General features: G+C 68.4%; 37 protein-coding genes (1 of these 37 only partly in view). 17 read left to right on the top strand and 20 right to left on the bottom strand.

What is annotated here, in order from left to right:
- Together AB0J95_RS33515 and rfbC are read right to left on the bottom strand one after the other, a co-directional pair.
- Nucleotides 1–560 (bottom strand): DUF222 domain-containing protein (locus AB0J95_RS33515; RefSeq protein WP_364766987.1); only part of this gene is annotated, 560 nt, incomplete at its 3' end.
- 388 nt (nt 561–948) lie between these two features.
- Nucleotides 949–1,521 carry a dTDP-4-dehydrorhamnose 3,5-epimerase gene (gene rfbC, locus AB0J95_RS33510; RefSeq protein WP_364766984.1) on the bottom strand — a complete coding sequence of 191 codons (573 nt, stop codon included), beginning with the start codon at nt 1,519–1,521 and terminating at the stop codon, nt 949–951.
- 281 nt (nt 1,522–1,802) lie between these two features.
- Here rfbC and AB0J95_RS33505 point away from each other — a divergent pair, with 281 nt between their 5' ends.
- Genes AB0J95_RS33505 through AB0J95_RS33495 form a run of 3 tightly spaced genes read left to right on the top strand, consistent with a single transcriptional unit; the run spans nt 1,803 to nt 3,930 of the window.
- Nucleotides 1,803–2,243, top strand: coding sequence for a hypothetical protein (locus tag AB0J95_RS33505; RefSeq protein ID WP_364766981.1), 441 nt, complete (start codon nt 1,803–1,805; stop codon nt 2,241–2,243).
- A gap of 32 nt (nt 2,244–2,275) precedes the next feature.
- Entirely contained in the window at nt 2,276–2,770 is a 495-nt protein-coding gene (locus AB0J95_RS33500; RefSeq protein ID WP_364766978.1) for a hypothetical protein, read from the top strand.
- Nucleotides 2,767–3,930 carry an MAB_1171c family putative transporter gene (locus AB0J95_RS33495; protein ID WP_364766975.1) on the top strand — a complete coding sequence of 388 codons (1,164 nt, stop codon included), beginning with the start codon at nt 2,767–2,769 and terminating at the stop codon, nt 3,928–3,930. Before AB0J95_RS33500 ends, AB0J95_RS33495 begins: the two co-directional genes overlap by 4 nt.
- Here the strand turns inward: AB0J95_RS33495 and AB0J95_RS33490 are convergent.
- The 6 genes from AB0J95_RS33490 to AB0J95_RS33465 form a co-directional block, all read right to left on the bottom strand.
- Nucleotides 3,865–4,956 carry an amidohydrolase family protein gene (locus AB0J95_RS33490; protein ID WP_364766972.1) on the bottom strand — a complete coding sequence of 364 codons (1,092 nt, stop codon included), beginning with the start codon at nt 4,954–4,956 and terminating at the stop codon, nt 3,865–3,867. The two genes, AB0J95_RS33495 and AB0J95_RS33490, sit on opposite strands and share 66 nt — an antisense overlap.
- A 129-nt stretch (nt 4,957–5,085) precedes the next feature.
- The gene (locus AB0J95_RS33485; RefSeq protein ID WP_364766970.1) at nt 5,086–5,883 is read right to left on the bottom strand and encodes a PIG-L family deacetylase; all 798 of its coding nucleotides are present in this window, start codon (nt 5,881–5,883) and stop codon (nt 5,086–5,088) included.
- A gap of 27 nt (nt 5,884–5,910) precedes the next feature.
- The gene (locus AB0J95_RS33480) at nt 5,911–7,482 is read right to left on the bottom strand and encodes a C1 family peptidase (RefSeq protein ID WP_364766967.1); all 1,572 of its coding nucleotides are present in this window, start codon (nt 7,480–7,482) and stop codon (nt 5,911–5,913) included.
- Between the two features lie 119 nt (nt 7,483–7,601).
- The gene (locus tag AB0J95_RS33475) at nt 7,602–9,125 is read right to left on the bottom strand and encodes an alkaline phosphatase D family protein (protein ID WP_364766964.1); all 1,524 of its coding nucleotides are present in this window, start codon (nt 9,123–9,125) and stop codon (nt 7,602–7,604) included.
- An 11-nt stretch (nt 9,126–9,136) separates the two neighbouring features.
- Nucleotides 9,137–10,681: a hypothetical protein gene (locus AB0J95_RS33470; RefSeq protein WP_364766962.1), complete on the bottom strand. Its 1,545-nt coding sequence runs from the start codon at nt 10,679–10,681 to the stop codon at nt 9,137–9,139.
- Nucleotides 10,678–12,360 (bottom strand): glycoside hydrolase domain-containing protein, encoded by a 1,683-nt coding sequence (locus AB0J95_RS33465; RefSeq protein ID WP_364766960.1) that lies wholly within the window; start codon nt 12,358–12,360, stop codon nt 10,678–10,680. Before AB0J95_RS33465 ends, AB0J95_RS33470 begins: the two co-directional genes overlap by 4 nt.
- Before the next feature lie 123 nt (nt 12,361–12,483).
- Between AB0J95_RS33465 and AB0J95_RS33460 the strand changes: the two genes are divergently transcribed.
- The 5 genes from AB0J95_RS33460 to AB0J95_RS33440 all read left to right on the top strand — a co-directional run bounded on the left by AB0J95_RS33460 (nt 12,484) and on the right by AB0J95_RS33440 (nt 19,886).
- Nucleotides 12,484–13,401: a peptidoglycan-binding protein gene (locus AB0J95_RS33460; RefSeq protein WP_364766957.1), complete on the top strand. Its 918-nt coding sequence runs from the start codon at nt 12,484–12,486 to the stop codon at nt 13,399–13,401.
- A gap of 123 nt (nt 13,402–13,524) precedes the next feature.
- Nucleotides 13,525–14,481: a winged helix-turn-helix domain-containing protein gene (locus AB0J95_RS33455; RefSeq protein WP_364766954.1), complete on the top strand. Its 957-nt coding sequence runs from the start codon at nt 13,525–13,527 to the stop codon at nt 14,479–14,481.
- Between the two features lie 114 nt (nt 14,482–14,595).
- Nucleotides 14,596–16,920, top strand: a complete 2,325-nt coding sequence (locus AB0J95_RS33450) for a PKD domain-containing protein (RefSeq protein WP_364766951.1) — start codon at nt 14,596–14,598, stop codon at nt 16,918–16,920.
- Between the two features lie 57 nt (nt 16,921–16,977).
- Nucleotides 16,978–18,060: a MoxR family ATPase gene (locus AB0J95_RS33445; RefSeq protein WP_364766948.1), complete on the top strand. Its 1,083-nt coding sequence runs from the start codon at nt 16,978–16,980 to the stop codon at nt 18,058–18,060.
- The gene (locus AB0J95_RS33440; protein ID WP_364766945.1) at nt 18,057–19,886 is read left to right on the top strand and encodes a hypothetical protein; all 1,830 of its coding nucleotides are present in this window, start codon (nt 18,057–18,059) and stop codon (nt 19,884–19,886) included. The genes AB0J95_RS33445 and AB0J95_RS33440 overlap by 4 nt, the downstream gene beginning before the upstream one ends.
- A gap of 7 nt (nt 19,887–19,893) precedes the next feature.
- Here AB0J95_RS33440 and AB0J95_RS33435 read toward each other — a convergent pair whose 3' ends face one another.
- From AB0J95_RS33435 to AB0J95_RS33425, 3 genes are all read right to left on the bottom strand, one after another.
- On the bottom strand, nt 19,894–20,154 hold the full coding sequence (locus AB0J95_RS33435) for a hypothetical protein (protein ID WP_364766942.1): 261 nt from the start codon (nt 20,152–20,154) through the stop codon (nt 19,894–19,896).
- Nucleotides 20,155–20,282: 128 nt separating this feature from the next.
- Nucleotides 20,283–20,999 carry a hypothetical protein gene (locus AB0J95_RS33430; RefSeq protein ID WP_364766939.1) on the bottom strand — a complete coding sequence of 239 codons (717 nt, stop codon included), beginning with the start codon at nt 20,997–20,999 and terminating at the stop codon, nt 20,283–20,285.
- A gap of 74 nt (nt 21,000–21,073) precedes the next feature.
- Nucleotides 21,074–21,715: an RNA polymerase sigma factor gene (locus tag AB0J95_RS33425; RefSeq protein ID WP_364766936.1), complete on the bottom strand. Its 642-nt coding sequence runs from the start codon at nt 21,713–21,715 to the stop codon at nt 21,074–21,076.
- 300 nt (nt 21,716–22,015) lie between these two features.
- On the opposite strand from AB0J95_RS33425, the gene AB0J95_RS33420 reads away from it, so the two are divergent.
- Both AB0J95_RS33420 and AB0J95_RS33415 read left to right on the top strand, forming a co-directional pair.
- Nucleotides 22,016–23,227, top strand: coding sequence for a flavin-dependent oxidoreductase (locus AB0J95_RS33420; RefSeq protein ID WP_364766933.1), 1,212 nt, complete (start codon nt 22,016–22,018; stop codon nt 23,225–23,227).
- A 98-nt stretch (nt 23,228–23,325) separates the two neighbouring features.
- Nucleotides 23,326–25,134, top strand: coding sequence for a Xaa-Pro dipeptidyl-peptidase (locus AB0J95_RS33415; RefSeq protein WP_364766930.1), 1,809 nt, complete (start codon nt 23,326–23,328; stop codon nt 25,132–25,134).
- 57 nt (nt 25,135–25,191) lie between these two features.
- Here the strand turns inward: AB0J95_RS33415 and AB0J95_RS33410 are convergent, their stop codons facing one another.
- The gene (locus AB0J95_RS33410) at nt 25,192–26,658 is read right to left on the bottom strand and encodes an alpha/beta hydrolase (RefSeq protein ID WP_364766927.1); all 1,467 of its coding nucleotides are present in this window, start codon (nt 26,656–26,658) and stop codon (nt 25,192–25,194) included.
- A gap of 102 nt (nt 26,659–26,760) precedes the next feature.
- On the opposite strand from AB0J95_RS33410, the gene AB0J95_RS33405 reads away from it, so the two are divergent.
- A complete protein-coding gene (locus AB0J95_RS33405; protein WP_364766924.1) occupies nt 26,761–27,504 on the top strand; it encodes an alanyl-tRNA editing protein in 744 nt (247 codons plus the stop codon).
- Here AB0J95_RS33405 and AB0J95_RS33400 read toward each other — a convergent pair.
- The 4 genes from AB0J95_RS33400 to AB0J95_RS33385 form a co-directional block, all read right to left on the bottom strand.
- Entirely contained in the window at nt 27,488–28,924 is a 1,437-nt protein-coding gene (locus AB0J95_RS33400; RefSeq protein ID WP_364766921.1) for an MFS transporter, read from the bottom strand. The two genes, AB0J95_RS33405 and AB0J95_RS33400, sit on opposite strands and share 17 nt — an antisense overlap.
- Nucleotides 28,925–28,930: 6 nt before the next feature.
- Complete coding sequence (locus AB0J95_RS33395) at nt 28,931–29,269, bottom strand: VOC family protein (RefSeq protein WP_364766918.1); 339 nt, start codon at nt 29,267–29,269, stop codon at nt 28,931–28,933.
- Nucleotide 29,270: 1 nt separating this feature from the next.
- Nucleotides 29,271–29,429 carry a CopG family transcriptional regulator gene (locus tag AB0J95_RS33390; RefSeq protein WP_364766915.1) on the bottom strand — a complete coding sequence of 53 codons (159 nt, stop codon included), beginning with the start codon at nt 29,427–29,429 and terminating at the stop codon, nt 29,271–29,273.
- Nucleotides 29,430–29,491: 62 nt separating this feature from the next.
- Nucleotides 29,492–30,673 carry a 4-hydroxybenzoate 3-monooxygenase gene (locus AB0J95_RS33385; protein ID WP_364766912.1) on the bottom strand — a complete coding sequence of 394 codons (1,182 nt, stop codon included), beginning with the start codon at nt 30,671–30,673 and terminating at the stop codon, nt 29,492–29,494.
- 156 nt (nt 30,674–30,829) lie between these two features.
- Here AB0J95_RS33385 and AB0J95_RS33380 point away from each other — a divergent pair, with 156 nt between their 5' ends.
- Nucleotides 30,830–31,054 carry a hypothetical protein gene (locus tag AB0J95_RS33380; protein WP_364766909.1) on the top strand — a complete coding sequence of 75 codons (225 nt, stop codon included), beginning with the start codon at nt 30,830–30,832 and terminating at the stop codon, nt 31,052–31,054.
- A 32-nt stretch (nt 31,055–31,086) separates the two neighbouring features.
- Here the strand turns inward: AB0J95_RS33380 and AB0J95_RS33375 are convergent, their stop codons facing one another.
- The 4 genes from AB0J95_RS33375 to AB0J95_RS33360 are packed head-to-tail and all read right to left on the bottom strand — an operon-like array spanning nt 31,087 to nt 35,773.
- Nucleotides 31,087–33,291, bottom strand: coding sequence for a caspase family protein (locus tag AB0J95_RS33375; RefSeq protein WP_364766906.1), 2,205 nt, complete (start codon nt 33,289–33,291; stop codon nt 31,087–31,089).
- 32 nt (nt 33,292–33,323) lie between these two features.
- Nucleotides 33,324–34,004 carry a TetR/AcrR family transcriptional regulator gene (locus tag AB0J95_RS33370; protein WP_364766903.1) on the bottom strand — a complete coding sequence of 227 codons (681 nt, stop codon included), beginning with the start codon at nt 34,002–34,004 and terminating at the stop codon, nt 33,324–33,326.
- Between the two features lie 24 nt (nt 34,005–34,028).
- Nucleotides 34,029–34,709, bottom strand: coding sequence for an alpha/beta hydrolase (locus tag AB0J95_RS33365; RefSeq protein ID WP_364766900.1), 681 nt, complete (start codon nt 34,707–34,709; stop codon nt 34,029–34,031).
- Nucleotides 34,706–35,773 (bottom strand): NAD(P)/FAD-dependent oxidoreductase, encoded by a 1,068-nt coding sequence (locus AB0J95_RS33360; protein ID WP_364766897.1) that lies wholly within the window; start codon nt 35,771–35,773, stop codon nt 34,706–34,708. The genes AB0J95_RS33365 and AB0J95_RS33360 overlap by 4 nt, the downstream gene beginning before the upstream one ends.
- A 159-nt stretch (nt 35,774–35,932) precedes the next feature.
- Here AB0J95_RS33360 and AB0J95_RS33355 point away from each other — a divergent pair, with 159 nt between their 5' ends.
- From AB0J95_RS33355 to AB0J95_RS33335, 5 genes are all read left to right on the top strand, one after another.
- On the top strand, nt 35,933–36,247 hold the full coding sequence (locus AB0J95_RS33355) for a hypothetical protein (RefSeq protein ID WP_364766894.1): 315 nt from the start codon (nt 35,933–35,935) through the stop codon (nt 36,245–36,247).
- 71 nt (nt 36,248–36,318) lie between these two features.
- A complete protein-coding gene (locus tag AB0J95_RS33350; protein WP_364766891.1) occupies nt 36,319–37,107 on the top strand; it encodes an SCO2522 family protein in 789 nt (262 codons plus the stop codon).
- 538 nt (nt 37,108–37,645) lie between these two features.
- Nucleotides 37,646–38,497: an SCO2525 family SAM-dependent methyltransferase gene (locus AB0J95_RS33345; protein ID WP_364766888.1), complete on the top strand. Its 852-nt coding sequence runs from the start codon at nt 37,646–37,648 to the stop codon at nt 38,495–38,497.
- Entirely contained in the window at nt 38,427–40,274 is a 1,848-nt protein-coding gene (locus AB0J95_RS33340) for an SCO2524 family protein (RefSeq protein ID WP_364766885.1), read from the top strand. Before AB0J95_RS33345 ends, AB0J95_RS33340 begins: the two co-directional genes overlap by 71 nt.
- 2 nt (nt 40,275–40,276) lie before the next feature.
- Nucleotides 40,277–40,943, top strand: partial view of an SCO2523 family variant P-loop protein gene (locus tag AB0J95_RS33335; RefSeq protein ID WP_364766882.1) — the 5' portion only. Its footprint extends 245 nt past the window's final position; only the first 667 of its 912 coding nucleotides appear in the window; the start codon lies at nt 40,277–40,279; its stop codon lies beyond the right edge, outside the window.

The following is a 40,943-nucleotide window of genomic DNA, read 5'->3' as shown; positions in this document are numbered from 1 at the left end:
CCACCATCCCGACGACCGCGGATGTGCAGCATCCGGTCAGGCTGTTTCGGTTCCGGATCGGGTGGCGGTGGACCGTCGGGATCGACGATGTTGCGGACCCGGGTGCCGAAGCGGGCCAACGCATTCGGGTCGTCCTCGGCGGCCTGGGCGACCATGGTGGACTCGGCCAATGCGAGCTTCTCGGGCTCCAGATCGGGCAGGTCCTTGAGAGTCTTGCGGATGACGTCCACGGCCTCAGAGCCAATGTCTCCGGCAGCCAAGGCAGAGGCAGTCGCCGGGAGGGCGGGCTCGATGACCGACCCGGTAGGCGTGATGCTGGGGAACAGCGCTTCGGCCTGCGCGAGGCGGAGTTTGGCTTCCCTAGGGGAGATCCGCAGCGCGTGCACCAGGAGCGCGGCTGGGTTGGAGTAGCCGAGTTCGGTGGCGAGGCCTTGGTTGTTCAGGAAGGCCACCAGCTCGAGCTGTCCGTGGTGGATCCGCCGGGCCTGGGTCTCGGACGCTTGCAGGGCAGCGACGATCTCTTCTTTTGTTTTACCCCAATGCTTCCCACTGCCTTGCATAGCTCCACAATACCGGGCACAACCCGCGATTTCAGTGCCACGCAAGGCCATCACCGATGTGGGTGACCCGCCAACGCGAAGCGCAACAGACCCCGCCTTCGTGCCCTGTCCCTCCGGTATGGCCTGGCGCTTGCGCAATCGCATCTGTCAAGTGGGGGCCACAAACCAAACGCCGGTCCGCCAACGCAAACCAACCACCCACCCAAGCCATACGGACCGGCACCCCGCTGGAAACCCAGCCCCCACTTGACAGATGTGATTCCCTCCGGGCAGGCCATACCAGAGGGACAGGGCACGGCCCTGAACCCCCTCTGGGTGGCGCTGCCGCGCGGCGAGCGCTTCTTTCACCCAGCTGGATGTCAGCCCGTCCGGCAAGGACAAACCCTACCTAGAGGCAAGCCGAGTACAAAGGCAGAAGACCCCGCGAAAGAGCGTCCTCAAGAGAAGGAGCAGCGCGATCCCGATCCGACAGGATCGGCGAAGCAGGCAGCGGCAACCCAAGCCCCCTCACCGAAACCGCAAGCTCCACAGCGGGATCGTAGTTCCGCGACAACAGATAAGCCACAGCAGAAGAGTCCACAAGAGACACAAAAGCATGCCCAACCCCCACAGGCAGATACACAGCCTCCCCCGCCCCGGAAAGCTCAACAGAGTCCCAGACCCCGAAAGTCGGCGACCCCACCCGGAGATCAACCACAACATCCAGCACCCGCCCCGAAGGGCAGTAAACGTACTTGGCACACCCGGGGGGCGTAGCCGTGTAGTGCACCCCCCGAACCACATCCACCGCCGAAACACTCACGCTCGCCTGAGCCACCTCGAACAGCGCCCCACCCACCACGGAAGCGAACACCGGCGACTGGAACACCGACACGAACTGCCCACGATGATCGGGATACACCTCGGGCACGAACACAAACGCACCACGTACTGAGAGCGGACGGCTACGCACGGGTGTCATTCTGCGGGGCCGGCAGGCACATCTGCACCCCCAGCAGAAGCGGATCTACCCTGGCCGACCCCGCGTGATGAACGGATGCCGCCACTGCGCGCGTCGTCGCGCCCGGGAGGCCCGATGTCCCGGGCACCCCTCCTGTTCACCTTTTTGAACAATCCTTACTCTTCTGGTCCGAACCACGGTTTGTCAAGCTCCACTCCTTGTAATATGGCTCCAACTGGGCGGCGACTCTGGGTGTTCACCACGCTGAACAGTTGCACCACGACGGCTGGGAGGGTGGCGGAGTGGTCGACGAACCGAGGCTGGCGGCGAAGCTCGAGGCGCTGATCCGCGAGCACTACGCGGGGCGGGGCGGGAAGGTGCCGGGCACCGCGGCGATCGCGCGGGACATCCGGGAGCGCACGGGGCTGCGCATCTCCACCGGGACCCTGCACAAGCTGCGTACCGGCCAGTTGGAGGCGCCCACCGGCGCGCGGCTGGAGGCGCTGGCCGCGTTCTTCGGCCGCCCGGTCGCGTTCTTCCTGGATCCGGAGGCCAGCAACGCGGACATGGATCTGGCCGTGGCGCTGCGGGAGAAGGGGGTGCGGGCGATCGCGCTGCGCTCCGCGGACCTGTCCGAGGCCAGCCGCGAGGCGATCCTGACCATGATCGACCGGGTGCGGGAGATCGAGCGAACCGATTCGCAGCGTGACGAACAAGTGGACGCGCCGTCGCGGGACGGATAGTTTTTCCCCGTGCCCGCTGCGAGACCCCGGTCATGTTGACCGCACGCCGGCTGCGTAAGCGCTGCCAGGAGGTGGTGCGCGGGCTGCGGCTGCCCGACCCGTTCTCGGTTCCCGCCCTCTGCGACGCGATCTCGGCGCAACGCGGCCGCACGCTGTACCTGCACCCGCTGGAGAAACCTGCTGGCGTGCCGGACATGCCGTGCGGGATGTGGGTGGCCACCGACGTCGCCGACCACGTCTTCTTCGAGCAGCAGACCAGCACGTTCCACCAGGAGCACATCATCCTGCACGAGCTGGGCCACATGATCTGCGGACACACCCTGCCCATGCTCGGCGAACAGATCGACCCGGCCGACGGGCCCGAGCTCGTCCAGCAGGCACTGCTGCGAACCAGCTACAACACCCGTCAGGAGCAGGAGGCCGAGCTGGTCGCCACGCTGATCCTGGAACGTGGCCAGCAGATCAACGGCGAGCCCGTCACCGAGTCGGACCGCAGACTGGGCAAGGCGCTGGGATTCGACCAGTGAACGCCGACACGATCCGGATCGTGCTGCTCTGCTGTTCCTGGCCTGTCATCCTGCTGCGGATCCCCGCCGTCCGCGTTGCCGACCAGAGCCTGCTGTGGTTCACCCTGGTGTTCCAGGCCATCGGGCTGACCGTCCTGCAGGCGCCGGTGATGCGCGCGATCCACGACCTGACCGGTGTGCCACGCATCGAGAGTCTGATCTCCAGCCTGCTGGCCAGCGTCGTCACGGTCTTCCTGCTTCGGGTCGCGCTGCGGATCTCCTCACCGGACGAGGTCAGCGCGCGCTGGAGCCGCCGCGCCGCCCTGTACTGCGCGGCCACGATCGTCACGATGATCGTCATGTTCACCCTGGTCACCACGCAACATCTGCCGACCAGGGAACGGTTCCTGCCGGTGCCCGGCGGGTTCACCGCGCACACGGTCTACTGGATCGCCTACCTGACCTACATGGTCGTCACGACCGGCGCGACCGCGTTCCTGTTCTGGCGCCAGATCCTCAAGGTCATCACCCCGGTGTTGCGGGTCGCGTTGGTGGCGCTGGCGATCGCGACGACCTCGTTCCTGATCTTCCTGGGACTGCGGGTGGCCGCGCTGTTCTCCACAGCCTCGCTGCTGCCCGAACTCGGCGTCTACGTCTCGTCGATCTACTCGATCGGCGTGACGACCGGGTGTTCGCTGGCGATCATCATGCCGCTGAGCCGCAGTGTGGCCGCCTGGTGGCGGGCCAACCAGCTGTACTCCTTGTGGCGTGCGCTCTACGACGCCCTGCCGCAGATCGCGTTGCACCCGCCGCGCAGCCGGTTCGTCGACGCGTTGATGTTGCGCGACAGCAGGCACCGGCTGAACCGGCGGATCGTGGAGATCCGCGACGGCATGCTGATCATGCGCGAGTGGATCACGCCGGTGGCCTATGAGCGGATCGTCGAGGCCATGCCGGACGAGGCCGCGGCCACCGCGTGCTGGCTCAAACAAGCGCTCAACGCCAAGGCGCAGGGCGAAGAACGAGTCGCGAAGCCATTGGACCTGGTCCGGCAGGGCGGCGTCGACCAGGAGACCGAACGGCGCTGGCTGACCGCGGTCGCCAAGGCCTGGGCGTCACCCCTCGTCGTCGCCTACAACGCGCCGACCGCCGCTGAACACAGCACGAACGTCCGTTATTAGCGCAGCCAGATCCCGCGTCGGATCCCCCGCCACCACAAGCAGGTCCGCCTCGTAGCCCGCCGCGATCCGGCCTTTCCGCGACGAGATCCCGCACGCCTCGGCGGCGAGACTGGTCACGGCTTGGAGCCCCTCAATCGGCGTGCACTCCGTGAACGCCACGAACTCCGCTACAGACGACGGCAGTGCGTCGTGCGCCTTACCACCGACCCCAGCATCCGACGCACACACCAGACGCACCCCAGCACGCCGCATACCCCCGTACATCGCGCGTACCGCGTCGAGCCGTGGTGTGCGCTTGGTACCGCCTACAGTCACGCCCACGAACGTCCCAGCCGCCGCGATGGCGTCGATGGTCGCCCAGTCGGGGTCGGTTCCGTCCGGCGTCAGGAACGTGCAGTGCTCGATGACATCGACCCCCGCCTGCACGGCGTCCGCGATCCCCTGGCCACCGTGGGCATGCGCGGCCACGAGCCGCCCGGCGGCGTGCGCGGTCCGCACGATCAGGTGAAGTTCGTCCGCGGTGAACTGGGAGTCCTGCGGGGCGCTGCCGGGGGTGATGCTGCCGCCGGTGGCCATCACCTTGATCACGTCGACCCCGCGCGCGATGTGTTCCTCCACGGCGGCCTTGACGTCGATCGCCTCACCACCGAGGAACCAGCAGTGCCCGCCCGGCGAGGTGATCGGAGGGCCGGCCACGAGCACGCCCGGCTCCTCCGCGCGCAGCCGCAGGCCGAGGTAGCCGCGGTCACCCAGATCGCGGACCGTCGTGATCCCGGCCCGCAGCGCCTGCCGGAAATGCGTCCGCATGCGGTCCAGGACGGTCGAGTCGTCGTCCGACGTCATCGAGCTGACGATGTCGCCGCCCGGCGGGAACGCCAGATGCGTGTGCGAGTCGATCAGCCCCGGCAGCAGGGTGACGTCCTCGACCGGCTCGGCTGTCGGCGAGACGGACGCGATCCGGCCGTCCTCAACGACGACGACAGTGGGCTGGTCGAACAAGGTCTGGCCGTCGAATACCCGTCGCACCCGTACACGCTGCAAAAGATCTCCCCCGACATATAGCAGTGCCGCGCTCAACCGACCTGGGGGTCATCGGGAGCGCGGCACCGACACCAAGATTACAGCAGTCCGCGCGGAGCACCAATCCCGGACCCGTCATGACATGAACAACTCACGGCCCTGGGACCCGCCGGATGCCCGAATGAAGGCCTCCGAACGGAACACATCGGCGTACTGATCGGCGCTCAGCCGGGCCGCCAACGAGCTGCCCAGCTGGCTCTCATGGCACCGGAGAGCTGCGCGTTTGCGCTGCACGAGGCCGGTTATGCCGATCCGGTGGGTGATCCGGGAATCGATCTCGGTGAGCACCCGGATGCGCTGCGCGTCGGCGTCCGAGTGGCGGAATCCCGCCACATTGAGTGCGTTACGCAAGTGTTGCCAATGTCTCAAGCCGTGCGCACTGAAGTACAAGTTCACCGGAAAGGGGGATATTTCGACCGCCAGCGCGGCGGCACTGGCGGCATGCCGATGATCGACGTGCTCGTGCGATGCGTCCGGATTGTGGGTGATCACGACGTCTGGGCGATATCGATCAAGCAAGGCGGCCAGCTTCGCGGCTACCGACTCGACCGGGACCCGGCTGAAGACCGGCTCTCGCGCGAACCGGTCCCAGCCGGGCATTCCCGAGTCGTGATAGCCGAGCCGCTCGACGACGGACACGCCCAGCACCTCGCAGGCCGCGTCCAGCTCCGCGCGCCGGATCTCGGCGACCGCCGCGGGATCGTGCCCGGGCGAGCCCGGCTTCACTCCCCCGGGCCCGTCCCCGAACTCGCCGCCGGTACAGGTCACCACGACCACCCGCACGCCCCGATCGGCGTGCATGGCGATGACCCCGCCGGCACACGTGGACTCGTCGTCAGGATGGGCGTAGACCCCCATCAGCGTCCTGGCCACACCTCATCTGATCACACGCGGTTCTGATCAGACACGACGGCCGTTCACGCCGTAGTTCTGGCCGCCCCACTGGGTGGTGCCGGAGAAGATGTCCTTCTCCCAGGTGTGCGCGTACAGCTGGAACGGCCGCTGGTCGTCAGCTGCGAACCCGATCCGCGCCCGTATAACGTGCGGGTGCGCACTGTCGAGGCCGCCGGTGACTGCCAGGGTGCGCCCGTCCTCATGGGTATAGCTGGCAGAGAACGGCGCAACCGACGTGACCCGTAGCGTGCCCGTCCAGCCGTCGTGGTTCATCGCCCACGTGCCGATCCAGTCGTTCGCCACGAACCCGGACGTCGGCCGGCCCGGCAGCGCGGACCGGGAAAGGCTGACACCAAAGGGAATCCCGCTCCACGACGTGGACCCGGCGGCCAACGTCGGCGCGAAGCTGTACACGTACGCCCAGAACTCCTGGCCACTGGCAGTACCCGGCTGGACCTTGCCGGGCTGGTCGGCGATCCAGAAGTGCAGGGCCTGACCGTTCTGCGCGGTGACCCCGTTGACGTCGTAGGACTTGCCGTCGCGGTAGTAGTTGCCCAGCTTTGTCGGCTGTCCCTGTGAACGGCGGTAGTTGGTGGTGCGCCGAATGACCAGCTCACCACGCCAGCCGTCGTGGTCCATCTGCCAGCGACCCACCCAGAACGCGTCCCACTGCGGCGCGGCGTTCACCGCGTCGACGTCGGTGATGTAGCGGCCACCCAGGATCGGCCAGCTCGTCGAGTCGTACGAGGACTCGATGATCTTGCCCTCACCCCACGAGTTCTTGATCAGGTAGACCCGCCGGTTGCGGTCATAGCCCACGATCAGGGTGGCGTGCCCGGGCACGTCGACGACCACCTCACGGCCGGAGGCGATCACCTTCTCGATGTCGGACGGCGACGGGTTGCCCGGGATGGCCGCATAGCCCGTGACGCGGTACTTCGCCTGGTGGCGCGACCGGGTCGGGATGTGTCCCTCCAGGAACTCGAAGACGTCCAGCTGTTCCTGGCTGGAGTTCCAGTCCAGGGCGCCGCAACCGGGGTTGTCGGTCCGCAACCGCTCCCAGGCCGGGCCGTCGCCGTAGGGCGCGAGCGACTCCACCGGGATGGCCGACCGGGCGAGCTTGTCGACGATGTCGCTGCTGCCCTGGAACCCCCAGTAGGAGCTGTTGTTCTCGTGCGGCACGGTGGTCGTCATGTAGTCGTCGTAGAGTTCGCCCGCTTTGTTGATGTGGAACGCGAACTGCTCCGACAGGTCCAGGTCGACGCCGTACTTGCGTTTGTAGGCCGCCTCCATGGCAGCGCATGCGGCGAACGCGTAGCAGGTACCCCGGCCGCCCTGGTTCTTGAAGCTCGTCTGGTAGCCCGCCAGGGACACGGAGTCCGGCGTGTCCACGTCCGGGACGTGCACGAGACCGTTGGCCTCGGCGGCCACGTTGGCTGCGGCCACCGCGCGCCGGTGTGCCTCGATGTCCCCTGTCCGCGCTGACGCCACCGCCGGTGACACCAGGCCCGCCGCGGCTGCTCCGGCGATCACGCCCAGCCGCAGTGCGCCACGACGGTTCATCGACTTGTCCGACATTCAAGTCCTCCCGCTCGAGTTGGAAAGCCGCCGTTCAGCGTCTTGCCGAGCGGTTCCCGGGCACCAGGGCCGGGACCCCCGGTCCGGCCGGGAACTGTTCCCGGCCGGACCGCGTAACGTCACGGGTTCTGCAGGCCGGGCCGTCCTTCCTGGATCACGAACGACTTCAGCGTGCGGGCCGCGGCGCCGCGGGTGGTGATCTTGTCGACCGCGCGGAAGTCGACGTTCATCGCGGCCGGGGTCACCTGAGCGCGTACGTACCCGCGGTGCTGGGAGTAGAACCGCAGGTGCGGGTTGTAGGCGCCGTTGGGGATGCCCGTGGTGTCCGCACCGTCGCCGCCGGAGGACACCGAACTGGTCACCAGTTCCGTACCGATGACGGGGGCGCCGGGGTTGGTGTAGTCGACCTTCAAGTCGTTGGCCCACGCGCGGTGTACGTCACCGGTTAGCACCACAGGATTACGGACTCCCCGTTGCACCCAGCCCTTCTGGATGCGGTCACGGGATGCGGGATAGCCGTCCCAAGCGTCCATGCTGACGGCGTCGTCGCCGTCAGCGTTGCGGGCGAAGAACACCTGCTGCCCGATCACGTCCCAGGTACCCGTGTGCTGCGACAGCCCGTTAAGCAGCCAGTTCTCCTGCGTCATCCCGGGAAGGCTGCGGGCGGGATCACCGGCCGACGGGCAGTACTTCCAGCCGTCGTCGCAGGCTTGGTCGTTGCGGTACTGGCGGGTGTCGAGCATGTGGAACGTGGCGAGCTGGCCCCAGCGCACCCGCCGGTACAGCGGGATGTCCGCGCCCGTGGGCTTGGCTGTCGCGCGTAAGGGCATGTTCTCGTAGTACGCCTTGTAGGCGTCGGCACGCCGTTGTTTGAACTGTGCTGCTGTGAGTGCCGGGGAGTTGTCGGCACGCGTCAGGTTCGCGTAGTTGTTCTCGACCTCATGGTCATCGGGTACGACCAGCCATGGCGCGGCCGCGTGTGCTGCCTGCAGGTCGGTGTCCGCCTTGTACTGCGCATAACGGCGGCGGTAGTCGGCGAGGCTGACGATCTCCGAACCCAGGTGCTCACGGACCGAGCCGGAGGTGGCGGCGTCCTCGTAGATGTAGTCGCCGAGGTGCAGGATCAGGTCCGGGCGGTCGTCGGCCATCCGCCGGTAGACCGTGTAGTAGCCGGACTCGTAGTGCGCGCACGAGGTGAACGCCATCAGGAAGTTCCGGCCCAGCACGTCAAAGGCGGGCGCGGTCCGGGTCCGGCCGACCGGCGAGAGGTGGCCGTCGGCGCGGAACCGGTAGTAGTACTCGGCATCCGGCTGCAGGCCGTCGACCTCCACGTGCACCGAGTGGGCGTCGGCGTACTGGGCCGCCACCTCTCCACTTCGGACGATCTGGGTGAACCCCTGGTCGGTGGCCACCTGCCAGTAGACCGTCATCGGGCTGTTCGGCATGCCGCCGTGGCCGTCGGCGTTCAACGGCGCGGGCGCGAGCCGCGTCCACAACACGACACCGTCCGGCAACGGGTCACCCGAGGCCACGCCCAGGGTGAACGGGAACGCGATCGCGGCGGACGCCGACCCGCCGAGCGCGAGCGCACCGGCGGCGGCAGCCGTGCCGAACACGAAGATGCGGCGGTTGAACCTGGTCATCGCCATCCCCCTTACTTGACCGAGTCCTGGTTGTCGTTGAGCACGTGGGCACTGCCGGCGAACGGCGTGCCCGGGCCGAACGCCGACGCCGTGCCGATGTCCGCCCTGGTGACCTTCCGGTTCAGCGTCACGGCCAGACCGTCGCCGGACAGTCCCGGGGTGAGCACGAACATCGCGCCCGTACCGTCCTCCCAAGGCGCGGCCACGGTCAACTCCGCCTTGCCGTCGCCGGTGATGTCGAGGACCCGCAGGCCATAGCCGAAGCCTTCGCCCGCCTGGGCAACGGCGTTCACCGTGTTCTCGCCGAACGCGGTCACGGTGTGGGTGAGCAGGCCGGATGTGCTGCCGCGGAACAGGAACACCGAACCTTCGCGGTTGTTCTCCTTGAGCGTGGCCGCGGCCAGGTCCTCGATGCCGTCGCCGTCGAGGTCACCGGCGGCGAGCGTGCCGCCGAAGAAGTCGTTCGCCTCGGCGCCGCCGGGCACGTCCGCGGTGTCCTGGTCGATCACCTGAACGGTGGTGGTCAGCCCGGTCGCGCTGCCCCGGACGGCCACCAGCGCACCGGAGTCCGCCGGTCCGCCGCGACGGCGTTCGGCCTGCACGACCAGGTCCGCGTTGGCGCCGCCGTGGAACTTGCCGATCACCATCGACCGCCACTTTCCCTCGGTGGCGGCGTTTCCGACGCTGACGTACGAGGATCCCTGCACCACCAGCCCGGTCGCGCTGCTGTGCAACAGATGCACGGCTCCGGTCGCGCCGGTCGTCCCGTTGATCACCTCACCGGCGGAGAGCACGGCCAGGTCGTCGCGGCCGTCCCCGGTCACGTCGCCCGCGGCCAGCGCCCAGCCCATCAGGTCGCCCGCTTCGGCCGCACCGGCCAGATCCGGGTCGTCCTGGTTGTACGCGACGACGTTGTGCGTGGTCAGGCCCGCGGCTCCGCCGTAGAAGATCCACACCGCACCCGCGCGGGCCTTGGTCTCGATGGCCTCTCCGGGCGAGCCGACGCCGAGGTCCGCGTAGCCGTCGCCGTTGAAGTCGCCGGTCGCGAGGCTGCCGCCGAACAGGTCCCCGGCCTCCATCACCCCGGGCACATCCGCGGTGTCCTGGTTGATCGTGCCGAGCGCTCCGGCGATGGTGTGCAGGTAGGGCGCGGTCTTCTGACCGTACAAAATAGACACTGCGCCCGCGCTGGCGAGGCCGTTCACCGACTCGGTCGGGTTGCCGACTGCGACGTCCGCGAGGCCGTCGCCGTTGAAGTCGCCGGTGGCCAGGGCGGCGCCGAACTTGTCGTCGGCCTCCATGCCCAGGCCGATTCCCGGGCTGTTCTGGTTGATCATCGACGCGGGCGCCGTCCCGCCGGGCACAACCTCGACGGAGCCGCCGAGATCGTTGGGCACCAGGGCCGTGTCACCGCTGTAGGTCAGGCGTGCGCCCGTCGAGAACACCAGATCGGGGATGCCGTCGCCGTTCACGTCCGACTTGACAGGCGCTGCCGCATTCGCTGGCAGGCCAACGAGAACCGTCGAAAGGACGGCCATCACTGCGAGGATCTTCATTTGCCCGCCTGAAGTGCTGTCCAGGTGGCCGGGCCGACAATGCCGTCGACACCGAGGCCACGCGAGGTTTGGTACTGACGGACGGCCTGTTCGGTGGCCGGTCCGAAGATTCCGTCGACGTCCAGACTCGTGCCCAGAGCGGCGATCAGCGACCGCTGCAACCGTTCCACGGCGTCGCCGGTGGAGCCGTCCTTGACGGTCGGCGTGCTGCCCGCGGACAGCAGCGCGGTCCAGGTGCGCGAGTCGACGACACCGGTCACCGGCAGGCCAACGCTTTGCTGGCGGGTGCGCACGAGGTTGCTTGTGGCGTCATCGAAAGTTCCGCTCGGCGCGGTGTCCAGCAGGCACTGCGCGGCTTTGACCGCTGCGCCGGTGGCGTTGAGTTCGAGCTTCGGGTAGCTGCTGAGGGTGAGATTGACTGCGTCACAAGGGTTTGGCGTGCCGGAGCCGACGTCGAGGTAGTTGCGGTCGATGCCGGACAGCCGCACCCCGCCCCAGGTCTCGGGTACTTCTCCGGAGTACTGGTGGATGCGTTGGTGGTTGGCCCAGTAGTTGTCCGGCGCGTAGGTGCCCGCGTCGGCGTCGGCCACATTGTTCCACCAGGCGAACCAAATGTGGTCCGGGCGGGTGTAGGCGGTGTTGTTGTAGGCGTTGGCCAGGTCCTTGATGCCCGAGGCGCCGCTGGAGTACACGCCGGACAGCCAGCCCTTTGCGTGCAAGGCTTCCGTCCACCCGCTCACGTACGACAGCACGCTGGCACGGCAGGCCGCGGTGTTCGAGTAGCCCTCGATGTCGCTGTAGACCGCGCTACCGCTGCCGAACCCGAGGGCGGTATTGGCCGAGATGGCCGCGTTGGCGGCGTCCCGGCCCTGCTGGCGCGCGGTGGCCGGATCGGTCGACATCTTCAGCCGGAAGTCCGTGCACGGCGCCTGCCGGCCGACGTCGATCAGGATGAACTTCCAGCCTTTGCCTGCCTGGTTGGACACCCAGGCCGAGGTCAAGTTCGGCTGGCCGCATGCTCGCAGCCCGCCGCTGCTGTAGATGCCGACGGCGTCGTAAGGCGAGGACCGCCAGGCATCCATTGTGGACTGCGAAGGCGCCGAACAGACGTCAAAGCCCTTGCCCTTGAACGTACCCGGCGCCACGACCGGCGCCAGGGAACGACGCTTGGCCGGTGGAGTCAGTTCCGCGTGCTGCCCACCGGGGACAAGCTTCGCGCTGGCGAGGATCTCGCGGACCGCGGGCTCGTTGTCACCGGAGTGTGCCGCGGTGACAAGGACTCCGGCGTCCTCGACGCTGAGCTGGATGGTGCCGTCGCGGGACTCGATGTCCGCGGGCGGGGTCGCGGTTCCCGGGTCGGCGGTGGTGATCCGGCCGGGGACCTGCTCGGGCGGGATGTCCGCGATCGGCTCGACCACCAGGCCCGCGGTACGGCCCGCGAGCTTCGCCGGGCAGTCCGGCCGGGCGCTTTGATGTCCTAAATAGACTGTCTCGGTGTCGAACCGGACGCAGGCGGAGGGGTTCGCGGTGAGGTCGACCACGCGCCACCCGGCGGGAACGTCCACCTGGTAGCCGTGGTAGGTGATCGTGTGCGCCGCGGCGGCGGCCGCGGGCACCGCTCCCCCGGCGGCGAGCAGCACGGCAAGCGCTGTGACGGCCCGCCTTGTCGAATCGATCATCGGCACTCTCCTTGACGGCACGAGGACCGCCACGCTAGGGGCGTTTTCCCAGTGCCAGGAAGCGTTTCCGTCGTGGTGGAAAGGTCTCCCCCGGCCAGGGCGGACGCAATACGGTCGCGTCCCATGACACGCTTGACGGCGGTGCTGACCGCCCTCCTGGCCCTGTTCCTGGGCATCACCGGAACGGCGGCCGCGGCCGCCCCACCCGCCTGGCCGCTGGTGGTCGCGGACAGCACCGGCCCCGAGGTGACCTCGGTCCAGTACCTGCTGCGCCAGCAGGGCGCCCAGATCGACGCGGACGGGATCATGGGTCCCAAGACGACCGCCGCGATCAAGGCGTTCCAGTCCTCACACGGCCTGGCAGCCGACGGCCTCGTCGGGCCCCTGACCTGGGCGAAGCTCGTGGTCACGGTCGACACAGGGTCGTCCGGCGAGGCTGTGCGCGGGGCTCAGCACCAGCTCGTCCGGCACGGCTACAGCCTGGCGGCGGACGGCGTGTTCGGCCCGGGCACGACCACCGCGGTCACCGACTTCAAGACCAAGCACGGCCTGGCCGCGACCTCCCAGGTCGACGCCACTACCTGGCAGTGGCTGATCGGCAGCACGCCCACCATCAATGGCTGGTCACTGCCGTTGGCGCACAACGCACTGCCGCGTAGCGAGTACGACGACCCGCACCATGACTACCCCGCCGTCGACCTGCCGGTGGGTACGGGCACGCGTGCCCTTGCCGTCATCTCCGGCACTGCTAGCAGGGTCGACGACGACACGTGTGGCCGCGGCATTGTGATCACGGCCAACGGGGTCCGCTACATCTACTGTCACCTGTCACAGTGGTCGGTCGCGACGGGTACTGCCGTGCAGCCAGGCCAGCTCGTCGGGCTGACGGGTGCGACGGGGCACGTGACCGGTCCGCACCTGCACTTCGGGATCAAGATCAACGGGGTCAGCCACTGCCCACAGAAGTTGCTGCTCGCCCTGTACGACGGCCAGAACCCGCCCGCGCCGAGCAGTTTGCCCACGTCAGGCTGTTTCTACTGACAGTCAATCTTTCACGGTATAGCTCTACAACTTTGGCGGTATTTTTCCCCAAGACCATCCCGGCGAGCCCCCTTGGTGTCCTAGCATCTGCCGCGCAGTGCAGGGGACATAAGGGGGTTCGCTGTGTTGAGAATTCTTTTCACGCCCGATGATCTGGCCCGGACCCGGATCGCGGCGGCACCGCATCCGATGTGGGAGAGCCTGCTCAGCCTGTACCGGCTGCGGCGGCGTCCCGGGGACATCGTCTTCGACGACTGGCGGAGATCGGTGGGCCCGCGCGCCCCTCGTTCGATCCGCCTGCTCACCGACCTGGTGCCGGTCTCCGGGTACGCGGCGGACTTCCTCACCCCGATGGACATGTCGCTCGCCGACGGTCTGGAGTCGTTACGCCGCACGCCGAAACGACGGCTGCGCAAGGATCTCGGTGTCCTCGCCCAGGACCGTCCGCTGCCCTCGTGGACCACTCCCCTGGCCAACGGGGACAGCGCGACCGTGGTCCGGCTCAGCAACGCCGTCGAGCAGTACTTCACGGCGTGCCTGGCGCCGTTCTGGCGGCACATCCGCGGCCAGGTCGAGCACGAGCGGGCCCGTCAGGCCGCGTTGATGGCCGACGGCGGCTGCGAAACCATGCTGGAACAGCTGCATCCCACCGCGCGATGGCGATATCCCGTGCTGGAGCTGGGATATCCGGTCGACCATGAGCTCCGGTTGAACGGCCGCGGCCTGCGGCTGGTGCCGTCGTTCTTCTGCCAAGGGTTGCCCACGACGTTTTACGACAGCGACTTCGAGCCTGCCCTGGTGTACCCGATCCGCCACACGATCGGCTGGTCCACCCGGGACGGCCGCCCACTGGCCTCGCTGCTCGGCCGCACCAGGGCCAAAGTCCTGGCGGCGATCAGCGAAAGCCCTTGCACCACCAGCGAAGTCGCGCGCCGCACGGCCACCACCCTGTCCACCGCGAGCCAGCAGGCCTCCGCGTTGCGCGCCGCCGGCCTGGTCACCAGCCGCCAGAACGGACAGTCCATGTTGCACTCGATCACCTCGCTCGGCCTCGCCCTGGTGGCCGGAACGCCGCTCTGACCTGCCCGAAGGGGTCGCCCGTTAGGCCGAATGCGCGAGCGTCGGCTAGAGTGGCCGGCAACGTGGGGCTGGGGGCCTCGGCGTGGGAATGCGCCATCCGGAAACGGGACAGACGTGTCAGGTCGCTGGCGTGCGCGCGGAAAATGGGTACCCATCGGATCGGTCGCCGTCGCGGGCGCGCTGGTCGCCGGGATCGTGCTCGCCGGGCGCGGCGAACCGGTCCACGACGTGCGGCTGATGTCCGGGGCGGCGTGGCTGCCGTCGTCCAAAGTGGGCCAGGTGACGCTGCTGGACGGCAGTACCGCCGAGGTCGCCGCGCAGGTCCAGGTGGCCTCCGCGGGCACCAGCCTCGATGTTGCCCAGCAGGGGTCGACGGCGTACGCGATCGACCAGTCCGCGGGCTTGGTCCGGCGGGTCGACGGGGCCACGTTCGACACCGGCCCGCCGACCGAACCCATCCCGGACACCAAGTCCGGGCTCACGGTCATCCCCGGCCCGGGCGTGTTGTACGTCCTGGACAGCAAGCGCGGGGTGCTGGCGACCACCGATCCGAAGACCCTGACCCGGCGCGGCGACCTGATCACGCTCGCCAGCGAGATGCCGTCCGGATCGGCCACTGTGGACAATAAGGGTCAATTGTGGACGGTTGACGCCAAGACCGGTGACCTCTCGCACGTCACCGACGGCCAGCCGATCCGCCGTCCCGGGGTGGCCCAGCCCGGGCAGAGCGTTGTGGTCATCTCGGACGGCACGCCGGTGGTCGCGGACCTCACCGGGCGCAAGCTGATCCCGGTCGACCCGCTCACCGCACGCCCGGGCACCCCGATCACGCTGGACCTGCGGTCGTCCGACACCGTGCAGGTCTCCGGGTCCGCGCATTCGGATCGGTCGTACCTGATGGTGAGCCGGGGTGTGCTCACCATTTGTGCTTTGTCCGCAGGCAAATGCGACACCACGATCCCGTTGACCTCGGGCAACGAGTACGGACCAGCGGTCGAGGCGGCCGGGCGCGTGTTCGTGCCGGACTACACCACCGGCGAGGTGTTGATCATCGACCCGGTTGCCGCCCGGGTGCTCGCCAAGTCGGCGGTGCTGACGCCGTCGACGCGGTTCCAGCTGCTCGCGCGGGACAGCGTGGTGTTCTACAACGACACGCAGTCCGAGCGGGCCGGGGTCGTGCACCTCGACGGCAGCGTGCTCAAGGCGGACAAGTACAACCCGAAGGACCCGCAGAGCGGCCTCAGCGGCTCGCAGCACAGCTCGGCACAGACGCCCTCCGCGGTGCCGTCCGGCGTCCCGGCTCAGGGCACAGTACCGAACCAGCCCGGTAACCAACCGACCGACGTGCCCGTCGTGAACACCTCCCGGCCGCCCCCGCAGCCGGGCCGCCCCACACCTCCGCCACCACCCCCGCCTCCTGGGCAGCCGGGCCCGAACACGCCCCAGCCGCCGGAGAAACCGGACCTGGAGATCACCGTCTCCAAGGCGACCCCGGTCGAGAACGAACCCGTGACGTTGACCGTGCACGACAAGAAAGGCGGCACGATCGAGGACGTCAAGTGGTCGTTCGGCGACGGCGGCGAGGCCACCGCGGTCACCACGACGCACCAGTGGGCCAAGGCCCAGGCGACGCCGTACCTGGTGTCGGTGAACGTCAGGATGCGGGACAACCCGGACACTTTCCCGTCCTCGGTGAACATCACCGTGTCCGAGGAGCCGAAAGTCCGCCTCACGGTGGAGATCACGGCCGCCGGAGGTTCGGTCGCCGGGGGCGGGCTGGCCTGCCCTGGGCCGTGTTTCGTTGACGTCAAACCGAATACGCAGGTGGAGTTGAAGGCCACGCCGGACGGCGACCACCTGCTGGGCACCTGGGGCGGTGCCTGCGGCGGCACCAGCGGCACATGCGACGTGACCTTGAAGGCCAACGAGCCGCAGAAGGCCACCTATGCCTTCAAGGAGAAGCCACCGGAGACCTGGCCCCTGGACATCACCCCGCCCGACGGCGGCTCGATCGCGGTGGACGGCAAGGGAACCTGCCCGGCCGCATGTCATTTCGAGATCGTCAAAGGACTGGCGGTGGGCCTCACCGCCCGTGACGGCAGCCGGAACTTCGCCGAGTGGACCTCCGGCTGCTCGGGCACCGATCCCCGGTGTGCCTCCCTCGTCATGAACGGCCCGAAGACCGTGACCGCGAGATACATCGCCAAGCCGTGGCTCAACTCCCTGTCCTGCAACCCGGTCGGCGGTGGCAGCTTCCAGTGCACCGCCGACGCCGGTCCCCCCGAGTACTACGACAGCATCCGGTGGGTGATCGACGGGATCGGGCGGGTCCACCCGAGCCCGACCTTCAAGACCAACTGCTCCGGCAGGGACTTCGACGTCACCTTCTCCCTGGTGCAGGGCATGTCGAAAACAACGACTGTGCACAACTGCACGTAATTCGGGTGCACGGGATCTTCTTGTGCGGGACCATTCCCGGCACGGGCGTCGGCCGGGATGTCCTACCACGAGGAGGTCCTGTTGCACGCCAACGTCACTGTCACGCCCGCGCGGCTCGCTGAGGTTCTGCTCAACGTCGCCGTGGTGCGGCCGGTGTTCCTGTGGGGTGCGCCCGGGATCGGCAAGTCCTCGATGGTGCGGCAGTTCGCCGACTCGCTCGGCCTGGACTGCGTGTCGCTGCTGGGCACCCAGCTCGCGCCCGAGGACCTGATCGGTGTGCCGCAAATCGTCGACGGCCGCAGCAGGTTCTGCCCGCCCGAGGCGATCGCCCGGGACACGCCTTATGTCCTGTTCCTGGACGAGCTGAACGCGGCCTCGCCGGACGTGCAGAAGGCGTTCTACTCCTTGATCCTGGACCGCCGGATCGGCTCGTACGAGCTGCCCGCCGGGTCGGTCGTGATCGGGGCGGGCAACCGGGCCACCGACCAGGCGCTGGCCCGGCCGATGGCGTCCGCGCTGGTGAACCGGCTCGTGCACGTCCACCTGCGGGCGTCGGCGAGTGACTGGCTGGCGTGGGCGGCGAACAACGGCATCCACTCGTGGGTGCTGGACTACCTGGCGCAGCGGCCGGACCACCTGTGGAGCGCGCCGCCGAAGACCGAGGAGCCGTTCTCCTCGCCGCGGTCCTGGCACATGCTCTCGGATGTCCTGCACTCGTACGGGGATGACATCGACGACGACACGATCTCGTTGGTGGCGTACGGAACGCTGACGCCCAAGCACGCGGGTGCGTTCCGCGCCTATCTGAAGGTCGCGCGGCACGCGTTCGACCTGGAGGCGATCGTGAAAGGGGACGCGCGCTGGCCGGCCGACCCCAAGGACCGCGACCTGCTGTACTACCTGGCCGAGACCTTCCGTGTCCGGCTGGCCCGGGACCTGCCCGCCGAGCGGCGCCAGGCCTCCCCGGCGGCCAAGCAGTTCGCCTTCCGCGCCAAGGCCTTGCTGATCGAGCTGGCCGAGATCTCGCTGGAGATCGCGCAACTGGTGATCGCCGAGGATGAAGTCACGCTGCCGTCGTGGTTCCTGGTCGAGGCGGCGCGGGACATGCCGCGGCTGGTCGCCATCCGGGCGGGGTCATGAGCAAGGCCGACGCCCAGCGCCGGGACCGTCGGCAGAAGGCGATCGCGGCGGGCTGGGACGTGGTGTCGGAGAACCTGGCGTTGAACCCGTTGGCCCGGACCGCGTTCATCCACTGGGGCAACAGCCTGCACGAGGCCGACGGCTGGGCGGTGGTCGACCAGCACGGCTGCGTCACGGTGAACCCGGAGCGCGACGGCGAGCCCATCGAGTGGGCGTGGGTGTTCGCGCACCTGTTGCTGCACTTGGGTCTCGGTCATCTGGACGACCGCGAGGTCATCGATCCCGCTTATGCCACGGCGTGTTGTGTCGCCGTGCACCGGTTCGCCGAGGCGGTCCGGATCGGCCGGGCGCCGTTCCTGGTGCCCGCGTTGCCCGGTGGCGAGGAGCAGTCGCTGGCCGAACGCTGGCGGCTCACCGGCATCCCGGCCGACCTCGCGGACATCGGCAGCGCGCAGATGTGCATCCGGCTCGCCCCCGAGGAGGAGGCGTGCCAGCCACTGAGCGAGTCGTGGACCTCGCGGTTCGCCCGCGGGCTGACCTATGCCGCTTCGGACGCGATGACCAAGGCGGCCGAGGCACGCGGCCAGACCACGCACCAGCGCCGCCGAGCCGAATGGGACCACGCGATGTCGTGGTTCGTCTCGTCGTACCCGTTGCTTGGCGCGATGGCGGCCGGGTTCACCCTGGTGCCGGACCAGGAGATCGCGCGGGCGTGGGACATCTCGATCGCCGCGGTCAGCCCGGACCACGGCGAGATCTACATCAACCCGCACGCCGGACTGTCCACTGAGGAGTGGCGGTTCGTGCTGGCGCACGAGATGCTGCACGCCGCCCTGCGGCACGACCGCCGTGCCGACGGCCGCGACCCCTACCTGTGGAACGTGGCCTGTGACTACGTGATCAACGGCTGGCTGGTGGTGATGGCGGTCGGGCACATCCCGGAAAGCAGCCTGTACGACCAGAAACTGACCGGTCTGTCGGCGGAGTCGGTGTACGACACACTCACCACCGACCTGCGCCGGGCCCGCAAGCTGCGGACGCTCGGCAGCCGCAGCGCCGGTGACGTTCTCGGCGACTGGCTGTCCGAACCCGAGGCCGCGCGGCGGCGGTCGTCCCGGCGGGTGGCGTTGCCCTGGGAGATCGGCGATCGGGCCCGGCTGGTGGACCTGGACGAGTTCTACCGCCGGTCACTGACCCAGGGCCTGGAGTACCACCGCTCGGCGGAGCGTGGGGATGTCCCGCTGGGGCTCGAGGAGGAGATCCGCGCCCTGGACCACCCACCCCTGCCGTGGGATGCCCAGTTGGCGCAATGGTTCGACGAGCACGTCCGCGCAGCCGAACCGCGGCGCGGCTATGCCCGCGCCTCCCGCCGTCAAGCCGCCAGCCCGGACATCCCCCGCCCCGGCCGGCTTCGTCCCGAGGAGCTGACGAAGCGGCCGACCTTCGGGGTCGTGCTGGACACATCCGGGTCGATGGACACCAACCTGCTGGGCAAAGCCCTTGGTGCCATCGCCTCCTACGCCTCCGCCCGGGATGTGCCCGCCGCCCGGGTCGTGTTCTGCGACGCCGTCGCCTATGACGCCGGTTACCTTGCCGTGGACCAGATCGCGGGCACTGTCAAGGTTCGCGGCCGCGGTGGCACCATGCTCCAGCCTGGAGTCACGTTGCTGGAACGGGCCGCCGACTTCCCCGCCGACGGTCCGATCCTGGTGATCACCGATGCCGAGTGCGATGTTGTCCGCGTCCGTCGCGAACACGCCTTCCTGGTCCCCGCCGGGGCCAGGCTCCCGTTCACCCCGAAGGGCCCGGTCTTCCGGGTCCGGTGACACCCGCTCAGTCCCGCACCGACTCCTCGGGCGGGGACTGACGGGGGCGGATGTGCCCCAGCAGCAGGGAGACATCCACCTCCTCGCCCGCCTCGATCTCGGCCTTGAACACCTTGAGGAACCGGGCGACCGGGGTGAGGTCGGCGATCTCGCGCTCGCAGTGCGGGCAGGAGCCGGCGTGCCGCCGGTACTCCTCGAGTTCGCTGGGGTGCAACACGCCGAGCAGGTAGCTGCCTGCGGTCACGGAGTGCGGGCAGGTGACCGTCATCGCATCTCCCTCGCCGTGTCTACATCGGACGGTTAAGGGGGGCGAACGGCGGTGGGGGGTGACCGCCGCTCGCCCACGGGTACCGGCCCTGTGTGGACAGTGGGGAGGCCGGCGCCCTGCTCGTGGGGTCAATGGCCGGGTTTCTTCTCGTTGCCTTGCGGCTGCTGCGAGTTCGGCCCGTTGCCATTGCCAGTGTGGGTTGTGGTTTCGCTCTTCTTCTGCTGACCGCGGTTGTCCGGCGGTCCGGGTGCGTTGTCCTTGGCGGACCCGTTGCCCTTGCCCTGTTCATCGCTCGCGGGCGCGTTTTGTTTCTTGGTGGCGAGCAGGTTTTCACAAAACGCCGGAACTTGCTCTTTGCCGCCCGCCGCGGCGATCAACGCACCGAACGCCGGGTTGTCCAAGGCATTCCCGTGCTCGGCCTTGTTTCCGGTAAGTGCCGCTGTGCACAAGCCTTCCAAAGAGGGCGACGGCGTGTTCTTGTCATCGTCCTTCTTGGGCGGCTGCGCCTCACCCGATTCGCCGCCCCGCTTTCCGCCCGAACGGGCTTGCGACGAACCTTGGGTCGTGGTGGCCGACGTGGTGGCCACCACGGGCTTGGAATCCTCCTGCTGACCGGGCAGGTTCCCGGACACGGCGGCGACGGCGACACCACCGGCGGTCAAGATCACGGCGGCTGCCGCCGCGATCTTGACCGTCAGCGCTCCTGCGAACCTACGCACCGGCTCTGTCTGGGCTGGAACGTCGTCAGCGAGACGAGCGGACCGGAACGCCGCCACGGCCGCCTGTTCACCGGCCAGTTCGCTCTCCCGACCCGCGGCCGCCGCCGCGGCGAGCACCTCGGCCAACGGCCCATCGACCGGTGCACCCGAGAGCATTCTCTCCGCGGTGCGCCGGCCCAGTCGACGGGAACGGTGCGCGCTCATCTCATGTCCTTCAGCGCCGAGGGCCGCAAAAGTGTCACACCCTCCTGTTTCAGCAGCTCAGCGAGCTTGCGCAGGCCGCGGTGGGCGGCCGTGCGGACCGCGCCGGGCCGCTTGCCGAGCACTTGCGCGGCGCCTTTCGCGTCCAGCCCGACCACCACCCGCAACAGGACCGCCTCGGCCTGGTCGCGGGGCAGTTTCGCGATCAGCGCCAGCGCCCCGTCGGTGCTCATGGCGTCCACAACGGACTGCTCGGTGTCGCAAGACCCTGGCCGTTCGGCCAGTTCCTCGAACGGCCCGTCGGTGACCGGCTGCCTGCGCAAGTGGCGCAAGTGATCCATCGCACGGTTACGCGCGATCGTGGTCACCCAGCCACGGAAACCGTCCAGCTCACCACGGAACGAAGTCAGGTCGCGGGCCACCTGCAGCCACGCCTCGGACGCCACGTCCTCGGCGTCCGCGCCGGTTATCACCCGCAGATAGCGCAGCAGGCCGGGCTGGATCGCCCGGTAGAGCAGCCGGAACGCATGCTCGTCGCCGTTGCTGGCGCGGCGCAGCGCGACCGCCAGCGCGTCCGGTGGTGAGTCCGCTGTGGACATCACGCGTGTGGCGTCGTCTCCGAACGCGGCCGCACTGTGCACGCGCGACATCTTGAGCCATCGCCCGCCGTTCTCCAAGCCCGGGGACCAAAACACGTCGCCCCGCGAATACCGTGCCACGCGACCGGATCGTCACCGAGCGTGCGGAAACCCATGCCAGCCAGGTGTTTTACCGCGCTGTTGCGCATGCCGCGACCTCGCCTGGCGGTAGAAATGCCTACGTTCCACCACTATCTCCGTCGCCCAGGGGCGATCTTCGACATCAGTCGATGGCCGTGCGGTCCGTGACGGCTCGTTGGCACACAGTCGCCGGGGAACGCGTGGATAACTAACCTGGGGGCTATGAGGGTCACCATTGTCGGATCGGGAATCGGCGGCCTGGCCACGGCGCTTCGGCTGCATCACGTGGGAATCGAGTGCGAGGTGCACGAACAGAGCGAACGTGTTCGTGAACTGGGGGTGGGGGTCAACGCGTTGCCGCACGCGGTCGCGGAGCTGGCCGAGCTGGGGTTGCTGGAGCGGCTGGACGAGGTCGCGGTGCGGACCAGGGAACTGATCTACACGCACCGGCTGGGGCACGAGATCATGCGCCGCCCATGCGGGCTGGATGCGGGGTTCGAGGTCCCGCAGTTCAGCATCCACCGCGGCCGGTTGCAGGGCGTGCTGTTGCGTGCGGTCCGGGAGCGGCTGGGCGAGGACGCGGTGCGAACCGGGCACCGGCTCACCGGGTTCGACCAGGACGCCGGGGAGGTCCGCGCGCACTTCGCCAACGGGGCGACGGTCGCGAGCGACGTTCTGGTCGCCGCGGACGGGATCCACTCGACGGTCCGCCGGATCCTTTTCCCGGACGAGGGGCCGCCGCGGTGGAACGGCGTGATCATGTGGCGGGGCGCGGCCGACTGGCCGGTGTACGCCGACGGCCGGACGATGATCATCGCCGGGGGCACCGCGGCGAAACTGGTCATCTACCCCATCGCACCTGGGCGGACGCCGGAGACGCGACTGACCAACTGGGCCATCTGCCGGGTCACCGGCACGCCCGGCGACCCGCCGCCGGAGCGCCAGGACTGGTCCCAGCACGCCAACCCGGCGGACCTCGAGGAGCAGGCCGGGCAGTTCCGCACCTCGATGGTCGACCACGCCGGCCTGGTCGAGGCCACCGAGGACTGCTACGAGCTGCCGATGTGCGACCGGGATCCGTTGCCGTACTGGACTTGCGGCCGGGTCACGCTGCTCGGCGACGCCGCCCACCCGATGTACCCGATGGGGTCCAACGGCGCCGGGCAGGCGATCCTGGACGCCACCTCGCTGAGCGGGAACCTTGCCGCGCATGATGATCCTACGGTTGCGCTGCAGGCGTACCAGGACGAGCGTCTCACGGCGACGGCGGACCTCGTGCTGCGCAACCGGCGCGGTGGTCCGGAAGCGGTCATCGACGAAGTGGAACGCCGTGCCCCCAACGGTTTCGACCGTCTCGCGGACGTCATCGACCCGGCCGAGCTGGCCGCGATCGTCGCCTCCTACACCCAGGCCTCCCAGCTCAAGCGTCCATAGTGGACTCCAGATCGATCCATAGTTCAGTGAAAAAACTGTGAATACCTTGGGCCGTTCGGCTGTGCCGCTTGATCGAAGCCGTTGGTTGTCTGCGAGTTATGCGACGACTACGGATCGTCGTCACTGCTGCCCTCTGCACAGCAGTGGCCACGATGGGAACACCAGTATCCGCGGCACCCCTGCCCGTCGACGAGACCCAGCCGATCTACTCCTACGACGACGCGGTGCGCGAGGACGTGTTCGTCGAGGCGCCGATGGACAGTGACAAAGACGGTGCCAACGACCGGATCGCGATCCAGATCATCCGGCCAAGGGAGACCAACACCGGCCTGAAGACGCCGGTGATCATGGAACCCAGCCCGTACTACCGCGCGCCGTTGGTGGCCGGCGGGGATCCGCAGCTGCCAGTGGGTTTCTTCGGCTGGTACGACGAGTACTTCGTACCGCGTGGGTACACGGTGATCGAGGCCGAGATGCAGGGCACCAGCCGGTCCGAAGGCTGCCCCACCACCGGTGACGCCGAGGACACGCTGTCCATCAAGGCAGTGGTCGACTGGCTGAACGGGCGAGCGAAGGCCAAGTACGCCAACGGTTCCGAGGCCGTCGCGAAGTGGAGTACCGGCGCGGTGGGGCTGATCGGTGTCTCGTACAACGGGACATTGCCCAACGCGGTCGCCGCGACCGGCGTCGAGGGTCTCAAGACGATCGTGCCCATCGCCGCGATCTCGAGCTGGTACGACTACACGCATGACGCCGGTATCGGCTACCAGGGTGCCTGGGGCAACAGGTATCCGGAGTACCTGGCGAACTACGTGGCCAGTGCCAGAGCGAAACAGAAGTGCACCGCGTTCATCAAGTCCTTGGGCGACAACGCGGGCGACGACACCTGGGACTACACCCCGTTCTGGGCCGAACGCGACTACCGGCCGGACGCGAGCAAGGTGAAGGCGTCGGTGTTCCTGGTGCACGGCATGGAGGACTGGAACGTCAAGCTGCGCAACGGGGTCGCCTGGTGGGACGAGCTCGCGCGCTACAACGTGCCGCGCAAGATCTGGCTGCACCGCGGCGGTCACGCCGACCCGGTCGGCGAGCGCCCGGACGAGTGGCAGCGCCAGCTGCACCGCTGGATGGACCACTGGTTGTTCGGTCTGGACAACGGGATCATGAAGGAGCCGATGGCCGACATCGAGCGCCCCAAGGGAACCTGGGACACGCACAACAGCTGGCCGGATGACGGCGCCCAGCAGGTCCACCTGAACTTCGGCCCGGCCGCGCCAGGTGTCGCTGGGAGCCTGCAGGCGTTGGCCTCCGAAGGCACGCAGTCGTTCGCGGACAACCAGACGCAGGCCGAGAGCGCGGCGATGGCCGACTTCGGCAGCGCCAAGCCGAACCGGCTGGTCTACGTGACCGAACCGGTCGTCAGGGACACCCGGATGTCCGGCACGCCCAAGGTGAACGTCACCGTGCAGGCGGACACCACGAGCGCCCCGCTGACCGCGTTGCTCGTCGACTACGGTCCGGGCCAGGCGTTCAGCGTCCCGGACTTCACGCCGATCGAGCTGATGACCCAGAAGTGCGACCTGGTGGACATCCAGCGCCGCACCGGGTGCGCGGAGCAGCACACCTCGCGGGTCGTGGCGGTCAGCGCGCAGGTGATCACCCGCGGCTCGATCGACCTGAAGAACCACGCGTCGGCCACCACCGGCACCCCGCTGGTCCCCGGCCAGGACGTCCAGGCGTCGTGGCCGTTGCACGGCAAGGACTACATCGTCCCGGCCGGCCACCGGATCGGCCTCGTGCTGATGGCCAACGACCGCAGCTACATCTCGGTCGACCCCGCCGCGAGGAACCTCCAGGTCACCCTCACCGGCAGCAGCCTCGACATCCCCTTGGCCGGCGGCCTCTAGAAAGCCTCCCTCGTGAGTGGTTGTACTGGTTCCAACCAGCACAACCACTCACGAGGGCTACCGGGCTCGGTCCATGGTCCTGGCGGAGATCGTTGGCTGCGTTGGGAATTCGGGCGCGCAGTGGGTTCCGGGAGCGGGCAGCCCGCGGTCGATCAGGTAGCTCTCGATCTTTCCTTTGGCGCACTTGCTGTTGCGGAACTGGCCGTGTCCCACGCCGTCGTACTGCAGCAGGACCGAGTTGCGGATCTGCTGGGACACGGCGAAGTTCCAGTCCCGCGGGGTGGCGACGTCGTACTTGCCTTTGACCACAAGGATGGTCGGCGCGCCGTGGACATCAAGACGGTGCTGCGGATTGGACGCCGGGAACGGCCAGCCGAGGCATGAGGTGACGTCGCTCCAGAACGGGGAAATCCTGGTGTGCGGGTAGATCCGGGCCAGCGTGCGGCGATACCGGTCCAGCTCGGCGAACCCATCGACCTGCCACGACCAGTCCGAGCACCAAATGGCGGGATAGGAGTTGTCCGTGGTCTCCTCGGCAGCCGTGGCGGTCAGTCCAGCGCCCTTCAACGCGTTCAGCCGGTCGGCGAGGGCGAACCAGTCCTCCGGGGCGTACATGTCGCCGAACATCTCCTGGCGCAAGGACTCGGCGCCCACCGGCTGCCCGGTTGACGGGTCGGTCAGGGTGCCCTTCTCGGCGCGCGCGTGCAGGTCGTCCCAGAGCGCGACCACGTCCTGGCCGTGCAGGCCGCAGGCAGGGGTTCGGTCGCACCAGCCGGCGAAGGTCAGGAACGAGCCTTCCAGGTCCTCGGTCGTGGTCCGCATGTACTCGAACGCGGAGGTGATGCTGTGGTCCATGTTCGAGTCGATGGCCATCGCGCGGATCCGGTTCGGGAACAGCTCGGCGTACTGCTGGCCGACCTGGGTTCCGTACGAGATGGCGAAGAAGCTGATCCGCCGCTCGCCCAGCGCCGCACGGACCGCGTCCACATCCCTTGCCGCGCTTGTGGTGTCGACGTGGTCGAAGAGCGGACCCGTGTGGGCACGGCAGTCCTTGGCCAGGCGGGCGTTGAAGTCCTTGAGCGCCTGGTATTCCGCCTCGGACGCCGGGAACGTGAGCGGCGTCTGATAGACGATTTCCTTGCTGCACATCACCGGGTGGCTCTTGCCGACACCCCGAGGATCGAGGCTGACGATGTCGAACCGTTGCCGCAGCGGGCTGTCGTCCGGGATGCCGCGGCCGGTGATGTACCGCTCGAGGCCTGATGAGCCCGGCCCACCGGGATGCACGACCAGGACGCCGATCCGGTGCGCCGGGTCCAGCGCGGGCAGCCGCCCGATCGCCAGGTCGAACTTCGCACCACCGGGATCGGCCCAGTCGATGGGAACGGGGATGCTCGCGCACTGCCCCTTGAACTCGGTCCCGCACTCCTGCCAGCCGATTCCGGTCGCCGCGGACGCGTTCAGCGACGGGACGATCGCTGTGAGTAACCCGGCCAGCGCAACCGTGACCCACCGTTTCCTCATGAAAACCCCCATTTTCGAGTTCGGTGCCCGGACTCTAGCGGGGCTCGATCATGCGGCGCAGCCGCTTGGCGAACGAAAACCGGCTTTGGGATAGGTTGTGCTATGGGCATTGGGCATCACGGGCGGACCTACCGGCTCGATTGGGCGGATCCGACGGTCCGCGAGTGGGAGTGCACGGTCCTGTTCTCGGATCCGGCGGATCCGGAGGCGGGCATCGTGCTGGACCGGTCCGCGTTCTACCCGGGCGGCGGCGGGCAGCCGCCGGACCACGGCGTGTTGTTGTGGGCTGGCGTGACCACCCGCATCGCGGGTACGCGCAAGGGCGACGACCTGTTCCTGCTGCCGGAGCCCGGTGATCCGGTTCCCCCGGCGGGCACAGTGGTGCAGGGCGCGCTCGACGACGCCAGGCGGTCCAGCCTGATGCGCACGCACTCCGGGCTGCATGTGTTGTGCGGCACGGTGTTCCGGGACTTCGGCGCGCTGGTCACCGGCGGCAACATGGAACCTGGCGAGGCGCGGATGGACTTCAACCTGCCCGAGCTGCCGCCCGGGTTCAAGCAGACCATCGAGGACGCGGTGAACAAGGAGATCGCGGCCGACCGGCGGATCGACGTCCGGTTCATGGACCGCGAGGCCGCCCTCGCCAACCCCGAACTGGTCAAGACCATGGGCGTCACCCCGCCGGACGAACCCGAGCTGCGCATCGTCGACATCGTCGGGCTCGACGTGCAGGCGGACGGCGGCACGCACGTGGCGTCCACCGCGCAGATCGGCCGGATCCAGGTGACCAAGGTGGAGAACAAGGGCCGGCAGAACCGCCGGGTCCGGGTCAGGATCCTCGACTGAAGTCCTTGCCGCGGATCAACGCCAGCGCGAGCACCCCGCCGACGACGGCGAGCACGCCGCTGACGATCAGCAAGTCGTTGAAGGACAAGGCGAATCCCTCGCGGACGCTGGGGTCGGGCGCCCGTCCCGGCTGACCCCGGCGCACCGCGTCCGCGACCGGGCCGCTCAGGTTCGCCCGCAGCGACGCGGTGAAGATCGAGCCGTACATGGCGATCCCGACCGCGATGCCGATCTGCCGGAAGGTCTGGTTCATCCCGGAGGCCATCCCGGACCGGTGCGGCGGCACCACACCGACCGCGGTGGACGCCAGCGGCGGGTTCACCATGCCGCTGCCGACCCCGGCAACCAGGAACCCCGGTATCAAATGGGTCCAGTCCGATGAACCGTCCACACCGGACATCAGCAGCAGCCCGGCGCCGACCAGGACCAGGCCCGGCCCGATCAGCAACCGCACCGGCACCTGGCTGGACAACCGGCCCGCGACGGTCGCCGCCACGATCGTGCCCGCGGACACGACGAGCACCCGCAGTCCGGTCTGCAGCGCGCTGTAGCCGAGGTTCTCCTGCAGGTACAGCACGATGTAGAGGAACATCGCGAACAGGGAGGCGTTCATCGCGAACGCGGCGATCGACCCGCCGAGGAACGTCCTGGTCCGCAGCAGCGAGAAGTCGACCAGCGGATCGTCCACTCTGGACTCGATCACCACGAACGCGACCAGCAGGACAGCGGCGAGCACGAAGCAGATGATCACCAGCCGCTCGCCCCAGGTCGTCTCGCTGGCCCGGATCAGCCCGTACACCAGGCTGAACAGCCCGGCGGTCAACGTGACCGTGCCCAGCCAGTCGACCCTTCCCGCATGCGGCACCCTGGCCTCGTCCACCTGGCGCAGGGCGATCACGATGGCGGCGATGCCGATCGGCAGGTTCACCAGGAAGATCGCGCGCCAGCTGATCTCGGTGGTGAGCACGCCGCCGAGCAGCGGGCCGAGCGCGGTGGCCACCCCGGACACCGCGCCCCACACGCCGAACGCCACACCTCTTTGCCTGCCTTGGAAAGCGCCCGCGAGCAGGGCCAGCGAGGTGGCGAACAGGATGGCGCCGCCCGCGCCCTGCACCGCCCGCGAGGCGATCAGCATCCCCGGGCCGGCCGCGACCCCGCAGAGCAGCGAGCCGCCGGTGAAGATCGCCAGCCCGAGGGTGAACACCCGCCGCCGCCCGTACCGGTCCGCGAGCGAACCGGAGACCAGCAGCAGGGCAGCCAAAGTGAGCGCGTAGGCGTCCGTCATCCATTGCAGGTCAGCGAAGTCGGCCCGCAGGCTGCGTTGGATCTCCGGCAGCGCAACGACAACGATGGTCACGTCGAGCAGCAACATGAACGTCGCCGCGCTGACCACCAGCAACGTCCACCACTGGCGGGCCACCGCAGCTCAGCCCTTGCCCGGCTTCTGCACGATCCAGGTGCGGCCGTCGGGGTCGCGGACCGTCATCTCCGTGGTGCCGTAGTGCGTGTCCTCGAACGGGGACACCACCTCGAGTTCCGGAGCGGGCTCGAACCCCTCGTCGGCCTTGAACACGATCTGCGTGCCGGTCGCCCGGTTCTCCGGCACCTCGGAGATGAACAGGTACGGACCGTCACCGTTGCGCAACATCCCGGAGTTGTGGTCGGTCTCGAACTCCAGCTTGTACCCCAGCGCCTGGAAGAACCGCACGGACTTGCCCCAGTTGTGCGTCTCCAGGAACACCGCGTCGATGCCCGATGTGGACACGTCACCTCTCCTTTCGGCTCTGCTGCTCGAGGTAGGCCCGCAGCGCGTCGGCCACCAACGCCGACAACGAGGACCCGGTCTCGACAGCGTGGATCTTGACCTGCTTGATCAACCCGACCGGCAGGTACACGTTGAACTGCTTGACGTCCTCCTCACCCACACCCCAAGGCTAGCATGCTAGCAATCTAGCGATCAAGGAGCGTCGTCCGGGTGGGGCTCCGCTCAGACGCCGATGTAGTTCTCGGCGAAGAAGTCCTGGTGGGCGCGGGAGCACTGGAGGCTCGCCAGCCTGGCGCGCTGCAACGACCTCGCGAAGACCGCCTCCTCGCTGTCGCCGGACGGCGCGTGCAGCAGGTTGATCATCCAGTGCGAGAACTCCTGGGCGCGCCAGATCCGCGGCAGGCATTCCGCGCCGTAGCCGTCCAGCAGCGTGCTGTCACCGGTCTTGATGGCCTGGGACAACGCTTTCGCGAGCACCTCGGCCGCCATCAGCGCGAGGTTGGCGCCTTTGGCCGCGGACGGGCTGATCAGGCTGGCCGCGTCACCGGCGAGGAACAGCCGGCCGTGCTGGATCGGTTCCCGCACAAAGGAAGTCATGTCCACGATCCGGCGTTCGATGATCGGGCCCTGGTTGAGCGCGCCGTACCGGTCGGCGCGCATCCGGAGGTTCAGCTCGTCCCAGACGCGATCGTCCGGCCACGTGGCGGGGTCGGTGTTCTTCGGCACCTGGAGGTAGTAGCGGGTGACGGTCGCGGTGCGGGCCATGTGCCCGGCGAAACCGTTGGGGTGGATGGCATACATGACTGAGGCCATGCTCGGCGGCGCCTCGGCCAGCAGCGCGAGCCACGAGATGCCGTGGTCGCGCCGGTAGGTCCGGCCGGGCACCGCCTGCCGCGAGACACCGTGCCGGCCATCGCATCCGGCCACGAACCGAGCCCCCAGGGTTTCCCCGTTGTCCAGCGTGACTTCACCTTGCTGGGCGTCGATCGCGGCGATCGAGGTGCCGAACCGGATCTCGCCGTCCCGGTCGAGGAATTCCCCGATCAGGTCGCGGACGAGGAACTGTTGCGGGTACACGGTGTGGATCTCGCCGCGGCCCAGTTGGCTGTATTTCAGTTCGAACTGCCCGTGCTCGCCGCGGAACGCGCAGGTGTCGTGCTGCCGACCTGCGGCTTCGAGCCCGGCGGCGAGGCCGTGCCTGGTCAGGATCCGCACGCTGTTCGCCGCCAGGAACCCCGCGCGGGCGCGCTGTTCGACGTGTTCGCGGCTGCGTCGTTCGGCGATGACGCAGTCGATCCCCTCGGCCCGCAGCAGGTTGCCAAGCACCAACCCGGCCGGCCCCGCCCCGGAAATGAACACACTCGGCACGGTCTCCCCCAATGAGTCCCCCAGTACCCACCCCACCGTACACACGGTTCACCGGCCCGATCAGTTGTCCACTGTGGATGGTTGTGGCTCCCCCGCACGGGGTGGATCTTGGCCACCCCCGCTCCGGGCCGGGTGACGACTCGCTATGGTCTCCCCGTCTCATGACGGTCCCCACCGAGAAGAGGAGTAGATATGCCGGTTTCCGCTGACCTCGCCAAGCAGCTCGACAAGGCCTACGAGGAGAAGTCCGTCGCCGAGGTGCTGGACTCGCCCGTGGCCGCCCTGTCCGGCGTGAGCGAGGGCGACGCCGAGAAGCTGGAGGCCGCGTTCGGCATCAAGACCGTCCGCGACCTGGGCACCAACAAGTACTTCCGGCTCGCCGCCGCGCTGGCCGAGGTCGACGCCCTCGCGAAGTGACCTGAGTGGGTGCCCGGCCCCCGGGCACCCACTCACAGTGTCAAGTAGGCCGCCACAGAACCGCCCGCGGCGATGGCGACCGCCGTGCTCGCCGCCCCGAGCCGCCCGGGACGGGCGTCGAAGAACTCCAGGACCAGGCAGATCACCGCGAAGGCCAGGAACGCCCAGGCACCGCCGTACGCCATCCCCCGCCAGAACCCGTGGATCCGGCCGGTGATGTCCGCTGTCACCACTGTTCCGGTTGCGAGCAAGCCGACCACCGCCGCGATCGCGGGCACTCGATGTTTCTCCCCGGCGGGCGAGGACTGCCCCTCGTCCCACGCGATCCCCGAGCACGCCCCCAGCCAGATGACGACCAAGGTGACCGCAACCAGGAAGATGCCGGTGAGCTGATCGCTGTTGTTCGGATCGTAATGCCAGGGCTGCTGGTGGCCAGCCATCCAGACCATGCCGCCCAGCGACAGCCAGATCAAGCCGAGCAGGACGAACAGGCCGACGCCGAGGGCCGCCAGCATCCCTCCGTCCGTGTGCACCTCACCCGGCCCGGCCAGTTTCATGACGCCCATCGAGATCAGATAAACGACCGCCCCCGCCACCAAGGCGACGATGCCGTAGCCGAACACCGCACTGACAGTTCCCAGCACAAGCTCCCAGAACCCGACCGCCATCGAGCCGGTGACCTCCCGCTGCCCGACAACTCCCGCGTACCCCGTAACCACAATGCACACCAACGCCCAAGCCCACGCCCCGGCTACCACCAGCTTGCGCCCGATGCCGGACCGCGGCACCCGGACAAGATGAGCCAACACGGGTTTGAGCGCCGCATCGGGTTCGGCGGTCCCCGGGTTCGCGATGGCCTGGATGGTGGCGACGATCCGCTGATCCAACGTCGGCGGCGATGGCGGCGGCATGTTCCGGAACGATCGAAGGAATACCAGCGGCTCCCCACCAGCAGGTTCCCCGGCAGCACGGCCCTCGACAGCGGCCCCCTCCGCAATGCCCCCAGTGGCAATGGGCTCTCGGGCTGCACGCCCCTCAGCAGCGAATCCCTCCGCAGCGCCCCCATCGGCAATGGGGTCCCGGGCTGCGCTGGTGCCAGGCGCGCGCCCGTCCGTGTGGTGCACGTCGGCTGGGTGGTCGTCGGGCGGGTGGTCGTCGGGCCGGTTCCTCAGGGAGTCGGCCAGCCACCTTGCCGCCTCGGCTACCGGCATGACCCCACCTACGCTCTCGGGCCGGTTTGCGGGCTGGGGCTCTGTGGTTCCCGCGCCCGCCCAAGCCTGAGCGGCGGCGGCGCGGACCTCGGCGTCGTCATCTTCGTCTCTGAGGTGGGCCAGGGCGCCACGCGCGGCCGCGGCGACACCGCTGGTGCCGGAGGTCAGGTCGCTGAGGGCCGCGATGGCGAGCAAACGGACCGCCGGGTCGGGGTCGGCCAGGTCTGTCCAGGGGTCGGTGGAGCGGAGGGGGATGCCGTGGGGGTTGCGGGCGAGGACGATCTCGCCCTCGGTCTGGTGGGAGGAGCGTTGGGGACGTTGGTTGGCGCCGTCGGCGGCCATTTTGCGGGCCGCGTAGTCGAAGGCGTCGTCGATCGTGATGCGGCCGTCGGCGTCGAAGTCCGCGCCGCCGGTGCGGATGCCGTCGATCAGGGCGCTGGTGAACACCGACCCCGGCTGGACCTGGCCGTCGAGGGGCACGCCCTCGTAGGAGTACTCCTGTGCGCCGGACGCGGTGAGCACGACCCGGCCCTGACCGGAGTCGAACCAGGACGCGTCCAGCTCGGACGGCCCTTTGGCGCCGGCCGGGAACTTGCCGCTGAAGCAGCAGTCCAGGATCACGACCTGCCGCTTCGCCCGGCACTCGTCCAGCCGGTCGAGCAGCCAGCCCGCGCTGATCCCGGTTGCGGCCAGGTACTCCTTGACGGTGTCGGTGGCCGCGAAGTGCAGCTTCCCGCCGATGTCCAGCAGCCCGTGGCAGGAGATGTACACCAGGACCAGGTCCGGCAGCTTCCGGTTGCTGAGGAACCGCTGGGTTTCGACGCGGATGTTCTGCTCGGTGCGGTCGACGACCGTGGTCACCTCGAACCCGCCGACCCGCGGGTCGGACAGAACGGCCGAGAGGTCCGCCGCGTCTTGGCCAGGTGCCCGCAGCTGTTGCAACGACGTGTCGTCGTATCTGGATGTGGCGACGACCAAGGCGTACCGCTTGCCGGGCGGCAGCTCAGGCGACGGTCGCATGCTCATCGATGACGGTGTCCCGGCGTTCGGAGGTCCGTTCAGCCTACAGCGGGACGAGGCGTGGTCATGGCACCGTTAAGCAAGGTGTCGAACGTCCAGCGGGCCCGCGCCTCGGGCGGTCCGGACACCAGATCGGGCCCGAGTTCGGCGATGAAGGGGTAGCGGTCTGGGGAGACGGTGTCCAGCGCTTGGATGAGGGCCTCGTGGTTCTTGTCGCCGTCGCCTTTCTGCTGCTGTGTACCGTGTTCGACCGCGGAGGCGGTGAACATCAGCAGCAGGATGTCCACGGCCCACGCTGCCTGGCCTGGCGCCATGCCGCCTTCGGTGAGCAGGGCGAGCACTGTGTCCAGGACGGCCAGGTAGTTCGGCCCGGTCAGTTTGGTGACCAGCGCGACCCGGGCCAGGCTTGGGTTGGTGTACAACACTTCCTGATAGGACATCAGGACCGTCCACAAGCGCGTCCGCCAGTCGCCGCCGGTGTCGGTCAGGGGGATGTGTCCCAGTAGCTCGTCGAGCACGGCCGCGTGCAGTTCCTCGGTGTCGCGCACGTAGACGTACAGCGACGCGGGCCCGGTGTCGAGCTCCTGGGCCAGGCGACGCATCGTCACGCGCTCAACGCCTTCGGCACGCATCACGTCCAGCGCGGTCGCCACGATGCCCTCGCGGGTCAGCGCCGGTTTCGCCGGCCGCTCCCGCCGGTTGTACGTGCCCTTGGCCATGGCCCGACGATAACGCATGACCGGTCAGACGAAGTCGTCGATCAGGCCGAACGTGACCTCCGGTTGTTCCAGCGCGGGCATGTGCCCAGCGTTCGGCACGACCACGAACCTGCTGTCCGGGAAGGCATCCGCGTACCGGCGGCCGAACTCCGGGGGCACGACCACGTCGTCCGCACCCCAGATGAACAGCGCGGGCGCGGTGACGCGGGCTAACCGGCGCATCAGCTTGGGGTCGTTCATGCCGGTCCCGGTGTACGCCAGCATGTTCGCGATGTCGCTTTCGGACGGTCCGCGCCCGCCGCCGCGCGGCGGCTCGATCCGGAACCCGTCGATCTGTGGCCCGATCCCGTCCAGCACAACGATCCGGCCGATCAGCCGGGCCCGGTCGCGGACGGCCATCTCCGCGGCGACCCAGCCGCCGAACGAGCTTGCCACAACCGTGACATCGTGGAGTTTCTCGTCCTCCAGCAGATCGAGGTAGATGGTCGCCAGGCTGTCGACACCGGTGAACCACTCGGGCCGGTGGGTGCCGTCCCACCCGGGATGAGTCGGCGCGAGGACCCTGGAGCCCCTAGCAGCGAAGTGGTCGACGATCGACGCGACGCCACGCGGACCGGAACCGCCGTGCAGCACCAGGACCGCACGGTCACCGGCACCGGTGTCCACAACGGAAACGTCAAGTCCTTGGTATGGCTGGAACTTCATGCGTGACCTTCCCTGAGTCCGTTCATCATCTCGAGCATGGGCAGCGGCGCGCCCGGGGCGAAGCAGTCGACGAGGTTGGCCGCCGACCACCGCGCGGCCTCTTCGGCGCGCGGGAACATCGCTGATTCGTACGCCTTCAACGCCGTTTCGACGTCGTCGTGGTCGGCGAGCGCGATCGCGAGCTCAGCCGCGTCGAGCATGGCGAGGTTGGCGCCTTCACCGGCGAACGGGGACATCAGGTGCGCCGCGTCGCCGAGCAGCGTGACGCCCTCGACACGATCCCACTTGTGCCCCACCGGAAGCGCGTAGATCGGCCGTGGCACGAGCGAGTCACCGGCGATCAAGGCCCGCAGGTCGGGCGCGAAGTCGCCGAACAGGTCGAGCAGCGATGCCCGGGTGACCGTCAATCCCCAGTCCTTGTCCGCCTGAACGGCGATGTAGACGCGGGTGCGGCCGTCCCCGTTGCGTTGGGCGATCAGGCCTTTGCCCTCGTCCAGCGCGAACATCGAGCCCATCCCGACGATCTCGGGCGCACCGTCCAGGTGTGCCTCGACGAACGACAGTCCGGAGTAGACCGGTGCCGCGTCCGACAGCAGGGGCCGGACCTTCGACCACGCCCCGTCCGCGCCAACAAGGAGTCCGGTGTGGACGGTCTCCCCCGACGCCAGGGTGATCTCGTGGCCGGATACCGACGTCACCTTGGCACCCCAGCGGATCGTCCCCCTGGGCAGGGAGTCGACCAGCATCCGTTTGAGCGCGCTGCGGTCGACCTCCGGCCGGGTCCCGTCGCCGACCGGCTCGTCGAGGTGCACGACCCCGTGTTTGTCGAGGATGCGCAGGGCCTCGCCCTCGATCCGGGCAGCCGCCCGGAACGAGTCGGACAGACCCGCCTCGGCAAGCGCGCGCTGGCCGGACTCCTCGTGCATGTCGAGCGTGCCACCCTGGTCGCGGGCGGTGGACGAGGCTTCGAGCTCGTAGACGACAGCCGGGATCCCCCGCGTGTGCAGCACTCTGGCCAGCGTCAGTCCACCCAGGCCGGCGCCGATGATCGTCACTTGTTCCACAGCTTTTCTCCCTTCGCGTCACGGTCCACTATAACGAACATGTTCGTTACGGACAAGTTCGTGACGAACATGTTCGTTGAGCAGGCTCTCATCGCTCAGTTGAGTGATCTCTACTCGCTCACTCGAACACGTGTTCGAACAGCGCGTAGTCTGCCCCGCATGGACGCACCCGGCTCACGTTGGACACCGCACGGCGACTTGCTCTACCGCACCGACCGGCATGGCACCCGCGTCGGCATCCTCCCCGCCACCTGCCTGCGCGGTGAGCATTCGCTGCACGCCGTGGGCTACCGCGCCATCGAGACCGGCGACGGGCATCTCCGGGTCGTCTGCCAGGCCTGCGTTTCGCAAACCCCGCCGTACCCGGACAACTACTGGACGCTGCGGCTCACCGAACCCACTCCCGCCCGCGCGGAGCTCGACGACGCCCCCTACCAGCCACTGCGCCACCAGCTCGCCCCGACCACGCGCTGACCGTCCACAAGAGACACTGCCATTTGGGTGAACCTGCCCCGGATGGCTTCCGGGCCCACCATAATCACGGTGTGACGGTCGCCGAGGAACAGCGCATCCTGGCGCACACATCCATCGAGCTGGGCCACCTCTACATGGAGGACTTCACCAAAGGGCCGGATCGCCTGCGCGACCACTTCGCCCGAGTGGCGCCGTGGGCGAAGGCGATCCGGCCTGAAGGCACCAGCACCACAGTGCTCCTCGACGACTATTTCGGGACGCTCTCGTCGCCGGCCGAGATCGTCCCGCGGCTGCAAGCGACCGCGGCCGAGGCCGGGCTGCGGATCGACTACCTGGCAAGGGAATCAGCCTGCGCGCAGTACGAGAACGTCCCCCTTGCCCGCATGGTCGCCGAGCGCCTGCGCAGTGAGCCGGACGATTCCCGGCCGCCCGCAACGGAATCCGGCTGGTTGTGCAGCGGCAGGCACCCGGTCGCCGAGCAGCACGAGGCGATGTCCACCACGAAAACACCGTCCACGAGCGACGGCGTGTTCGTGGATGTCGAACTGTGGCACGACCGCGACGGCGACCGGAAGTTCTCCTGCGCCTACCTGGCCGCGATCTGGCAGCTGATGCGCCTGGGCATGATCGACGTGGTGCGGCCGCAACCCATCGGCGAGCTTCCCCGGCAATGGGAGGACCTGCCCCCGGTCATCCAGTTGGGCGACAACGCGGCACCGTTCCGCGCCGAGCGCACCTTCTCCATCCTGCCATCCCGTTTCCTGCAGGTCGAACACGCCGTGCGGATCATTCTCAGCCACCTCACCGGCCAGCCGGACCCGACCAATCGGATCGAATACGTGCTGTTCGGCGACACGTGATACGCAGGTTCCCGAAATGACGTACCAAGGCCGGCGCCGAGAATGATGACCTTGTTACTATCGAATCGACGATCACGACATTGGTCGACTCGGAGTAGCGAGAACCCACGAGGATCCACCGATAGGGTGTACTCCGATAAGATCGCCAGATCTTGAAGAACATTCATACGGCAGCACGCGGGCTCCCTGCAGGAGGCCCGAAACCCGTCGACCGTACGACATCGACAGCGGGTGAACCACTGTCCCCGGCAAACAGTTCTCGCTGGTCAGCATCTCTTTTGTCGAGGTAGTCACGCAGACCTTGCGCGCCATGAGTAAGGTCATCATCTCTCACCCGGGTGAGCATGCCGGCGACGTCACGAATCCACCGCGATTCGCCGGTGCCACCGCTGGTGGAGCGACCTTCGTGTCCCAGCCGAACACGTATGGGCGACAGGGTTCCATCGAACGGCTGCGCGAAAAGAGAGTGTGGCTGTTCTGCCAGTTTCCCCCGATGTCGATCTCTCAAGTTGCGGTCAGGTGAGCTAGGATGTCTGGAATGGTCCCCGGTGGCGGGAAAAATGATGATATTGACTGGGACGGCTTCGATCCCGCCACTTACTATGCCCAAAACTACCGCTCACTCCGGGACGACGACCGGCACATCCTCGAATGTGTACGAGATCATTTCGCCGACGCGGCCGAGAAGGGGCGGCTGCCATCCGGAGCTGTGGGTATCGACATCGGCACCGGCCCGAACCTGTATCCCGCGCTGACCATGCTGCCCTTCTGCGCGAACGTGACGTTGTACGAGCGCGCGCAGAGCAATATCGACTGGCTGTCCAAGCAGCAGAAGGCGGTCTGGCCGACCTGGGACGACGGCTGGGACAAGTTCTGGCAGGTCCTGCTGGACCGCGAGCCGTACCAGCGGATCGCCGAGCCGTGGCGGGTGCTGGCGGACCGGGCGACGATCGTGCGGGGCAGCGTGTTCGACCTTCCCACCGAGCCGCGGTACGACATCGGCACGATGTTCTTCGTCGCCGAGTCGATCACGAACGACGAGGGCGAGTTCCGGTCGGCCATCGATCACCTCCTGCGTGTCCTGAAACCGGGTGCTCCGTTCGCGATCGCCTGCATGGAGCACTCGGCCGGGTACAAGGTCGGCACGCACCAGTTCCCCGCCATCGACATCGATGCGTTGAACGTCGCCGACTGCCTGGCCTACCGGGTGGTCAGCAAGCCGATCGCGCATATCGGGCATGGCAACAACCCGATTCGCGACGGATACACCGGGATGCTGATCGCGCTGGGGCGCGTCAAAGAGGAGGCCGAGGCACTCAATGAGGTTGCAGCCGCGACAGCAGATCCTGGACGTGTGGAAGGCCGTCGCAAAGTATTCGCGGCCAGCTGACCTCTGGACGTGGGGTGGGCGTCAGCAGCGGAACTCGATCAGTGATGCCGAGCAGTTGCTGTGCCTGATGTACCCGGCGGCCACGGTCTCCCACCTGCGGCTGGACGAGCCGGACTCGACCGCCTTCGACGTCACCGAGGCGTTGCGGCAGCTCGGTGACGAGACCGAGATCCCGAAGCTGCTGATCGACGCGCTCACCAGCTACATGGCCACCTACACCGCTGAGGACGGCACTCCGCTGTTTGGTGGTGGCCGCTACTTCCTGCCCGCCGAGGCCGGTGCCGAGCTGACCGAGAAGCAGCTCTCCCTTGGTGTGGTGGACTCCTTCGCGACGGCCATCACGCTTTCCCTGTCCACTTTGGGCTTTCTCAAGGTGTTCAGCCGGTCGGTGCGGCGGCAGGCGCTCAAGGACAAGATCGCCGAGCTGGAGGAGGCGACCAGCACACGGTTGTCGGCGGCCATGATCGGTCTGTTGCGCAGTTTCAGCGTGTATGTCTTCGAACGGGACTCGGTCCCCGGCCGGGCGCTGTCACGCACGCTCAACCAGCAGGGCGAGCAGGACCGGGCGGTGCTGGAACGGTTGCAGGACCGGCTGGAGGGTGTCCGGGCCAGCATCCGCGACGCCAAGCTGGGGCTGAGCCAGGACGAGAGCCTGCAGGCCGCTCTGGACAACGAGAACATGTTGTTCGAGTGCGGCTGGTCGTGGGGCATCGTCAGCGGCGCGCCGAAGGTCGAGACCACCGAGCAGGTCGGCGAGCAGGCCGACGGGGTGGCGCTGGGGGCGCCCTACCTGTACTTCACCGTGGTCGCGCTGGATGGCATCAGCGACCTGTTCTCCAACCGCACGCAGGTCCTCGGCCTGCTCAACGACGGCCAGCAACGGCTCGCGCAGGCGCTGCAACTGCGTTGGAGCCTGACGCTGGACTACTGGTCGGAGATCGCCCGGTTCGGCGAGGGGCGCTGGCCGCTGGAGGACATTCCCTGGCGTACCACGGACGAGGTGGAGTCGGACTACTTCAGTCTGCTGGTGACCGCGGTCGTGTTGCTGGACCTGTTGCGCCGCCGCGCCACCGACGACGACCTGACCAGAACCGTGTCGGTGCTGGAGGAACTGGCGGTGCGCGGGCGGATCAACCGCCGGATCGTGGCCGGGGACCCGGCGATCACGTTGCACAGCCCGGGTGTCCGGCTGGAGCTGACCGGTGCCGAGAAGTTCGGGCCCGAGGTGACCTGGGTGGTTTCGGACTTCGCGGTGCTGCTGCTCAAACGCGCGGTGCGGGCCTCGGGTCTGTCACGCAACCGGGCGGCCCGTGACCGGCTGCTGAGCGTGGCGGAGGACGCCCTCGGCCACGTGTGGCAGCGGCGCATGGCGGACGGGCCCGCGGCCGGGCTGTGGGACGACCCGAGCGCGTTGTTCCCGGAGGTTCAGGTCGACCGCGAGCGGCCGTCCTGGTACCTGACCGAGCGCGTGATCGAGTGCCTCACCCTGGCCGCGCACAGCGTGCAGGAGTCGCCGATCCGCAGCCCCCGGCTGCTCGAGATCGCCACCGACCTGCTCGGTGAGGCCGACCAGCTGTACAACCAGGAACAGCTGGAGGCCTCGCAGCACGCGAACTCCGCCATGCAGACGGCGATGCACCGGATCAACACCCAGCTGACGCGGGCCCGGCAGGTGGTGCAGGAACGGCCGGGCACCGCGGCCGCGATCGTCTACGAGGTGCTGCGTGACCTGGACAAGCTCGCCGTGGCCCGGCACGACGCCACCAGGAGCGTGTGACGATGCTCGTGTTCGCCACGTCCGACAAGGGTGGCACCGGCCGGTCCGTGACCAGCTGCAACATGGCCTATCAACGCGCTTTGCAGGGCACGGACGTCTGCTACGTGGACTTCGACTTCGGCTCGCCCACCGCGGGCGCGGTCTTCCAGGTGACCGAGGCGGAGCGCGGCACCGACGCCGGTGGCCTGCACTCGTTCCTGCAGGGCCGGGCGGGACGGCCCGCGCGGCTGGACATCTGGTCGGCGACCGACCGGCAGAACCTGGTCGACGACTTCGCCTCGCCCGGCCGGTTCGTGCTGTTCCCAGGCGACCGCAGCGGCGGCGAGTTCGTGGTCAAGCCGGAGGTGGTCCGCCGGTGCACCGAGCTGTTCGCGCGGCTGGAGGAGGAGTTCGAGATCAGCCTGGTCGACCTGAGCGCGGGCCGGTCGCACGCGATCGACATGGCGCTGGCGGCAACCGCGGAGCCGGCGCTGCGCTCGGCGACCACCCGGTGGATGGTGTTCCACCGCTGGACCAGGCAGCACATCATCGCCGCGAGCGGGCTGGTGTTCGGCGAGCGCGGCATCATCGAGACCGGGATCCGCTACGGCCACGACGAGGACGAGCTGCGCGACCGGATCCGGTTCGTCCGCACCGCGCTGCAGGACCTGGACTCGCCCGGGCTGAACC

Source organism: Actinocrispum sp. NPDC049592 (assembly GCF_040675465.1).
Lineage (GTDB): Bacteria > Actinomycetota > Actinomycetes > Mycobacteriales > Pseudonocardiaceae > Kibdelosporangium.
Note: the sequence above shows the minus strand (reverse complement) of the source record. Positions and strands in the feature narration are given on the sequence as shown.

Excerpts from the sequence above, each read along its gene's own strand:
- rfbC (WP_364766984.1), bottom strand. The coding sequence starts at position 1,521 with ATGACACCCGTGCGTAGCCGTCCGCTCTCAGTACGTGGTGCGTTTGTG.
- AB0J95_RS33500 (WP_364766978.1), top strand. The coding sequence starts at position 2,276 with ATGTTGACCGCACGCCGGCTGCGTAAGCGCTGCCAGGAGGTGGTGCGC.
- AB0J95_RS33480 (WP_364766967.1), bottom strand. The coding sequence starts at position 7,482 with ATGTCGGACAAGTCGATGAACCGTCGTGGCGCACTGCGGCTGGGCGTG.
- AB0J95_RS33475 (WP_364766964.1), bottom strand. The coding sequence starts at position 9,125 with ATGACCAGGTTCAACCGCCGCATCTTCGTGTTCGGCACGGCTGCCGCC.
- AB0J95_RS33470 (WP_364766962.1), bottom strand. The coding sequence starts at position 10,681 with ATGAAGATCCTCGCAGTGATGGCCGTCCTTTCGACGGTTCTCGTTGGC.
- AB0J95_RS33465 (WP_364766960.1), bottom strand. The coding sequence starts at position 12,360 with ATGATCGATTCGACAAGGCGGGCCGTCACAGCGCTTGCCGTGCTGCTC.
- AB0J95_RS33460 (WP_364766957.1), top strand. The coding sequence starts at position 12,484 with ATGACACGCTTGACGGCGGTGCTGACCGCCCTCCTGGCCCTGTTCCTG.
- AB0J95_RS33445 (WP_364766948.1), top strand. The coding sequence starts at position 16,978 with ATGTCCTACCACGAGGAGGTCCTGTTGCACGCCAACGTCACTGTCACG.
- AB0J95_RS33440 (WP_364766945.1), top strand. The coding sequence starts at position 18,057 with ATGAGCAAGGCCGACGCCCAGCGCCGGGACCGTCGGCAGAAGGCGATC.
- AB0J95_RS33435 (WP_364766942.1), bottom strand. The coding sequence starts at position 20,154 with ATGACGGTCACCTGCCCGCACTCCGTGACCGCAGGCAGCTACCTGCTC.
- AB0J95_RS33420 (WP_364766933.1), top strand. The coding sequence starts at position 22,016 with ATGAGGGTCACCATTGTCGGATCGGGAATCGGCGGCCTGGCCACGGCG.
- AB0J95_RS33415 (WP_364766930.1), top strand. The coding sequence starts at position 23,326 with ATGCGACGACTACGGATCGTCGTCACTGCTGCCCTCTGCACAGCAGTG.
- AB0J95_RS33410 (WP_364766927.1), bottom strand. The coding sequence starts at position 26,658 with ATGAGGAAACGGTGGGTCACGGTTGCGCTGGCCGGGTTACTCACAGCG.
- AB0J95_RS33405 (WP_364766924.1), top strand. The coding sequence starts at position 26,761 with ATGGGCATTGGGCATCACGGGCGGACCTACCGGCTCGATTGGGCGGAT.
- AB0J95_RS33380 (WP_364766909.1), top strand. The coding sequence starts at position 30,830 with ATGCCGGTTTCCGCTGACCTCGCCAAGCAGCTCGACAAGGCCTACGAG.
- AB0J95_RS33375 (WP_364766906.1), bottom strand. The coding sequence starts at position 33,291 with ATGAGCATGCGACCGTCGCCTGAGCTGCCGCCCGGCAAGCGGTACGCC.
- AB0J95_RS33370 (WP_364766903.1), bottom strand. The coding sequence starts at position 34,004 with ATGGCCAAGGGCACGTACAACCGGCGGGAGCGGCCGGCGAAACCGGCG.
- AB0J95_RS33365 (WP_364766900.1), bottom strand. The coding sequence starts at position 34,709 with ATGAAGTTCCAGCCATACCAAGGACTTGACGTTTCCGTTGTGGACACC.
- AB0J95_RS33355 (WP_364766894.1), top strand. The coding sequence starts at position 35,933 with ATGGACGCACCCGGCTCACGTTGGACACCGCACGGCGACTTGCTCTAC.
- AB0J95_RS33345 (WP_364766888.1), top strand. The coding sequence starts at position 37,646 with ATGGTCCCCGGTGGCGGGAAAAATGATGATATTGACTGGGACGGCTTC.
- AB0J95_RS33340 (WP_364766885.1), top strand. The coding sequence starts at position 38,427 with ATGAGGTTGCAGCCGCGACAGCAGATCCTGGACGTGTGGAAGGCCGTC.